This is a genomic window from Caballeronia jiangsuensis (assembly GCF_046030135.1).
GTDB lineage: Bacteria > Pseudomonadota > Gammaproteobacteria > Burkholderiales > Burkholderiaceae > Caballeronia > Caballeronia jiangsuensis.
On sequence record NZ_JAQQDB010000055.1, the window covers coordinates 1 to 46828 of the forward strand.

Consider the following 46828-nt stretch of genomic DNA (forward strand, 5'->3'; position numbering starts at 1 on the left):
GACACGAAAACGGGATCCAACGAAAACCAAAAAACCCTCAAATCGCCCGCGCAATCAACGACAACAAAACCGACAACACCAACGTCGACATAAACGGAAACGAATACTCACGCCCAAAGATCCGCAACGTGAAATCCCCCGGCAACCGCCCGATGCCGATCTTCTTCAGCCACGGCAGCGAGCCGGAAAGAATCGCAAGCGCGATAAACGTCGTGAGCAGCCAGCGGATCATGATCGCGCACTCATAGCGTGTGAGAACGATCGCCCGTCGCGAACGCGTCGAGCGTACCGGGAATGCCGCGAGAAAACGCGATCACCTTGAACAACTCGCCCATCTCCGCTTCCGACAGCAGCTTCTGCACCGCATTCGCCGCGGGTAGAAAGCGCTTCACGTCGGCGGGATCGAGGTCCGCAAGCACATCGGTGATACCGGCGTTCATCAGGAAACGCGCCTGCGACGTGAAGCCGAGCAGATCGGCGCCCGTCTCGATGCCGGCCTCCGCGATGCCCGTAAACTCCACGTGCGCCGTGATGTCCTGCAAACCGGGATACAGAAACGGGTCCGCGTGCGCCCGATGCCGGTAGTGGCACATCAGCGTGCCCGTCGCGCGCTGCGCGTGGTAGAACTCGCGCCGCGGAAATCCATAGTCGATGAAAAACGCCGCGCCGCGCGTGAGCATCCTGCAGACCGTCTTCGTGAACGCGAGCGCGGCCTCGTGCGTCTCGGTGACGTACTCGGCGAACGGCTCGTCGTTGGCTTCGTCGATGGCGGCATCGATCAGTTCGACCTGCGCATCCGGCGCGATCGGCCGGTCGTCGAAGGCCAGGCGATCGTTCAGCACGACAACGCCGCGCTCGTGCCACGCGCCGAGCTTGCGCACCACGAGGCGCACGGGCATCGCATCGAGCACTTCATTGCCGATCACGACGCCTTCGAACGCGTCGGGCAGCGCGTCGAGCCATGTCACCTTAGCGGCGAGCGCAGGTGCCTGCTTTTCGATGGTCTCGCGTTGGCGCGCGCGCAACTCGCCGGACAGATCGACGATCGCGTAACTGTCGAACGGCACGTCGAGATCGGCGAGCGCGGTCAGCAAACCCGCCGCGAGCTTGCCGGTGCCCGCGCCAAATTCCATCAGTTGCCGCGTGCCGCTCTGCTGCAACGCCTGCGCGACCGGCCGCGCGAGCGTCGTCGCAAAAAGGGGGGACAGTTCCGGCGCGGTGACGAAGTCGCTGCCGTCTTCCGCGCGGCGGCCGAATTTCATCGCGCCGCCGCTGTAATAGCCCAGACCGGGCGCGTACAGCGCGAGGTCCATATAGCGGTCGAACGGCAGCCAGCCGCCCGCCGCGGCGATGCGTCCGCGCAGCAGGTCGGTCAGCGCTTCGGATTGCGCGAGCGCGTCGGCGCCCGGAGCAGGTAAACTATCGGTTTGTCTGGCATTCGGATTCATCCCAGTATTGTAAATGAGCGCTTCCACGCCGTTTTCTTCCGCCAACTCACCGTCTTCCGGTTCCGTGCCGCGTTCCCGCGCCGTGCTCGTGACCGGCGCGGCAAAGCGCATCGGGCGCGGCGTCGCGCTGGAATTCGCGCGACAGGGCTGGGACGTGGCCGTGCACTACGGCGGATCGGAGCATGAAGCGCGGGAAACCGTCGCGGATATCGCGGCGCTCGGGCGGCGCGCGGTCGCGCTGAAGGCGGATCTGGGCATCGAGGCCGAAGTCGCGCGGCTCGTGCCCGCGTGCGTCGAGGCGTTCGGCGGGCTGAACTGCGTCGTGAACTGCGCGTCGCGTTTCGACGAAGACACGGCCATCGACTTCGGCTACGCAAAACTGCTGGAGATGACCGCCGTCAATGTCGCCGCGCCGTTGACGCTCGCGCGCATGCTGCACGAGATCACGCCCGATGCCGCAGCCGGTGACGACGCGCAACGCGGCGTTGTCATCAACGTGCTGGACCAGAAGCTGTACAACATGAACCCTGATTACCTGTCGTACACGCTGACGAAGGCGGCGCTCGAAAACGCCACCGTCGCGCTCGCGCAGGCGCTCGGGCCGAAGCTGCGCGTCGTCGGCCTCGCGCCGGGCCTCACGCTCATTTCCACCGGGCAGACGCCCGCGTCGTTCGAGGTGGCGCATCGCGTGACGCCGCTGAATCGCGCATCGACGGTTGAAGATGTGGCGCAGGCCGCGTGCTATCTCGCGAACGCGCACGGCGTGACCGGCACGACGCTCGTCGTCGATGGCGGCCAGCATCTCGTGCCGAGCCCGCGCGACGTGATGTACATGTTCGGCTCACGTACGCCTTGAAACGCGCTTATTGAATATTGGAACTCACATGCTTGCCGCACTTTCGCATCCCCGGCTGACCGATTGCCGGCGGCTTTTTCTGCGCAACTACGAAGTGCGCATCAACATCGGTGTGCATGACTTCGAGAAGCGCGGCGAGCAACGCGTCGTGATCAACGTCGAGCTGTATGTGCCGCTCGCGCTGTCGACGCCCGTCGCGGACAAATTGTCCGAAGTCGTCGATTACGACTTCATGCGCTCGACCATCGCCGCGCGCGTGAAGCAGGGCCACATCCATTTGCAGGAGACGCTCTGCGACGACGTCGCCGCCGCCTTGCTCGCGCATCCGGACGTGCGCGCGGTGGCCGTATCGACGGAAAAGCCCGACGTCTATCCCGACTGCGACGCGGTGGGCGTCGAAGTCTTCCGCATCAAAGAGGAACGAGCATGAACGCGCGTGACACGATCGAAGTCGCCGAGGCCCAGAAGCCCGCGCGCGAGGCGCTGACGAAGCGCCAGCAGAAGGAAGCGTACGAGAACAACAAGCTCTACAAGCGCATCGTGCGGCAGGTCGGCGAGGCAATCGGCGACTTCAACATGATCGAGGAAGGCGACAAGGTGATGGTGTGCCTGTCGGGCGGCAAGGACAGCTACGCGATGCTCGAAATCCTGATGCGCCTTCGCGAGCGCGCGCCCATCAACTTCGAGATCGTCGCCGTCAATCTCGATCAGAAGCAGCCGGGCTTTCCGGAGCACGTTCTGCCGGAATACCTGAGCAAGCTCGATATTCCGTTCCACATCGAGAATCAGGACACGTACAGCATCGTCAAGCGTCTCGTGCCGGAAGGCAAGACCACATGTTCGCTCTGCTCGCGCCTGCGCCGCGGCATTCTGTATCGCGTGGCGGGCGAGCTCGGCGCGACCAAGATCGCGCTCGGCCATCATCGCGACGACATCCTGCAGACGCTCCTGCTCAACATGTTCTACGGCGGCAAGCTCAAAGGCATGCCGCCCAAGCTGCAATCCGACGACGGCAAGAACGTCGTGATCCGTCCGCTCGCCTACGTGAAGGAAGTGGATCTGGAGAAGTACGCAGAACTGCGCGAATTCCCGATCATCCCGTGCAATCTGTGCGGCAGCCAGCCGAACCTGAAGCGCGCGGAAATGAAGGCGCTCGTGCGCGAATGGGACAAGCGTTTTCCGGGGCGCGTGGACAATATGTTCAACGCGCTGTCGAACGTGGTGCCGTCGCATCTGATGGACAGCAAACTTTTCCCGTTCGCGGGACTGCGCGCGACGGGCGAGGCGGATCCTCAGGGCGATATCGCGTTCGACGAGGAACCGTGTGCAAGCGAACCGTCAGGATCGGCCGGCGCGGTTTCAATTGTGCAGTTCGACGACCTGTAACCTTTATCCGATAAGGCGCAGCGTGGGTTTCGCCGCATTGCGCCAAAGAGCCGGGTGATATATTGGCGGCTCGTCATACCCAGTAAGGCTTCCTGCAATGAACATCGTGATTCTGGCTGCCGGCATGGGCAAGCGCATGCGCTCCGCCCTGCCGAAAGTGCTCCATTCATTGGCGGGCAAGCCCTTGCTCGCGCACGTCATCGACACGGCCCGGACGCTGTCGCCGACGCGTCTCGTCGTCGTCGTCGGGCACGGCGCCGATAAAGTTCGCGAAGCCGTCGGCGCGCCGGACGTGCAGTTCGCGCTGCAGGACCGGCAACTCGGCACGGGACATGCCGTGCAGCAGGCGCTGCCGCTGCTCGATCCGTCGGTGCCGACGCTCGTGCTGTACGGCGACGTGCCGCTCACGCGCGCAAGCACGCTCAAGCGCCTGATCGATGCCGCGGGCGCAGAGCGCTACGGCGTCCTGACGGTGAGCGTGAACGATCCGACCGGCTACGGGCGCATCGTGCGCGACGCGGCCGGGAAGGTGAAAAAGATCGTCGAGCAGAAGGATGCGAGCGAGGAAGAGCGGCGCATCGCGGAAATCAACACGGGCATCGTGATCACGCCGACGCGCACGCTCGAAACGTGGCTCGCGTCGCTGAAGAACAACAACGCGCAGGGCGAGTTCTATCTGACGGACGTGGTCGAGCGCGCGATCGACGCGGGCGTCGAAGTCGTCACTGCGCAACCGGACGCCGAATGGGAAACGCTCGGCGTGAACAGCAAGATTCAGCTCGCGGAACTGGAGCGCATCCATCAGCGCAACGTGGCGAATGCGCTGCTCGACGCGGGCGTGACGCTGATGGACCCGGCGCGCATCGACGTGCGCGGCACGCTCGAATGCGGCGCGGATGTGTCGATCGACGTGAACTGCGTGTTCGAAGGGCGCGTGACGCTTGCGGACAACGTGACGATCGGCCCGAACTGCGTGCTCCGCGATGCCGTGATCGGCGCGGGCACGCGTGTGGATGCGTACACGCATATCGAAGGCGGCACGACCGGCGCGAACGTCGTGCTCGGGCCGTATGCGCGGCTGCGTCCGGGCGCGAAGCTCGCTGACGAAGCGCACGTCGGCAATTTCGTCGAGGTGAAGAACGCGGTGCTCGGGCACGGCTCTAAGGCGAACCATCTCAGCTACATCGGCGATTCGGATATCGGTGCGCGCGTGAACATCGGCGCGGGCACCATCACGTGCAATTACGACGGCGCGAACAAGCATCGCACGGTAATCGACGACGACGTGTTCGTCGGCTCGGATACGCAACTGGTCGCGCCGGTGCGCGTGGGCCGCGGCGTGACGATCGCGGCGGGCACGACGGTGTGGAAGGATGTCGGTGAAGGCGAGCTGGTCTTGAACGAGAAGACGCAGGTGAGCAAGGCGGGCTACAAGCGCCCGGTGAAGAAGAAGTCGTAAGGCTGTCGAGAAGACTCAGCCCAACGCGCGCGGCGCCTTAAGCACCGCGCTTTCGAATGCAAGTTTCAAAGGATGAACGTCCATGTGCGGAATTGTCGGCGCGGTAGCGCAACGTAACATCGTCTCGGTGCTGGTTGAAGGTCTACGCCGCCTCGAGTATCGCGGCTACGACTCGTGCGGCGTGGCCGTTCTGAGCAACGGCGAGCCGCGCCGCGCGCGCAGCGTCGCGCGTGTGTCCGATCTCGACGCGCAAGTGCGCGATACGAATCTCGGCGGCATGACGGGCATCGCCCACACGCGCTGGGCGACGCACGGCGCACCCGTCACCGACAACGCGCACCCGATCTTCTCGCGCGATACCGTCGCGCTCGTGCACAACGGCATCATCGAGAACTACGAGTCGCTGCGCGAGATGCTCAGGGGCAAGGGCTACGAGTTCGTATCGCAGACGGATACGGAAGTCATCGCGCATCTGATTCACAGCATGTATCGCGGCGACCTGTTCCAGACCGTGCGCGAGGCCGTGAAGCAACTGCACGGCGCGTATGCGATCGCCGTGATGCACCGGAATCAGCCGCACACGGTCGTGGGCGCGCGCCAGGGTTCGCCGCTCGTCGTCGGTGTGGGCGAAGGCGAGAACTTCCTCGCGTCGGATGCGCTCGCGCTCGCCGGCAGCACGGATCGCTTCGCGTTCCTGGAAGAAGGCGATGTCGTGGAGATCGGGCTCGACGGCGTGAAGATCGTCGATCGTGAAGGCGTGCCCGCCGAGCGCGAAGTGCGCGTGGTGACGGCGTATGGCGGCGCGGTGGAACTCGGGCCGTATCGCCACTTTATGCAGAAGGAAATCTTCGAGCAGCCGCGCGCGATCACCGACACGATCCCGCAAGCCGATCAGTTCGATCCGAGCCTCTTCGGCGAAGGCGCGCGCGACGCGTTCGCGGGCGTCGACAGCCTGCTGATCCTCGCGTGCGGCACGAGCTACTACTCGGGTCTGACGGCGAAGTACTGGCTCGAATCGATCGCCAAGATTCCGACGCAGGTCGAGATCGCGAGCGAGTATCGCTATCGCGAGTCGGTGCCGAATCCGAAGGCGCTGGTCGTCACGATCTCGCAATCGGGCGAAACTGCCGACACGCTCGCCGCGCTCAAGCACGCGCAGTCGCTCGGCCACAAGCACACGCTCGCCGTGTGCAACGTCGCGACGAGTGCGATGGTGCGCCAGACCGAGTTCGCGTTCCTGACGCACGCGGGCACGGAGATCGGCGTGGCATCGACGAAGGCATTCACGACGCAGCTCGTCGGATTGTTCGTGCTCGCGGTGACGCTCGCGAAGATGCGCGGTCATGTGAACGCGAAGCAGGAAGCGGCGTATTTCACGCAACTGCGGCACTTGCCGGCGGCGCTGAACAGCGTGCTCGCGCTGGAGCCGCAGATCATCGCGTGGTCGGAGGAATTCGCGCGCAAGGAGAATGCGTTGTTCCTCGGTCGCGGGCTGCACTATCCGATCGCGCTCGAAGGCGCATTGAAGCTGAAGGAAATCTCGTACATCCACGCGGAAGCGTATCCGGCGGGTGAACTGAAGCACGGGCCGCTCGCGCTCGTCACTGAAGCGATGCCGGTTGTGACGGTCGCACCGAACGACACGCTGCTCGAAAAGCTGAAGTCGAACATGCAGGAAGTGCGTGCGCGCGGCGGTGAGCTTTACGTGTTCGCGGATGCGGATACGCGCATCGTCAGCGAGGACGGTATCCATGTGATCCGCATGCCGGAGCACTATGGGGCGCTGTCGCCGATTCTGCATGTGGTGCCGCTGCAGTTGCTGGCGTATCACACGGCTTGTGCGCGTGGGACGGATGTTGATAAGCCGCGGAATTTGGCGAAGTCGGTTACGGTCGAGTGAAGGGCTGCGGCTAGTCTGACGCTTGAGAAAAGCGCCTCTTCGGAGGCGCTTTTTATTTGATTCGACGGCGCACGAAAACATCGACACGAAAGCGCGCCTGTGGACAACCTTGTTGGCACCTCACCGCGTTAACTGTTGGCCATTTCTGAACAACTCGCCGCCTACCGCCGCGGCGCGAAAGTTGTCCAAAGTTCAATCCGAAACCGGATACGCAATACCGGACTTCTTGATTCGGTAAACATCTGATGTAAAACGCGCATCGGAAGTTATCCACCGATTCGCGATGCCCTTGTTAACTACTACCACGTATACATACGAACTCTTTTGTTTACTTAAGGAACGTGTCTGCATTGCTCAAAACCGCAGCGCTCAAGCCGCCGCCGAATGCACCTGTCTCAACCGCTCCCGGCTGTTGCTCAAATGCATGCGCATGGCGGCACGCGCATCTTCCGGATCCTGACGCAGGATCGCCTGATAGATCGCCTTGTGCTCGCCGAGCACGTTGCGCAAGCGCTCGATCTGATCCAGCTCCGCAATCTCCGCTTTACCGAGTCTCGTCCGCGGACTGACGCCGCGTCCCATCTGACTCAGTACATCATAAAAATAGCGATTGCCGCTCGCCCGCGCGATCTGCAAGTGAAACTCGACGTCGTGCTCCAGCACATCCGTGCTTCCGCTCGCCAGTTGTTCCTCGAAACGTTTGAGCGCCGAGGCAATCAGCTTCAGATGCGCATCCGTGCGACGTCGGGCGGCGAGCGCAGCGGCCGCGCCTTCCAGGTCGATGCGAAATTCGATGATCGCCATGATGTCGAGAAGGCTGGACAGATCCGCGTCCGGCAAACGCACCGCTTCGCGATCCTCGGGCGCCCGAATGAACGTGCCGACGCCATGACGCGTTTCGACCACATTCGCCGCCTGCAGGCGCGATACCGCTTCGCGCACGACCGAACGGCTGACCGATAACTGTTTCATCAGCGCGACTTCGGTCGGGATCTTGTCGCCGGGACGGAGGACACCGCGTTCGATATCCTCGAACAAACTTGCGACGACTTTTCCGGTGAGACTGGCCATGGGTATTCACTGCTGTCTGAGTGTGATTCTGTGAAGGTCGATGCTGCTTCGTTGTCGGACGTCTTCGCTTCGCCTAGGATAAAAGCTCGGGCTGGCAAGGCGCGACGGCGCTTACGGATGTCCGACAACACATCTTCCCGCCAGCGGACGTTCCCGTCAATTCGGCCATCTGCAAACGATGATTCATCCTAGAAATAAGACATCGTATAAGTAGAAGAATGGAAACCCTCGGCAAAGTGCCTGAAATACAAGGAAATAAGGGTTAACGCCGCTGTCGTGTAACCTGAAAATAGCGGTACTCTGTGTTAAGACGTCTGATGACATAACGCTCTCGGACGCGCCGCTTTCCAATCAGATCGCCGTCTTCACAGGGAGGCATCATGCCGTCTTCGTCACCGTATCAACCGCTGCCCAACTCATTCCGAACGTCGCTACGCGAACGCAAGAAGCTGATCGGCTGCTGGATGTCGCTTGCGAGCCCGATCGTCACCGAGCTCGTCGGCGTGGTCGGTTTCGACTGGATGCTGCTCGACGCCGAGCACGCGCCGAATGACGCGCTCACGCTCATCCCGCAGTTGATGGCGCTGAAGGACAGCCCGAGCGCGCCCGTCGTGCGCCCGCAGGCGAACGATCCGATCGCGATCAAGAAGCTGCTCGACGCGGGCTTCGTGAATTTCCTGATCCCGTTCGTCGACAACGCCGCGCAGGCCGAGCGCGCCGTCGCCGCGACGCGTTATCCTCCTCTGGGCATCCGCGGCGTGTCGGTTGGGCATCGCGGCAATCGCTACGGCACGGTTTCGAACTACTTCCAGGTGGCGAACGACAACATCAGCGTTGCGGTGCAGATCGAAAGCCGCGCGGCGGTCGAAGCAATCGACGAGATCATCGCGGTCGAAGGCGTCGATGCGCTGTTCGTCGGCCCGTCGGATCTCGCGGCGGCGTATGGTCACCTCGGTAACGCAAACCATCCGGACGTGCAGGCGGCCATCGCACACGTGTTCGAGCGCGCGCACGCGGCGGGCAAGCCGAGCGGCATCCTCGCGCCCGTGCAGGAGGACGCCGAGCGCTATCTCGCGATGGGCTGCACGCTCGTCGCCGTGTGCGCGGACCTCGGCATGCTCAGGAACGCGGCACAGGCCGTCAGGAAACACTTCATCCCGGCGTGAGCGCGGTAAGCGCTATCCTCGACCGGACCGACACCGAAAATCGACATCAAGGAGCGATACATGCAAAAGGCAGGCTTCATCGGACTGGGCATCATGGGCAATCCCATGGCGGCCAATCTTCTCAAGAACGGCGTCCAGCTCGCGGCATTCACGCGTAGCGGCGTGAGCGCCGATCTCACCGGCGCGGGCGCCACGGCATGCGATTCGCCCGCCGCCGTCGCCGAGAAGGCGGATGTGATCTTCGTGATGGTGCCGGACACGCCGGACGTCGAGCGCGTGCTGTTCGGCGAGAACGGCGTCGCGAGCAAGCTGAAGAGCGGTCAGATCGTCGTCGACATGAGCTCGATTTCGCCGATCGCCACGCGCGAGTTCGCCGCGAAAGTGCGCGAGAAGGGCGCCGATTATCTCGATGCGCCCGTGTCCGGCGGCGAAGTCGGCGCGAAGGCCGCGTCGCTCACGATCATGGTCGGCGGCGCGCAGGCTACCTTCGACAAGGTCAAGCCGCTCTTCGACATGATGGGCAAGAACATCTCCCTGATCGGCGAAGTCGGCGCGGGGCAGGTCTGCAAGGTCGCGAATCAGGTGATCGTCGCGGCGACCATCGAGGCGGTCGGCGAGGCATTGCTGCTCGCGTCGAAAGCGGGCGTCGATGCCGAAAAGGTTCGCACCGCGCTGATGGGCGGGTTCGCGTCGTCGCGCATTCTCGAAGTGCACGGCGAGCGCATGACGAAGCGCACCTTCAATCCGGGCTTTCGCATCGAGCTGCATCAGAAGGACTTGAATCTGGCGCTCGCGACCGCTCAGGCGCTCGGCGTCGCGCTGCCGAACACGTCGAACTGCATGCAGCTTTTCAACGCGTGCGCGGCGCACGGCGGCAAGGCGTGGGATCACTCGGGCATGGTGCGCGCGCTCGAAATCATGGCCAATCACGAGATCGGCCAGAAAGCGAAGTAAGCTCTTCCGCAACTTTGGTGCTGCCGGCCCTGCGCCGGCAGCATCGTATCAACGCTTCCCGATTGGCGCGAAATGCCCGATCGCGAAGCCGTCAAACTTTTCCCGTAACGCTCCTTACGCCCACGCGAGATCGATGTCCGCGTGCGCCTTTTTGCGTTCATAGCAGTCGGAACTCTGGCCCCACGGTTACGCACTACTAGTCATCAGACCTCTTAAGTCGAATCTCCGCACGACGGGCTTCATAACAAGTGTTCAACCGTAAAAGCCCGCCAATAAAGGCGAAATAGGAAACGGGTAAACGCGCAATTGGCAGGCGCGGCGGGTAGTCATAGAATGTCATCAGACGACGTACCACATCATTGGCCCGGGAGACGTTTTGAATCCACCTCTTGCCGCACCAACCGCCGACCTGCTCGAATCGGCCAGCTCCAAGGTCAAACGCCACGTGTTGCCCTTGTTCCTCATCATGTTCATCGCGAACTACATCGATCGCGTGAACGTCGGTTTCGTGAACTCGCACATGCAGGCCGATCTCGGCATCGGCGCGGCGGCGTACGGTCTCGGCAGCGGCTTGTTCTTCGTCGGTTATGCGCTTTTCGAAGTGCCGTCGAACGTGCTGATGCAGAAGTACGGCGCGCGTGCGTGGCTCACGCGGATCATGGGGACGTGGGGCATCGTCGCGGCGGCGATGGCCTTCGTCTGGAACGACACGTCGTTCTACGTGCTGCGCTTTCTGCTGGGCATCGCGGAAGCGGGCTTCTTTCCGGGCGTCGTCTACTACTTCACGCAATGGCTGCCGCAGAAGGAGCGCGGCAAGGCGGTCGCCATTTTCCTCGGCGGCTCGGCGTTCGCATCGGTGCTGTCGGGTCCGATTACCGGCAGTCTGCTGTCGATCAGCGGTTTCGGCCTGCACGGCTGGCAGTGGATGTTCCTGATCGAAGGCGGCTTCTCCGTCTTGCTGTGCGGCGCAAGCTGGATGCTGCTGAAATCGCGCATCAGCGATGCGCACTGGCTGACCTCCGGCGAACAACGCGGACTGCAACACGCGATCACGACGGAACAAGCCGAGCGCGAAGCCGCGAGCGGCAGCGCGCACGTCTCCGCGATCAGACTGCTGAAAGATCCGCAGATCGTGCTGTTCTGCTTCCTGTACTTCGCGATCCAGCTAACGATCTACGCGGCGACCTTCTGGCTGCCGACGATCATCCGCAAGATGGGCGGCCTCACCGACTTCCAGGTCGGCCTGTTCAACGCGGTGCCGTGGATGATCGCGATGGTCGCGATGTACTGCTTCGCGCTGCTCTCCGCGCGCTGGCGCTTCCAGCAGGCGTGGCTCGCCGTGGCGCTCGTGATCGCGGCGTGCGGCCTGTTCGCATCGACGACGGGCAACGCGGTGCTCTCGTTCGTCGCGATCTGCTTCTCGGCGATCGGCTTCAAGGCGGCGGCGTCGCTGTTCTGGCCGATTCCGCAGGGCTACCTCGATGCGCGCGTCGCGGCCGGCGTGATCGCTCTCATCAACTCGGTGGGCAATCTCGGCGGCTTCTTCGCTCCCGCGACTTTCGGCTATCTTCAACAACATACGGGTTCGGTGTCGGGCGGCTTGTACGCGCTCGGATTCGCGTCGCTGATCGCGGCTGCCGCAGCCTTCCTCACGCGCAATCGCCGCTCCGACCACTCGCAGGACGGGCACGCGATCCATCGCGGCGCGCACTGACATCACTCGCTCAACTCACAGGATCACGCTCATGTCCACGAAAGCCAATTCCACTCCGAAAGTCACTGAACTGCGCGTCGTGCCCGTTGCTGGCCGCGACAGCATGCTCATGAATCTCTCCGGCGCGCACGGCCCGTTCTTCACGCGCAACATCGTGATCCTGAAGGACAGCGCAGGTAACACGGGCGTCGGTGAAGTGCCGGGCGGCGAAAATATCCGCAAGACGATCGACGATGCGCGCGCCTACGTGGTCGGCCAGTCGATCGGCAACATGCAGGCCGTGCTCAACCAGGTGCGCAAGGCGTTCGCCGATCGCGACGCGGGCGGCCGCGGCCTGCAAACCTTCGATCTGCGCACGACCATTCACGCGGTCACGGCGCTCGAAGCCGCGCTGCTCGATTTGCTCGGCCAGCATCTGGGCGTGCCTGTCGCGGCGCTGCTCGGCGAAGGTCAGCAGCGCGATGAAGTTGAAATGCTCGGCTATCTGTTCTATATCGGCGATCGCAACAAGACGGATCTGCAATACGCGTCCGGCGCGGATGGCCGCGACGACTGGGAGCGCCTGCGCACCGAAGTCGCGCTGACGCCGGAAGCGGTCGTGCGTCTCGCGGAAGCGGCGAAGGCGCGCTACGGTTTCAACGACTTCAAGCTGAAAGGCGGCGTGCTCGCCGGCGACGCGGAAATGGAAGCGGCCACCGCGCTCGCCGAGCGTTTCCCCGAAGCGCGCGTGACGCTCGATCCGAACGGCGCATGGTCGCTCGCCGAAGCGATCCGCCTGTGCCGCGACAAACACGACGTGCTGGCCTACGCGGAAGATCCGTGCGGCGCGGAAAACGGCTATTCGGGCCGCGAAGTGATGGCCGAGTTCCGCCGCGCGACCGGCCTGCCGACGGCGACCAACATGATCGCGACCGACTGGCGTCAGATGGGCCACGCGATCCAGTTGCAATCGGTCGACATTCCGCTCGCCGATCCGCATTTCTGGACGATGCAAGGCTCGGTGCGCGTCGCGCAGATGTGCAACGACTGGGGCCTCACGTGGGGCTCGCACTCGAACAATCACTTCGACGTGTCGCTCGCGATGTTCACGCACGTCGCCGCTGCCGCGCCCGGCAAGATCACGGCGATCGATACGCACTGGATCTGGCAGGACGGCCAGCGTCTGACGCGCGATCCGCTGCAGATCGTCGGCGGCAAGGTGAAGGTGCCGGAAGTGCCGGGTCTGGGCGTCGAGCTGGATATGGACGAAGTGGAGAAGGCGCACGCGCTCTATCAGCAGCACGGCCTCGGCGCGCGCGATGACGGCGTCGCGATGCAGTATCTGATCCCGAACTGGAAGTTCGACAACAAGAAGCCTTGCCTCGTGCGCTGAGGCGCGCCTATTTCTTCAACCGGTCGATGAGCGCGATCGCCGCGGCGGGATTGCGCTCCTTGAAGCCGCTGATGACGTAGAGAAACACATCGCGGGACGCCGCTTTCGGCGCGGGCTTGCCGAAGGTCTGCAAGTCGTCCGGCGAGCCGCCTGCGGCCCACGTTTTCGCGCGCTCGGTCCATCCATCGAGCGCCGCTTTCGCATAGCCCTTCGCCTGCTTTTCCGTCGTGCCCATGATGCGCGCATAGACGAAAGGCGCGGTCACGTCCGCGATTTGCGGATACTTCGAATCCCCCGCGATCACCACCGCGACGCGATACTTTCGCGCGAGAGCGATAAACGCCGGATCGCAAAAACTCTCGTGCCGGACTTCGATCGCGTGACGAATCGCGCGCCCCTCGGCTTTCGCGGGCAGCAGTTCCAGAAAGCGCTCGAAATCGTCGGGATCGAACTTCTTGGTCGTCGCGAATTGCCAGTTGATCGGGCCGAGCTTGTCCTTCAGTTCGAGCACGCCGCTGCCGAAAAAACGCTCGATCGTGTCGCCGGCTTCGGCGAGCACACGGCGATTCGTCGCGTAGCGCGGCGCCTTGAGCGAGAACACGAAATCGTCGGGTGTTTCGTCGCGCCATTTGATGAACGTCGCGGGTTTTTGCGACCCGTAGAACGTGCCGTTCACCTCGATGCTCGTGAGCGCGCGGCTCGCGTGTTCGAGTTCGCGCTTTTGCGCGAGGCCTTCGGGATAAAACGTGCCGCGCCACGGCTCGAACGTCCATCCGCCGATGCCCACGCGGATACGCGCGGTCTTGCTCTTCGATGTAGCCATGAATGCGCTTATTTGCGGCCGACGAGATAGCTGACGCCCTCGGGACCGTACTGCTCCGAGTGCTCGATGTTCGTCGCGAGATGGAAGATGTCGCCCGGGCGATACGTGTTCGCGTCGGCGCCGATGCGGATGGTGAGATCGCCTTCGAGAATCAGCGCCTTGGCTTCGAACGGATGCGCATGAGCGTCCATCGAACCGTTCGGCTCGCGCGTCACGGTGACGACTTCGCGAAAGCCTTCGCTGGCAAGAAGTGCGAGAAATTCGTCGCGGTGCATGATGGCCGTTCCGTAGGAAAAGGGAATGCGCGCCCGCTCGTTTCGAACGGACGCGCCGGGTCACGCACTCATGCTAACGCAGTTGAACTGGCTTCGTTGCGCGCTCAGTTGCCGAAGAAGATGTTGCACTGCGGCCCGCGCGTGCAGGGTTTGGATGCTGCGCTGTCCATCGTGTTCATCGTCGTGGCGCCCGCCGCGCCGCGTGTCATCGGCGCGCCGCCGTACGACATGTCGGTCGATTGGTCCTGTTGCATCGCGCTTTGCTGAGGCGCGCCGGGATCGGTCCAGGTATCGGCGGTGGCCTGTCCTGGGACCTGTGCGGTGCGATAGTAGGTCTGCTGGGCCGAAGCGATGCCGGCAGTAGCGAGTAACGAGGCGGCGAGCACCGCCATGGCGATACGAGATTTCATGTCGACTCCTTGATCGGAAGGCGCGCTCGCGTGATTGACGCGTAACGCTTTTCGCTGATTCGGAACGTTGGACCGCACGGAACGTGCCACGTGTGCTGCATGTGCCATGCGTGGCGCGCGGGCCGGACGGTCATCGGCGCCGGTTCACGGCGAGGCTGCGTTTGCCGTGGCCGGTTCCCGAACTTTTTGATGTGCGATTCACGCACGGCATCTCGCCGATGCTATGCAGACGGAGCGCCGGTGCGCTTGCCGGCGAAAGGGGACCCGCAGGTCCGCAGAAGACGCATGCCGCGCTGCACACTTCGTTATAGGCCGTGGATGTCCGAATGAACAGCACAATTGATCTTGCATCCCCGACACGGTCGCGCGCGTGACATGAGGCTGTCGGTCGCGTCATCGCGGCTTCGGTTCTAGAATGCGAGCCGTGCATCACGCTTACTCACGAACGCAGGGACATCGCGACAATGACCGTCACCATCTACCACAATCCGAAGTGTGGAACCTCGCGCAACACGCTCGAACTGATCCGCAACGCGGGAATCGAGCCGACGGTGATCGAGTACCTGACGCATCCGCCGAGCCGCGAATCGCTCGTCGCGCTGATCGCCCGCGCGGGGCTTTCCGTGCGCGAAGCGTTGCGCGAGAAGGGCACGCCGTATGCCGAACTCGGCCTCGACGATCCGAGCCTCACCGACGATCAGCTCATCGACGCGATGCTCGCGCATCCGATCCTCATCAACCGGCCGTTCGTCGAAACGCCGAAGGGCGCGCGGCTGTGCCGTCCGTCGGAGCTCGTGCTCGACATCCTGCCCGAGGCGCAGAAAGGACCGTTCACGAAAGAGGACGGCGAAGTCGTCATCGATGCATCCGGCAAGCGCGTGCGGTAAAGCACATTCGCTCTGGCTGACCGTTACCTGACGTTACCTTTCTGGCAAACCCGTTGCACCTGTATCCGGCATCGCTTTTTAGACTGCACTGACTCACAGAGCACTCGGTGCAAGGAGAAAGCGACATGAAGAAGAAACTTCTTGGAACGGCTATCGGGCTGGCGGGGATCGTGGCACTGGCAATGTCGGCATCGGCGAATGCACATGTCGATGTCGCGGTGGGCGTCGGCGTGCCGGTGTACGCGCAGCCCGCGGTGCCGGTCGGCTATTACGGATATGGCGATGGTTACGGCTACCGTCGCGATGACTGGCGCGAGCGCGAATGGCGCCGTCACGAATGGCGCGAGCGCCGCTGGCATCACGAGATGCGCCGCGAGGAGCGCTGGCGCGACCGTCACGGGTGGTAAAACGCGTGAAATCGCGTAATCGAACGCGGCGGGCCGAAAGGCTGCGCCGCGTTTTTGCGTTCGATGCGCGACCGCATGCCGCACGCCGGACCGTTCAAGGTGCGCCCGATCGTGCCGTAAATACGTGAGCGATATCGGATACTCGTGCTTCTTTCGCCGCGATCCCTTTGCGCGAAACGCCGTCTTCCTTCAGCACGAGCGATATCCCGTCACTTTCAGCGATGTTCAGTCCCGTCAGCATCCTCGTCGTCACCGCGCTATCGAGCATCCTCTCGATACTGGTGCTGATTTCGCTGCTCTCGCATGCGATCGCGGGCGTGCGGCGCTGGCTTCTCGCGAATGTGCTCGCAATCGGTTCGCTCGTGCTCTTCGCCGCGCAGAACGTCGCGCCCGCGTGGCTCGGCATCGTCGTGGCGAACCAGTTGCTCGCCGCGACGATCCTGCTCATCTACGAAGGCTGCAACGATTTCTTCGAGGTGCGCATGCGTCACGCCCAGCGCTGGACCGGCTGGATCATGTGGCTCGGCGTGATGGCGGGCATCGCGTACTTCACCTATGTCGTGCCGGATGTGCACGTGCGCGTGGTGATCGTGTCGGCGTTTCATGCCGCCTGCTGTCTCGCGATCGCCGGCCGCGTGCTGCTGGCGCGCCCGAAAGACCGGCCGCGCTACAACTATTTGTTCGTCGTCGGCGCGGCCGCGCTCGGCGCGTTCGGCCACACGGTGCGCGGCGCGATCTACGCCGTGAATCCGCCCGCGCAGGCCGCGCTGCTGCAGCCCGGGCCGATGCAGATCACGTTTCTCGCGCTCGGCATTCTGGTGTTGCCGTCGCTGTGCATCGGCCTCGTGATGATGGCGCACGACCGGCTCGCGCAGCGGCTCGAACGGCTCGCGCGCTTCGACGATCTCACCGGCGCGCTGTCGAGAAAAGCATTTCTGGCCACGGCGGCCGAGCGTCTCGCGCGCGCCGGACAGAAGCGCGGCCGCGAGTATGTCGCCGTCGTCGATGTCGATCATTTCAAGAGCGTCAACGACCGCTACGGTCACGCGGCGGGCGACGAAGTGCTGCGCCATTTCGCGTCGATCGTGCGAGCGCGCATTCGCGATGACGATGCGTTCGGGCGCATCGGCGGCGAGGAGTTTTGCCTGTTCTGCACGGCGGAGCGTATCGAGGATGTCACCGCGCTCGTCGAGCGTCTGCGCAAGACGGTCGAGGCGACGCCCTGCGACGTACCCGGCGGCGTGCTGCATTACACCTTCAGCGCGGGCATCGCGGCGTGGGACGGGCGCGAGCCGCTCGCGTCGCTGATGGCGCGCGCCGACGGCCTGCTCTATGCCGCGAAGGTCGCGGGCCGCAATCGCGTGAAGGCGCCCGTCGCGGACGCGCTCGCTTAAACCTCTTCGACGTCGCCGTACTTCTGGCGCTCGTCTTCCGGCTTGCTCATCCAGCGTCGCAGAAGACGCTTCTCGACGACGCGCCCGATCGTCATCAGCGCGATCATCAGGATCATCGCGATGAACGCGACGCTCCACACGCCCAGCCCGCACACGATGCCGACGGCCGCCGTCACCCAGATCGACGCCGCCGTGGTCAGCCCGCGCACGCGGTTCTCGCGCGGATTCTGCAGGATCACGCCCGCGCCGAGAAAGCCGACGCCGGTCACGATGCCCTGCACGGCGCGGGAGACGCCCGTGTCGTCGGAGGGCGTCATCGAGAAACCTTGCGCGCACATCGTCGCGATGCACGCACCGAGCGACACGAGCCCGAGCGTCTTCATGCCGGTCGGCTTGCCGTGCAGATCGCGGTCGATGCCGATGATGCAGCCGATCAGCATCGCGCTCAGCATGCGCAACACGGCGTCGACGAGAAGAGGGTAGGGAAGCATCGGTGCGAGAAGGTAACCGTAAGCCGCATCATCTTCGCACGGGCGGAAACACGCGCGCAATTTTGGCGCGCTAACGTGGACGATGCGAAAGCAAAAAGCGAGGAGACGAAGTGAGCCAACTGCCCAAATTCACGATGGTCGATGCCGCGCCGACGCCCGTCGGCCCTTTCTCGCATGCGGCCGAAGCGGACGGCTGGGTGTTCCTCACCGGCCAGATGCCGACCGATCCGAACGACGATGCCGCGCCGCTGCCCGAAGGCGTCGCGGCGCAGACGCGTCGCGTGATGGACAACCTGAGTCTCGTGCTGAACGGCGTGGGGCTGACGCTCGACAACGTGGTCAGCGTGCGCATCTTCCTGACCGAATTCAAGCGCGATTACGACGCGATGAACGCCGTGTATCGCTCGTACTTTCTGCCGAAGCCGCTGCCGGCGCGCACGTGCATCGGCGTGACGGGGCTTGCGCGCGATGCGCTCGTCGAGATCGATTTCGTCGCCAAACGTCCGTAGGCGGCTTCACTTGCGCTTCGACGCATCGACCCAGCGGAAGGTGAGATTGATGCGTTCGCCGCGCGCGCCCGGCTCCTTCGGCACGCGATGCACCCATTCCTGCTGCGTGCGTCCGCGCATCACGAGCAGGCTGCCGTGCGTGAGCGCCAGCGTGTGCGTGGCATGCGTGCGCGCGTGACGGAATTCGAAAGTGCGCGTCGCGCCCAGACTCACCGATGCGATCACCGGTTCCGGGCCGAGTTCGCGTTCCTTGTCGGCGTGCCAGCCCATGCTGTCGAGGCCGCCGCGGTAGCGGTTCAGCAGCACGCTGTTGAAGCGCGCACCGCACGCGGTTTCGGCGCGCTCGCGCAGAAGCGCGACGGCGGGCGTCCACGGCTGCGGCACGTTGCGGATGCCCGAATAGACATAGACCGCGTCCGGCTCGCCTTGCCACGCCGTCAGGCGCGGCAGCGGCACGCGGCCGCCGGGCGTCGTCATCGTGTCCTGCTGCCAGCCGACTTCCGCGATCAGCGCGCCCATCAGATCGGAGCCTTCGTCGGCATCGATCCAGTCCGGATGCCACACGATGTCGGGCGTGGGAATGTCGTCGAAGAGATCGAACATGGCTGTGTTGCGGGACGGCAGCGGATGAAGCATTCACGATAGCAGAGCCGTCGCGCACCGTGATTGCTGGCTCATTTTCCGGCACGCAAACACGCTGTGCTACATTTCCCGAAACCATCTCAAAAAAGTCGGGCGAGGGCCGGAACACCGGTTTTCGCGCGGCGACGACTCACGGGGAATCACATGAACATCACCGCCGAAGCAAGCGGCGGCGCGGCGCCGGGCCGCCGCATTCTGCTCGTCGACGACAGCGACGACGCGGCGCTTGCCATGTCGATGCTGCTCGAAGCGCTCGGCCACGAAGTGCGCACCGAGCATGACGGCCCGCGCGCGCTCGCATCGATCGACGATTTCAAACCGGATGTGGTCGTGCTCGATATCGGCTTGCCGGGCATGAGCGGCTTCGATGTCGCGCGCGAAATGAGAAAGCGCGAGGCGACCAGAAGTGTGTTGCTGCTCGCGTTGACCGGCTGGGGCAGCGAAGCCGACCGTCAGAGCGCGCTCGACGCGGGCTTCGATCATCATCTGACGAAGCCTGTCGACGTCACCGATCTGGAAGCGCTGCTCGCCCGACCGCGAGCGTAAGCGCTTTTCTATTCCACGCGCAGCCGCGCCATATACGGCAGGTGATCCGAGAGCCACGCCGTGTCCTGCGTCGGGATGAGCCATTCGACCGGCTTCAGGCCGCGCACGAACATCTTGTCGAGCGCGAGCGCGGGCGAAAACGCCGGAAACGTGCGGCCCGATTCGCCGAGCATCGTCGCGACTTCGTGCATGCCAAGCTCGCCGAAGAGCGGCACGGAGTCGTTGCGCCAGTCGTTGAAATCGCCCGCGAGCACGAGCGGACCTTCCGGCGCTTCCTTCGCGATCCAGTGCGCGATCCAGTTCATTTGACGCAGCCGCGCCTGACGCGTCAGCGCGAGATGCGCGCACAGCAGCGTGATCGACTGCCCGGCGAACGTCGCGCGTGCGACCAGCAACCCGCGCTTTTCGAAGCGGTGCGCCGAGATGTCCCAGCGCCCGGAAAGATCGAGCGGATGCGGCGAAAGAATCGCGTTGCCGTGCCGCCACGATGGCTTGAACACGTTCGGGCCGAGCGCGATCTGCAATTCGAGCGCGGTAGCGATCTCGGTCGCCTGGCAATGCCAGACATCGTCGAGCGGCGCATTGAGCGGCTTGCCGAAGCCGCTTGCGAGCATGGGCTGCGGCATGCGCCGCGCCATCGCTTCCTGAAGAAAATAGACGTCCGCGTTGGTGGTCTGAACCCACCGCTGCATCGCGGTCCACGCGCGCAGGCCGAGGGGCGATCGTCCCTTGTGCAGATTCCAGCTCACCGCCGTGAAATCCGGCGTGGCCGAACGAGTGGACGGACCTGGCGGAAGATGTTCTGGGTTTCGCATGCGTTCTTTGTCTTGAGCGGCGGCCTTTGAAGGCTATGTCACCGCGGTTGTCATTGCGCCGCCGTCGATGAACCCAGGCTCGCGCGCACCCGATAGGCGAGCGACGGGTTGCTGTCGATGATCTGCCATTGCCCCCATTCGCCCGGCTTGAGCACGAGGCCCGGATGCGAACCGCTCACCTGACGCGGCACCGGCGGCAGCTTGCAACCGGAGGACGTCACACGCGTGCTGTCCTCCTGCAAGGTTTCCTGCGCGTCGATGGCGAGCGTGACGTCGTCGGCGCTGGCGTGCGTCGGCGAAACGGTGATCGTGCGTTGCAGGTCGATATCGCCCGCGGGCTGATCCGCGCAGCCGACGCGGTTCTGCACCTTGTTGTGATGCGTATCCGTGCGCGCCTGGCCGACGTTCGTCGTGCCGGAAAACGAGTCGATCTGTTGGCCGTCGCGCACGACCTGCAATTCCCACGTCACCGGCTGCGATGCCGTCGTTTGCGCATACGCGCCGAGCGTGGCGAAACACGCGAGCGTCACGAGCGCGGTATTCAAAAGAGCGGTGCGTATCGTTTTATGCATTGAAAGCGACTCCTGCGCGCGGACTGTTCGGATGGCGGCGCGCTTCGAATAGCGCCCGCCGGATCGGCGATCCTCGGCGACTTCCTTGTGACATGACGGTGCGGGCCGGGTTCAGCCGCCCGCTGAAATACACGTCTGAGGGCAGAGCAGATTTCGAACCCGCTCACTGTCTCGATCCCGACGATGATACTAGCGCGCGCCGATCGTGGCTTTATCGGGGAAAACGGGCGTCCGGATTAGCAGCACACGTGTGCGACTGCTCGCTTGCACGCGGTTTTGGCGTCGATACACTGGACTCGTCGACCATAAAAAATGACGGGGTGTGACATGACGACAGCCGTGGTCAAACAGGAACTGGCGGTGGCGTCGTTCAGCAAGGTCTACAGTCTCGACGATGTGGAATCCGCGCTCAACGATCTGTCCGAAGGCGCGAGCGACGCCTTGCGCGCTACCTACGAAAAGATGCTCAAGGTGGGCAATCTGCGCTTTTGCGTGAAGCCGAACCGCATGCCGTCCGTCGACGATCTCGCCGCCGATCTGCCGAATTTCGAAGAGCCGCTCGCCGATATCCGCAAGCAGATCGCGCTGTGCCTCGAAACCGAGGATCGCCTCGAACTCATGCCGATGCTGCTGCTCGGCGAGCCGGGCATCGGTAAGACGCATTTCGCGAAGCAGCTCGCGCGGTTGCTCGGCACGTCCAGTCATTACGTGGCGATGAGCTCGCTCACGGCGGGCTGGATTCTGTCGGGCGCGTCGTCGCAGTGGCGCAATGCCAAGCCCGGCAAGGTCTTCGACGCGCTCGTCAACGGCAGCTATGCGAATCCCGTGATCACCGTCGATGAAATCGACAAGGCCACCGGCGACGCGCAATACGATCCGCTCGGCGCGCTCTACGCGCTGCTCGAACACGACACGGCGCAGACTTTCATCGATGAATTCGCCGAAGTGCCGATCAACGCGGGCAATGTCGTGTGGATCGCCACGGCCAACGACGCGCGCGCGATTCCCGAGCCGCTCATGAACCGCATGAACGTCTACGAGATTCCGCCGCCGGATCGCGACGGCGCGCGACGCATTGCGCAGTCGATTTACGCCGAAATCCGCAATGCCCACGCTTGGGGCGCGCGCTTCCCGGAAACGCTCGGCGATGCGCCGCTCGATGCGCTCGCGCAGGCGTCGCCGCGCGGCATCCGGCGCGCGATTCTCAACGCGTTCGGCAACGCGCGTATCGACCAAAGGCATCACATCGAGGCGCGCGACATCCAGCTCGACCGCAATTCGCGCAAGAAAGCGATCGGTTTCTAAAAAACCTTCGATCGCGAATTTGCCAAAAAGGCCGCCAAAACCTGTCATTTTTGACATCTGGCGGCCAGATTCTTGCCTTTTTCTGAATTACACCGGAAAGCGGTAGGATCGATGTGCGTTTGTTGTGTATTCCGCAATAGTCCCGAACGTAAAATAGTTGGGGTGTATCTGCGGCGGAAAAAAGACATGGATCGGATCGAGTGCGTAGTAATCGGAGCGGGCGTCGTCGGACTGGCGATCGCTCGCGCCCTGGCAATGCGCGGACGCGAAGTCATCGTGCTGGAATCGGGCGAGGGCATCGGCATCGGTACGAGTTCGCGCAACAGCGAGGTGATTCACGCGGGCATCTACTATCCGCGCGGATCGCAGAAGGCCGAGTTGTGCCTGCGCGGGCGCGACATGCTCTACGAGTTCTGCCGTGAGCACGGCGTGCCGCACCGGCAATGCGGCAAGCTGCTCGTCGCCACCGCGCGCAATCAGGTGCCGCAACTGGCGGCGCTGCAGCAGAAGGGCATCGAGAATCGCGTCAAGGGGCTGGAACGCATCAGCGGGGCGCAGGCGGCGGAGATGGAGCCGCAACTGCAATGCGTCGAGGCGGTGTGGTCGCCGCTGACAGGTATCGTCGACAGTCATCAGTACATGCTCGCGCTACAGGGTCAGGCGGAGAATCACGGCGCGAACATCGTGTTCCATACGCCGGTCGCTTCCATCGATGCGCGCGAGGGCTGCTTCATCGTCGAGACGGGCGGCGAGTCGCCCGCGCGTTTCCGGGCGTCGTATCTGATCAACAGCGCGGGACTGCATGCGAACGCGATCGCGCGCAGTATTCGCGGCCTCGACGACCGCCACGTGCCGCCGCTCTACTTCGCCAAGGGCAATTACTTCAGCGTGAGCGGACGCGCGCCGTTCGAGCGGCTGATTTATCCGATGCCCAACGAAGCGGGCCTCGGCGTGCATCTCACGATCGATCTCGGCGGGCAGGCGAAGTTCGGCCCGGACGTCGAATGGGTGCAGGCGCTCAATTACGATGTCGATCCGCGCCGCGCCGATTCCTTCTACGCCGCGATTCGCGCGTACTGGCCCGGTCTGCCCGACGACGCATTGCAGCCCGCCTACGCGGGCATCCGGCCGAAGCTCTCAGGTCCGGGTCAGGCCGCGGCGGATTTCGTGATTCAGGGCAAGTCGGCGCACGGCGTGCCGGGGCTCGTGAACCTGTTCGGCATCGAATCGCCGGGATTGACCGCATCGCTCGCGATCGCCGAGCGCGTGGCGGACATGGCGCGCTAGCTTACATGCGACTTTCCGCCGTCCCTTATCTCTAACATTTGGCGTCGTCGCGTCGCTCGCAGGTTGTTATGCTCGGATTTCGCCGTCGCCCAAGAACGGCGCTATTCCCCCAATACAACATGGAGCGAGTCACCATGAAGACATCACGTCGCGCGTTTCTCATCACCAGCGCAGGCGTCGCCTCGACGTTCGCGCTCGGCTCCCGGGCAGCCTTCGCCGCCGACGCGCCGAAAGTCGCCGAGAGCGATCCCACCGCGCAGGCACTCGGCTACAAGGAAGACGCGAGCAAGGTCGACAAGGCCAAGTTCGCGAAGTACGCCGCCGGGCAGGACTGCGGCAACTGTCAGTTCTATCAGGGCAAGCCGACGGACGCCTTCGCGCCGTGCCCGATGTTCAGCAACAAGCAGGTCGCATCGAAGGGCTGGTGCAGCGCGTATGTGAAGAAGGCATAAGCGCAAAGGACATCGCACGAAAAGCGCGCCCGGCCGAAAGGCCCGGCGCGCTTTTCTTCGTTCGCAATTCGCTTGATCGCGATAAAAACCGTCTTTACACTCGCCAAGGCAAAAAGAGCCGCGCGTGCGCATCTTTAGATTGACGCGAACAGAGCGCGGACAGACCTAACGCCGATCGATGCACACACAGGGGATCGCATGCCAGGAAGACGACTGAACGCGCGCGCCGTGACGGCGGCGGTCATCGGCAACGCGCTGGAGTGGTACGACTTCACCGTATTCGGTTTCATGACGGTCGTCATCGCCCGCTTGTTCTTTCCGAGCGACAGCGAATACGCGTCGATTCTTCTGACCACCGCGACCTTCGGCGTCGCGTTCGTGATGCGGCCGGTCGGCGGCATCGTTCTCGGTCTCTATGCCGATCGCGCGGGGCGCAAGGCGGCGCTTACGCTCGTGATCGGGCTCATGACGCTGGGCATCCTGCTGCTCGCGATAGCGCCGCCGTATTCGGCGATCGGCATCGGCGCGCCGATCGTCATCGTGTTCGCGCGGCTGTTGCAGGGATTCTCCGCGGGCGGCGAGTTCGGCAGTTCGACCGCGCTGCTGATCGAAGCGGCGCCGTTCTCGAAGCGAGGCTTCTACGGCAGTTTCCAGATGGCGAGCCAGGCCGCTTCGCTGCTGTTGGGCGCAATCGTCGGTGCGGCGATCTCGCGCGGTCTTTCGCCCGAAGCGCTCGATGCCTGGGGTTGGCGCGTGCCCTTCATCTTCGGTCTCGTGATCGGGCCGATCGGTTTGTATATCCGCCGGAACATGGCCGATACCGAAGCGTTCCTGCACGCGAAGAAGACCGCGCGCCGCGCCACGCTCGGCGAAGTGTTCAGCACGCATGGCCGCGAAGTGCTGTGCGGGCTCGGCTCGGTGATCGCGCTGACGGTGACCGTGTATGTGCTGATCGCCTATCTGCCGACCTTCGCCGTCAAGCAACTGAAGCTGCCGTTCGGGCAGTCGTTCACGGCGTTGATCGTCGGCAATCTGCTCTTGACGGTGCTTTCGCCGGTCGCGGGCGCGTGGTCGGATCGCATCGGACGCAAAGGGCTTTCGCTGTGGTCGCTCGCGATCGCGCTCATCGTGATCTATCCGCTCTTCGCGTGGCTCGCGGCGGAGCCGAGCGTGATGCGGCTCGTCATCGTGCAGGCCGTGCTGTCGATCGCGCTCTCGGGCTACTATGGGCCGTTCGGCGCGCTCATCGCCGAGCTGTTTCCAGCGCACGTGCGCTCGACGGGGCTCTCACTCGCGTACAACATCGCGGTCATGATCTTCGGCGGCTTCGGACAGTTCATCGTGACGTGGCTCATTCGCGTCACGGGATCGCAACTCGCGCCCACCTTTTACGTGATGGGCGGGATCGTGCTCTCGTTGATCGCGGTGGCGTGCATTCCGGCGACGCGTCACGCGGACGTCGATGAAGCGCGCGATTTCACCCGCTAGGCGACATCAAATGAAAGTCATCGAAAGTGGCAAATTTACGGCCGACCGCGCTTGGGGCGCGCTCGATATCTGCGTGATGAACGGCACGTCATGCCGTCTGCACTGGACGGACAAGCCGTACAAATGGCACGTGAACGACGGTGAGGAAGTGTTCGCCGTGATGCAGGGCGAAGTGCGGATGCACGTGCGCGGCGGCGAAGGCGAGCGCGTTCTGACGCTGCGCGCGGGCGACATCTTTCACGCGCAAGCCGGCGATGAGCATTTCGCCGAACCGGTCGGCGAAGCGCGGATTCTGGTGATCGAGAAGGAAGGGAGCGTGTGAGGCCTTAGCGTTCCAGACCCGCCTTCACCAGCAACTCCGCCAGCACTTCCGTCATCCCGCCTTCATGCGCCTCGGCGCGCTCTTTCAGTTGCTTCGCGAGCTTTTCATCGAGCTTGCATGCGAACGGCACGAGGCCCTTCGCCTGATCGAGCTTGCGCTGTTCGCGGCGATCGGTTTTTTGCGCGTCTGCGCCCGCGCGTGCGCGGCCGCCTTGCTTCAGATCGTTGGCCAGTTTGAATGCCTTGGTCTGTTCCAGTTGAAATTTGTTCACGCGATGCTCCAGGGGCGAGGATTGAGGTCAGGGGCCGTATTGTACGGAACGCGACGACCGCGCTAGCGGCCCGTTTCCGCCAGCGCGTCGATTCGCGCTCGCATGCGCCGCCAGTGCGAGCCTTCCCAGAACACGCGACGACATACGTCGCAGGTGGCGAAGCGTGTATGCCGCTCGCGCACGCCGTCAGGCACGCGGCCATCGATTTCGCCGGGCATGGCCGGACGCAATGGCGCATTGCACATCAGGCAAAGCCGGAACGCGCGCACGTGCTGCACGAGATCGAGGCGCTCTGAGACTTCGCGGAACTGTTCGTCGGCCTGCAGCGCGCGCACATAGCAGCCGCGCAACACGGTTCGGCGCTTGAGCAGTTCACGATCGCGCGTGAGCACGATGCGCGATTCGTCGTGCGCGAGCTGCTCGATTTCATCGTCGGGGAAGTTGTTGTCGTAGCGGGTGTCGAAGCCCGCCAGCCGCAGCAGTTGCGCGAGCCCGCCCAGGTGCGCATCGGCGATGAAGCGCAGGTCTGCCGCACGCAGCGGTGGCCGAAGCAGCGGCGCGCCGTTCGCCATGTCCGCGGGTGCGCGATGGACGGGATAGACCTCGATGACGTCGTCCGTCTCGATCTGCGCGTCGAACCCGACCGGGCGGCCGTTACTTACGATCAGATCGACTTCCGTGTGCGGCACGCCGAGCGCTTCGATCATGTGCTTGGTCGACGAAGACTTCGCGCACGCGCAAGCGAACGCGTGCCCGCGCAAGGGTCGAGCAAGGAAATCGTTCAGTTCGCCATGGAAGTGAAAGCGCGCCTTGACCATGCAGCCAGTATCGCATTGCGCGCCTCTGCGCGCTTCGCCTCGATATGCTCTACTGGCGCTCGGGCCGCGCGCCTTCCCGTGCGCGGCGGGCGAACAAGGCAAAGGAGGACGCGAGCATGGATATCGGATTCATTGGACTGGGCGAAATGGGCGGCGCGATGGCGAGCAACGCGCTCAAGGCGGGGCACACGGTGCGCGTCTGGAACCGCTCGCGCGACAAGACACGCGCGCTCGCGGACCAGGGCGCGACGGTAGTCGATACGCCCGAGCAGGCGTTCGCCGGCGACGCCGCGTTCTCCATGCTCGCCGACGACCACGCGCTGCGCTCGGTGCTCGTCGATGGCGGTTTGCTCAAGCACGCACCGAAGGGCCTCGTGCACGTCAACATGGCGACGATTTCGGCGGCGCTGGCCGTCGAGCTGACCGAACTTCACGCGCAGCACGGCGTTGCGTATGTTGCCGCGCCGGTGCTCGGGCGGCCGGACGTCGCGGCGGCGGGCAAGCTCAACATTCTCGCGGCGGGCGCGAGCGATGCGATCGACCGCGTGCAGCCCGTGCTCGATGCGATCGGCCAGAAAACCTGGCGCGTCGGCAGCGAACCGCAGCACGCGAACGTGCTCAAGCTCGCGGCGAATTTCATGCTCGCATCGGCGATCGAAAGCTTCGGCGAGGCTGCGGCGCTCGTGACCGGCCACGGCATCGAAGCGCAGACGCTGCTCGACGTCATCACGAATTCGCTGTTTCCGGGTCCGGTGTATCAGGGCTACGGGAAGATGATCGCGGAGCGCCGTTACGAGCCCGCGCTCTTCAAGGCGCGGCTCGGGCTGAAGGACGTGCGTCTCGCGATCGCCGCCGGCGATGCCGTGAACGTGCCGCTGCCCGTGGCGAGCGTCGTACGCGACAACCTCGTCGATGCACTCGCGCACGGCGACGGCGAGAAGGACTTCGCCGTGCTCGGTCAGGTCGCGGCCCGTCGCGCCGGAGGCTGATTCCATTCACGCGGTGTGGCAAAGGCGGCGTTGTGCCCGAATCGGCGCGGGCAGACGGCATAATGCGAGTCCCGTTCTTTTCTCCGCCACGCCGCAATGAGCCTGCATTTCTGGTGGCTGTTCGTCGCCACTGTCTTTGTCGTTTCCGCGATTCCCGGTCCCAACATGCTGCTCGTCATGACGCACGGCGCGCGTCATGGCCTCAAACGTTCGACGGCCACCATGTCCGGCTGTCTCACGGCGCTCGTCATCATGTTGTCGGTATCGGCGGCGGGCTTGGGCGTGTTTCTCGAAGCGTGGCCGCGTCTTTTCGATACGCTGCGTCTGATCGGCGCGGCATATCTCGTCTGGCTGGGCGTGAAGAGCTGGCGCGCGAAAGCGAGCGCCGTCGATGTTCGCGACGACAGCGGCGCCGCGCATTCTTCCCGACGCTTCACGCTCTTTCGCAACGGCTTTCTCGTCGCGAGCAGCAATCCGAAGGCGATCCTCTTCGCGGCGGCGCTGCTGCCGCAGTTCATCGACGCGAGCCGGCCGGTCTTGCCGCAATTCGCCGTGCTCGTCTCGACTTTCGCCGTGATCGAAGTGAGCTGGTACGCCGTGTACGCGGGTCTCGGCGCGCGCATCGGCGACAAGCTGAAAAGCGCGAATGTCGCGCGGGCGTTCAACCGTTTGACGGGCGGCGTGTTCGTCGGCTTCGGCGCAATGATGGCGCTCGTGCGCCATTGACGCTTCAAACGTCTGTATGAACGGGTGCACGGCTTGCTTTCGCTTGCAGTGCTTCATTCGCTTTCGAACATACATGCGCGGCGGGCGCGCGCATAGTCGCGCTCGTCCCGGTTCGCGGCGAACCCAGAAAAACAGCTAAAAAGGAGGCGCCTCATGCATCTGTTTGTCCGACGCCCCGGTTGCGCCGCACTTCTCGCGCTCTGTTTCGGCGTACTGGCGACGACCTCCGCGCACGCCGACGACACGCCAAGTCCCTGCGATGCGCTCAAGCGCATCGTGGCTGCCGCGCCGAATTTTTCATCGCTCTCCGCGATCGATGGCCGCGCCGTCGCGCTGCCTTACGGCGACGACGCGAAGTGCGCCGCATCGCAGACGAACTATCGATGCACGTGGACGCCGCACGGCGGCGCCAGCGCTGACGCGCTGCAGGGCGTCGCGGCGGACATCGCATCGTGTCTGCCCGACGCGACGCACGACCAGAATTCGCCCGCGCGCCAGCATTTCTATGTGGGCGCGCGCGGCGCGCGCACCGAGATCACGGCGGCGCAGGCGGGCTCGAACAAGTTGAAACTCGAAATCTACGGTTCCCGGTGAGGCCATCGTGAGCAAGCGCATCCTCATAGCCGATGACGACGACGATGCGCTTTCCGGCCTCGCGAACTTGCTGACCGGCATGGGCCACGAAGTGGCGCTCGCGGCGAACGGCGCGCAAGCCGTCGAAGTCGCCGCGCAGTTCGATCCGGAAGTCGTGATTCTCGATCTCGGCATGCCGCTCGTCGATGGTCTCGCGGCGGCGCGCGCGTTGCGTGCATTGCCGAACGGCCACGCGAGAATGCTGGTCGCGCTGACGGGCTGGGGACAGCCGCAGCATCGGGAAATGACGCTCGACGCCGGTTTCGATGTCCACCTCGTCAAGCCGATATCCGCGGACCAACTGCAATTCATCCTGTCGATGATGCAGCCCTGATTGCACCGATCACGCTTGTGTCGGTCTGCTGCAACACGCGATGTTGCGACGCACCAATATTATTGGTATATTTACTCCTGTCTCCTCCATGTCTCCACTGATATGGATTCAGCCCGCCAGCTTTGGCGGGCTTTTTTTCGTCTGTACGGTTTAATGTTGCGCTGCACCGACGAACGCAAAAAAGGCCGATCCGCTGTGGAGCGAATCGGCCTTTCTGGTTTCCCGCGAAACGTGTCAGCGGGCGAGACCCGTCTCTTCGTCCGCGCCAATCGCCAGATTCATGCACTGGATCGCCGCGCCCGACGCGCCCTTGCCGAGATTGTCCAGACGCGCGACGGTCACGAAGCGCTCGTCGTTGCCGAACACGAAGATATCTACGCGATTCGTGTCATTGCAGGCTTGCACGTCGAAGAAACCGTCGTCGAGATTGCTCTCGGCGTCGAACGGCATCACGCGCACGAACGGCTCGTTGTTGTAATACTCGGCGAGCATGTCGCGCACGTCCTGCGGCTTCGCCCGCCGCGAGAGCTGGTCCGGCGAGAAATACGTCGTCACCGCGAGACCTTTCAGGAACGGGCCGACGATCGGCGTAAAGACCGGCGCGCGCGCGAGGCCCGTGCGCACCGACATTTCCGGCAGATGCTTGTGCGTCAGACCCAGCGCGTACGGGCGCGGGCTCATGAGTCGTTCATTGCCGCCCGCTTCGAACTCCGCGATCATTTTCTTGCCGCCGCCGCTGTAGCCGGTGATCGAATAAGCGTGGGCGTCAAAGTTGGCGGGAACGAGGCCGCCCGCGACGAGCGGCTGCACCGACAGCACGAACGCCGACGCGTGGCAGCCCGGCACGGCGATGCGCTTCGACGTGCGCAGACGCTCGCGCTGCGCGCGCGTGAGCTCGGGCAGGCCGTACGCCCAGTCGTCCTGCGTGCGAAAAGCCGTGCTCGCGTCGATCATCACGGTGCGCGTGTTGTCGCGATCGACGAGCGAAACCGACTCGCGCGACGCGACATCCGGCAGGCACAGGAACGTCACGTCCGACGCGTTGATGAGCCGGCGGCGCTCCTCGATGTCCTTGCGCTTCGCTTCTTCGATACGCAACACCTCGATGTCACGGCGCTGCGACAGATATTCGAAAATCTTCAGGCCGGTGGTGCCTTCCTGTCCGTCGACAAATACTTTCGTGGTCATCTCGATCTCGCTGGTTCGTGCGGGCGCTCGCCGCAAAACCGACATTTTAGTGCGATTCCGAGACGGGCTGATGTCCGCCGTCTTCGACGCCGCCGCGATTGCCGATCCAGCGCGCCGTCACCGCGGCGATGCGCGCGCCGAAGACCTTCGCCGTTTCGAGATCGCCGGGCGGCGGCGCTTCGTCCGGCGAGGCGTCCGCGGGCGATTGCGTCAGCAGGCCCGTAAAGCCGCCGACGAAGTTGAGATCGTTGCGCGTGGCGGCCTTCGTGTTCGACGGCATCATGCCCGTGCCGATCCAGACCATGCCGTGCTGCATCGCCAGCGTGACGAAGTACGAGATGGTCAGGAATTTGTCGCCGTTCATATGGGCCGAATTGGTGAATCCGGCCGCGATCTTGTCCTTCCATTTCTGCGCGAACCAGGGCTTCGAACTCGCGTCGGCGAACTTCTTGAAGTCGGCGGACGGCCCGCCCATGTAGGTCGGCGCGCCGAACACGATGGCGTCGGCGGCGTCCAGTTCTGCCCAGGCGGCGTCGTCGAGTTCGGCGACGGCGATCAGTTTCACGTTCGCGCCGGCGTCGGTCGCGCCGCCGAGCACCGCTTCGGCGACCTTCTTCGTGTGGCCGTAGCCGCTGTGATAAACGATGATGATGTTCGGCATGGTCTCCCCGAGTCGTTCCTGCGCCGCGCCGCGCCGCGCCGCGCACGCGTGCCTTTCGGACGGTCCGGGCCAGTCTAGCAAAGACAATTTTTCGCCGAGCGGCGCGAGCGCACGGTTCTCGACTTCAGATTAGCGGCCGTATGTGAACGTGAGCTGTGCGCTGGCGATCGTCATCGTGCGGATTTCGTGCTCGAACATGAGCGCGGGCGTGCCCTGACGCAGGCGCAGATCGGCGCTGTCGAGCGCGTAAACAGTCACTATGTAGCGATGCGGTTTGCCGGGCGGCGGGCACGGGCCGCCGTAGCCGTCCGTATCCCAGTCGTTGCGCGCTTCGATGGCGCCCATCTTGCGCAGCGCCCCCGACGCGCTCGCGTTGTTCGGCAGGCGATCCGTGCCGATCGGGATGCCCGCGACCGCCCAGTGCCACCAGCCGCGTCCGGGCGCGTCGGGATCGAAGATCGTTACAGCGAAGCTGCGGGCGTTTGCGGGTGCGCCATGCCAGGAAATCTGCGGCGAGCGGTTTCCGCCCTTGCACTCCGACTGATCGAAAAGCAGATCGCGCCCGATGGTCTTGCCAGGCGCGAGGTCCGTGCTGGACACGGTGAAAGCGGGGTCGGCGGTGACCTCGTGCGAATACGCGAAAAACGCCGCCGCCAGGGCGATGAAGAGTACTGATGCGGCAAGGCCAGTCGAACTCACGCGTCGCCCGGAGAGGCGCATGGGCTGAACTCCTGTCAGTATCGTCGCGCGTTATAGCAGCGTTTCGCCGGCTGCAACGATGTTTTTTGTCTCATGATGCGCTTCGTACCAGCTTGCAGTTTAACATTGCAACAAAGCATTAAAGCTTTACATCCTTGAGACTTTACCGATGGCGCGTTGCGCGCCCAGCGGCTTGGACGTAGCACGCAGCGCCTTGACGGCGATGACTTCTGACTCTATTAAACGTAGAAATGAGTAATTCGACGCAGATTCGCGCGGCAACTAATCGACCGAAATACAGGAGAAGTTAAATGAGCCAGCGAATAAAAGTCATCATCGCCGACGATCATCCCGTCATTCTGTTTGGCGCGGCACAGGCGCTCAACAAGTTTCCGGAGGTGGACGTTATCGGCCAGGCGCGCCAGTCGACCGAACTCATCCAGTTGCTTCAGAAGGAGCCATGCGACGTCCTCGTCACCGATCTCGCCATGCCCGGCGGTTCGTACGGCGACGGCATGCCCCTGCTCGGCTATATCGGCCGGCAATTCCCGCGGGTGAAGCTTGTCGTGCTCACCATGCTCGAGAATCCGGCCTTGCTCAAACGTTTGCGCGAAGTGGGCGTGATGTCGATCATCAACAAGGCCGACGACATGAACCACATCGGCTGGGCCATCCAGCATGTCATGCGCGGGCAGGAATATCTCGGCCCGTCCGTGAAGGCGGCGCTCGACAGCATGGGACTCAGTTCGAGCGGGCAGCAACGCAGCGTGATCCTGTCCAAGCGCGAACTCGAAGTGGTGCGCCTGTTTGTTTCGGGCATGACGATCACGGAAATCGCGGGACAATTGCGGCGCAGTATCAAAACCATCAGCACGCAAAAGAACACCGCAATGCGAAAACTCGGCATCGAGCGCGATTCCGAATTGTTTCAGTACGCGCAAAGTAACGGGTTAATGAATCTTTCGGCGTATTCCGGCGACGGTTCGCTCGACGACTCGCTTCCCAATCCGAATTCGCTATAGGCGATTTTGCTTGCCAAATAAAAAAGCCGCTGATTTCGATCAGCGGCTTTTTTTATCAATTGCTTCGCGGACGTTAATACTTATTGCGGAGCAGCGGTCGCACCGCCGTGCGCAGCCGACCATTCCGCCGGCGCGTGCAAGAATTTCTCGACTTCATCGAGCGTCTTCGACTCGAAGTAGCCTTGCTCCTTCGCGACGCGCAGCACGTCCCACCAGGTGGCGAGCGCGTGCAGATCGACGTCGATGTCCTTCAACACCGACACGCTCTCCTTGAAGATGTTGTAGTGGAAGAGCACGAAGCAGTGATTCACCGTCGCGCCCGCCGTGCGCAGCGCGTTGATGAAGTTGATCTTGCTGCGGCTGTCCGTGGTTAGATCTTCGACCAGCAGCACGCGCTGGCCTTCGGTCAGCAAACCTTCGATCTGCGCATTGCGGCCGAAACCCTTCGGCTTCTTGCGGACGTACTGCATCGGCACCATCAGGCGGTCGGCGATCCAGGCGGCGAACGGGATGCCCGCGGTCTCGCCGCCAGCGACGGCGTCGATCTGCTCGTAGCCGACATCGCGCAGAATCGTCGCTTCGGCCATCTCCATCAGGCCGCGGCGCACGCGCGGATACGAGATCAGCTTGCGGCAGTCGATATACACCGGGCTCGCCCAGCCGGACGTGAAGATGTACGGTTTTTCCGCGTTGAAGTGCACCGCCTGCACTTCGAGCAGCATCTTGGCGGTGGTGTCGGAGATCGTCTGGCGATCGAAGCCTGTCATGGGCGAATCCTTGGACTTGTGTGGCGCTTGAAGAAGCGGGAGGCGGCCGCGAAGGCCTTTGGCGCATGTTTCGATGCAGAACACGCCGTTTTGGACGACGTTTTCGCACTCACTGCGCGCGTAGCCCGCCATTTTACCCGAGCGGACGAATGCGGGCGAGTGGGCTTTTTTCGATCGATTGAACGATTCGCGTGCTCGCGCTTACACTCCCGGCACTTTCCGCAGAACGCTCCGATGACGCCCGCTTCCTCTTCCACTGCCTCCGAGCCGCTTTCCCGCCACGCATTGCAGGCGCTCGTCGCGTCGATGCTCGGCTACGCAATGGACGGTTTCGACCTGCTGATCCTCGGCTTCATGCTGCCCGCGATCGCCGCCGATCTGCATCTCACGCCCGCGCAATCCGGCGCGCTCGTCACGTGGACGCTCGCCGGCGCGGTCGCGGGCGGCGTCGTGTTCGGCATGCTGTCCGATTATTTCGGCCGCGTGCGCATGCTGACCTGGACGATTCTCATGTTCGCCGTCTTCACCGGCCTGTGTGCGCTCGCGCAGGGCTACGGCGATTTGCTGATCTATCGCACCATCGCTGGAATCGGGCTGGGCGGCGAGTTCGGGATCGGCATGGCGCTCGTCGCCGAGGCGTGGCCCGCGCGGCTGCGAGCGCGCGTGTCGTCGTATGTCGGGATCGGCTGGCAAATGGGCGTGCTCGCCGCCGCGCTCATCACGCCGATGCTCCTGCCCGTGATCGGCTGGCGCGGCATGTTCGCGGTCGGGCTGTTGCCGGCGGTCGTTTCGTTCTTCGTGCGGCGTCATGTGGACGAGCCCGCGCTGTTCACCGAACGCCGCGCGGCTGCCAAAGCCGATACCGCCCGAAAGCTGCCGCTCAGGCGTCTTTTCGACGACGCCCGCACCGCGCGCGCGAGTCTCGGCGTGATCATCCTGTGCTCGGTGCAGAACTTCGGCTACTACGGGTTGATGATCTGGCTGCCGAGTTACCTGTCGAAGACCTTCGGCTACTCGCTGACGAAATCCGGCCTCTGGACCGCGGCGACCGTGCTCGGCATGGCGTTAGGCATCTGGCTGTTCGGCCTGGCGGCGGATCGCTTCGGACGCAAACCGGCGTTTCTCGTCTATCAGTTCGGCGCGGTCGCGATGGTGTTCGTCTATTCCGGTCTGACGAGCCCGGCGGCGCTCCTGATCGGCGGCGCGGTGATGGGCGTGTTCGTGAACGGCATGCTCGGCGGCTACGGCGCGCTGATCTCCGAGATCTATCCGACCGAAGCGCGCGCAACCGCGCAAAACGTGCTGTTCAATATAGGGCGCGCGGTGGGTGGACTCGGTCCGGTCGCGGTCGGCGCGCTGGCGGCGCGTTATTCGTTCTCGGTGGCGCTCGCGTTTCTCGCATCGATCTATCTGCTCGATGTCGTCGCGACGCTCTTTCTGATCCCGGAAAAACGCGGCGCCGAACTCGATTGAGCGCGGAGTCGTCGGACGAAATTGCGCTGAAACGTTGCATCGCGTCATTTCAGGCGCGCGGTGTACACTGAACGTCCCAAAAAAAACCAAAGGCTCCGTCCGCTCGTTCGATTCCGACGAGCGGCACGCCGCGTCTATCCGACGCGCCGAGCCCATGAAAATTGGTCCATCGATTCACATTCCCGCATTCATTGCAGCACGGTCGACGGCGGTGTGAACCCTGTTCAAATAATTCTCAAACGTCTCAGGTCAAATCATGGACGAACAACTGAAGCAAAGTGCCCTCGCGTATCACCAGAATCCCCGTCCCGGCAAGATTTCGGTTACTCCGACCAAGCCGCTTTCCAACCAGCTCGACCTCTCGCTCGCCTATTCGCCGGGCGTCGCGGCCGCGTGCATGGCGATCTACGATGAGCCGCTCGACGCGCAGAAGTACACGTCGCGTGCGAACCTCGTCGGCGTCGTGACGAATGGCACCGCCGTATTGGGCCTCGGCAACATCGGCCCGCTCGCGGCCAAGCCGGTGATGGAAGGCAAGGGATGCCTCTTCAAGAAGTTCGCGGGCATCGACGTGTTCGATATCGAGCTGGCGGAAACCGATCCGGACAAGCTCGTCGATGCGATCGCAATGCTCGAGCCCACGCTGGGCGGCATCAACCTCGAGGACATCAAGGCGCCGGAATGCTTCTATATCGAGAAGAAGCTGCGCGAGCGCATGAAGATTCCCGTTTTCCATGACGATCAGCACGGCACGGCGATCATCGCGTCGGCGGCGATCCTGAACGGCCTGAAAGTGGTCGGCAAGAAGCTGGACGAAGTGAAGCTCGTCTGCTCCGGCGCCGGTGCGGCGGCGATCGCTTGTCTGGACCTGCTCGTTCACCTCGGCCTGAAGAAGTCGAACACGCTCGTGATCGATTCGAAGGGCGTGATCTACGAAGGCCGCGGCAATCTGGACGCATCGAAGGAGCGCTATCAGGCGAGCACCGACGCGCGCACGCTCGCCGATGCGATGCACGGCTGCGACGTCTTCCTCGGCTGTTCGAGCGCGGGCGTGCTGAAAGCGGAAATGGTCGAGACGATGGCCGACAAGCCGCTGATTCTCGCGCTGGCGAATCCCGAGCCGGAAATTCGTCCGGAAGAAGCGAAGCGCGTGCGTCCGGACTGCATCGTCGCGACGGGCCGTTCGGATTATCCGAATCAGGTCAACAACGTGCTCTGCTTCCCGTTCATTTTCCGCGGCGCGCTCGACGTGGGCGCGACGACGATCACCGAGGAAATGAAGCTCGCGTGCGTGCGCGCGATCGCCGAACTCGCGGAAGAAACCGATCAGGGCGATGAAGTTGCAAAGGCTTACGAAGGCCATTCGCTGGAATTCGGCCCGGAATATCTGATTCCGAAGCCTTTCGATCCGCGCCTCATCATCAAGATCGCGCCGGCCGTGGCGCAAGCCGCAATGGATTCGGGCGTCGCGACGCGTCCGATCAAGGACATGGATGCGTATCGCGAGACGCTCGGCGCCACGGTGTATCGAACGGGCATGGTGATGCGTCCGGTGTTCACGGCGGCGAAGGCGGCTCCGGCGCGTATCGCGTTCGCGGAAGGCGAGGACGAGCGCGTGCTGCGCGCCGCGCAGTTCGTGCTGCTGGAGAAGATCGCGAAGCCGATCATCATCGGCCGTCCGGCTGTCGTCGAAATGCGTCTGCAGAAGATGGGCTCGAAGCTGAAGCCGGGCGTCGATTTCGAGATCGTGAATCCGGAAGACGATCCGCGTTATCAGAAGAGCTGGCAGGCGTATCACGAGATCGCCGCGCGTCAGGGCGTGACGCCCGAAAGCGCGAAGGCCGCGCTGCGCAAGTTCAACACGCTGATCGGCGCGATCCTGGTTCACACGGGCGACGCGGACGGGATGATCTGCGGTCTCATCGACACGTATCAGGATCACCTGAAGTTCATCGATCAGGTGCTCGGCAAGGCGGAAGGCGCGAACAACTTCGCGGCGATGAATCTGCTGATGCTGCAGGGGCGCAATCTGTTCATCAGCGACACGTACGTCAACGAGACGCCGACGCCCGAGCAACTCGCCGACATGACGATTCTGGCGGCGCGCGAGATCGAGCGTTTCGGGATTCAGCCGAAGGTCGCGCTGGTGTCGAATTCGAACTTCGGCAGCGTGCAGAGCGCGTCGAGCAAGCGGATGGCCGAAGCGCGCAAGCTGATTGCGGAGCGCGCGCCTGATCTCGAAATCGACGGTGAAATGCACGGCGATGCGGCGCTTTCCGAAGCCGTGCGCAAGGCTTCGTTCCCGGGGACCACGTTGCACGGTGAGGCGAATCTGCTGATCATGCCGAACGTCGAAGCGGCGAACATCACGTACAACCTGCTCAAGATGGTGAGCGGCGAGGGCGTGACCGTCGGGCCGATCCTGCTCGGTGCTGCGAAGCCCGTGCATATCCTGACGCCGGCCGCGACGGTGCGGCGGATCATCAATATGACGGCGGTGGCGAGCGCGAATGCGCGTGTAGCGAAGTAACGCGACGTCGCGTTAGAAAGACGAACGGCGATCCGGGAGACCGGATCGCCGTTTTTTTTGGCCGATAAAAAAGGCGGTCCGTTTTCACGAACCGCCTTCGAGCGTGAAGCAACGAGAATTACGCCACCTGCCGCTTTTCCCCGCCTTCGTTACTCCGCCAGCGCGCGAGCAAGGCATTCCACTTGATCTTCGCGGCCTTGACGTTGTTTTCCTTGACGTGGCCGTAGCCGCGCATCGAGTCGGGAAGATTCGCGAGTTCGACAGCGAGTGACAGTTTCTGCTCCGTGAGTCCGCCGATCAACTCACGCACCAGCGCCTCGTACTCGCCGATCAACGCGCGCTCCATCTTCCGCTCTTCCGTGCGGCCGAACGGATCCAACGCCGTTCCGCGCAGGAACTTCAGCTTCGCGAGCACGCGCATCGCCGACATCATCCACGGACCGTATTGCTTCTTCACCAGATGCCCGTGCGCATCCTTCTTCGAAAGACTCGGCGGCGCGAGATGCATCTTGATCTTCCAGTCGCCTTCGAAACTCGCGCGAATCTTGTCGAGGAACACCGGATCGGCATACAGACGCGCGACTTCGTATTCGTCCTTGTACGCCATCAGCTTGTGCAGATTCTTCGCGACGGCTTCGGTCAGCGGATACTGCCCGTCCCCGGCGCCCAGCCCGGCTTCCTTCGCGCGCACTTCCGCGACCAGCCGTCCGTATCGCGCTGCGTAGGCCGTGTTCTGGTACTTCGCGAGATAGTCGAGCCGCTTGTCGATGAGCGTGTCGAGCGCCTTCGGCGTATGCAGCGAGATGACCTTGCCCGGCGCTGCCTGCGCGCCATGCTGCGCATCCGCGAGACGGCGCACGGCTTCGGGATCGTGCGCCGCGCGACGGCCCCATTCGAACGCCGCGAGATTCTTCTCGACCTGCACCGCGTTCAGCTCAATGGCGCGTACCAGCGACTCATGCAGCAGCGGCACCCAACCCTTCTGCCACGCGAAGCCGAGCACGAACGGATTCGTGTAGATCGCATCGCCCATCAGCGCGACGGCGAAGCGGTTCGCATCGACGAGCGCGACATGCTCGCCCGCGGCCGCGCGAATATCCGCCTCCGCGCTCGCGCCCGGGAAACTCCAGTTCGGGTTCTTGATGAACTCGGCGGTCGGCGTCTGCGCGCTGTTCACGACGACGCGCGTGTGGTCAGGCTGCATCCGCGAGCCGCATTCGTTGCTCGCGGTGACGATCGCATCGCAACCGATGACGAGATCCGCTTCGCCCATCGCGATGCGCGTCGCGTGGATATCGGTCGGACGGTTCGCGATCTGCACGTGGCTCATCACGGCGCCGCCTTTCTGCGCGAGCCCGGTGACGTCGAGCACGGTGACGCCTTTCTGCTCCAGATGCGCGGCCATGCCGAGCAGCGCGCCGATCGTCACGACGCCCGTTCCGCCGACGCCCGTGACCAGCACGCCATACGGCCGTCCGATCTCCGGCAACTCGGGCGTGGGCACGGAAGGCATCGCATCGCTCTCGACGCTCGTCGCCTTCGGCTTCTTCAACTGGCCGCCTTCCACCGTCACGAAACTCGGGCAGAAGCCGTTCAGGCACGAGTAGTCCTTGTTGCACGTCGACTGGTTGATCTGCCGCTTCGTGCCGTACTCGGTATCGAGCGGCTCGACCGACAGGCAGTTCGACTTCACCGAGCAATCGCCGCAGCCTTCACACACGGCTTCGTTGATGACGACGCGCTTCGCCGGATCGGGGAACGCGCCGCGCTTGCGACGACGGCGCTTCTCGGTCGCGCAGGTCTGGTCGTAGATCAGGATCGACGTGCCCGCAACCTCGCGCAGTTGACGCTGGATTTCGTCCAGCTTGTCGCGATGATGCACGTCGATGCCCGGTGCAAGTCCGACGCTCGCCGTGTACTTCTCCGGCTCATCGGTGACGATGACGATCTTCGCCGCGCCTTCCGCCGCGAGCTGATGCGTGATCTGCGGCACGGTCAGCACGCCGTCGACGGGCTGACCGCCGGTCATCGCGACGGCATCGTTATAAAGAATCTTGTAGGTGATGTTCACCTTCGCCGCGATCGCCGCGCGGATCGCGAGCAGGCCCGAATGGAAATACGTGCCGTCGCCGAGGTTCGCGAAAACGTGCTTGTCGTTCGAAAACGGCGACTGGCCGACCCACGCCACGCCTTCGCCGCCCATCTGGCTGAACGTGCTCGTGTTGCGGTCCATCCAGACCGTCATGTAGTGGCAGCCGATGCCCGCCATCGCGCGCGAGCCTTCCGGCACGTTCGTCGACGTGTTGTGCGGACATCCCGAGCAGAACCACGGCTTGCGCTCCGCCTCGACACGCGGCCGCGCGAGCGACCTTTCCTTCGCCTCGATCACGGCGATGCGCGTCGCGATGCGCGCGCGCACATCGGCGGGCAAATCGAATTTGTCGAGGCGCGTGGCGATGGCCTTCGCGATAATCGCGGGCGACAGCTCGTAGTGCGCGGGCAGAAGCCAGTTGCCCATCGGCACGGACCATTCGCCGCCGGCGCCGTCTTTTTCGTCGAACTTGCCGTACACGCGCGGACGTTGCGCATCCGGCCAGTTGTATAGCTCTTCTTTGATCGCGTATTCGAGAATCTGCCGCTTTTCCTCGACGACCAGAATCTCCTCCAGCCCGCGCGCAAATTCATGCGCGCCCTGCGCTTCGAGCGGCCACACGCAACCGACCTTGTAGAGACGGATACCGATCTGCGAGCACGTCGCGTCGTCGAGACCGAGATCGGTCAGCGCCTGACGGACGTCGAGATAGGCTTTGCCGCCGGTCATGATGCCGAAGCGCGCATGCGGCGAATCGATTTCCACGCGGTCCAGCTTGTTCGCGCGCACGTAGGCGAGCGCGGCGTACCACTTGTAGTCGAGCAGACGCGCTTCCTGCACGAGCGGCGGATCCGGCCAGCGGATGTTCAGGCCGCCATCGGGCATCGCGAAATCGGTCGGGAGCACGATCTTCGTGCGATGCGGATCGATATCCACCGAAGCCGACGACTCGACGACATCCGTCACGCATTTCATCGCGACCCACAGGCCGGAGTAGCGCGACATCGCCCAGCCGTGCAGGCCGAAATCGAGATATTCCTGCACGTTCGACGGAAACAGCACCGGCAGACCGCACGCCTTGAACACGTGCTCGGACTGATGCGCGAGCGTCGACGATTTCGCGGCGTGATCGTCGCCGGCGAGCACCAGAACGCCGCCGTGTTGCGCCGATCCGGCGGAATTGCCGTGCTTGAAGACATCGCCCGAACGATCGACGCCCGGGCCTTTGCCGTACCACATCGAGAACACGCCGTCGTATTTGGCGCTCGGGTACAGATTCACTTGCTGCGAGCCCCACACGGCGGTAGCGGCGAGATCTTCGTTCACGCCCGGCTGAAACACGACCTGATGGCCGGCGAGATGCTTCTTCGCCTTCCAGAGTGACTGGTCGAGACCGCCGAGGGGAGAACCGCGATAGCCGGAGATGAATCCGGCGGTGTTGAGGCCAGCGGCCTTGTCGCGCTCTTGCTGCAGCATCGGCAGGCGCACCAGGGCCTGGATGCCGCTCATATAGGCGCGGCCACGTTCGAGCGTGTATTTGTCGTCTAGCGTGACGGATTTCAACGCGGCTTCTAGCGAAGCTCTTTGTTCTGCGTCTAGCGGGGCGTTCATTATGTGTATTCCTCCACCCGAGGTTTGGGATCACCAAAGCATGTTTCGGGCCGTCGCATCTTGTGAACGCGTAGGCCGGGACTACCAGTTTGCCGGTGCAATGATCTTTCAGGCACTGGTACAAACCCGTTAAAAATTCCTCACTTAGCCGCGCTTTGCGTCAATTCCTTGACGATTTGACCGTCATCAAGAGGGTTTTGTTACAGCATGTAAATTCGACCGATCCACGGAACCCTGCCGTTCATCCCTGTCTAAAATGACGCTTCCGGAACTTCCGTGCCAATTTTCTGTGCACGCTTTGGGTTTCGGAAGCGAGTTGTACTTTGCAGTTAGAAGGAGATAACGATGAAACAACGCCACATCCAGAATTTCTTGGTCGTTTCGGCGGCTTTTTTCGCCATCAGCGCGCCGGTGGGCGGCGCACGGGCGAATAATGGCTCGCCGTTCGGGGCGTCGTCGGTTGCACAGGTCGCGCAAGTGCGCGTTCAGTCGGTTAAGGCGGGTGCTGAAAAGCGCCGCGAATCGGAAAGCAGCGACGACGAGACGGCGGGCTGACCCGCTCATCGCGGTCCGTATCGACCAAACGGGCCGCCAGAATGAACAAAGGGACATGGACCTTCGCGATCCACGTCCCTTTTTTGATGCCCGGGTTTTCTGCGCGATCAGCCCGCGGTGGTGTCCTTCAGCACGCCACGGCGCATCTGATCCAGTTCGATCGACTCGAACAGCGCCTTGAAGTTGCCTTCGCCGAAGCCCTGATTGCCCTTGCGCTGGATGATCTCGAAGAAGATCGGCCCGATCTGGTTCTCCGTGAAGATCTGTAGCAGGATTTCGTCCTTGGTGCCGTCGATCAGAATCTTGCGCTTCTTCAACTCCGCGACCGTTTCGCAATGGCCGGGCACGCGGCGATCGACCAGCTCGTAATACGTGTCGATGGTGTCGAGCAGAGCGATCTTCGCGCCGCGCAGGCCGTCGACGGTGCTGTAGATATCGCCCGTGCCGAGCGCGATGTGCTGAATGCCTTCACCGTGATACGCGTCCAGATACTCCTGAATCTGTCCCGCGGTTTCCGAGCCTTCTTCGTTGATCGGAATGCGGATTTTGCCGCACGGTGACGTCATCGCCTTCGACTTCACCGCCGTGACCTTGCCTTCGATATCGAAATAGCGGACTTCGCGGAAGTTGAAGAGCCGCTCGTAGAACTCCGCCCATTCGACCATGCGACCGCGGTGCACGTTATGCGTCAGGTGATCGATGTAGGTGAGTCCGTGGCCCACCGGGTTTTGCTCCGCGCCCGGAATCGGTTCGAAATCGACGTCATAAATGCTGATATCGCCGATGCTGCCCGGCTGCGCGCCGTTCTTGCCGCGCCAACGGTCGACGAAGTAGATCAGCGAATCGCCGATTCCCTTGATCGCCGGGATGTTCAGCTCCATCGGGCCGTTCTTGTTGTCGAAGCCCCATGCGCCGAGTTCGAGCGCGCGCTTGTACGCCTTGGCGGCATCGGCGACGCGGAAGGCGATCGCGCAGATCGACGGACCGTGCAGGCGCGCGAAGCGCTGCGCGAACGAATCCGGCTCGGCGTTGACGATGAAGTTGATTTCGCCCTGGCGGTAAAGCGTCACGTCCTTGTGACGATGCTTCGCGATCGCGGTGAAGCCCATCTGCTCGAACAGTTTGCCGAGCGCAACCGGATCCGGCGCGGTGTATTCGATGAACTCGAAGCCATCGGTGCCGACGGGATTCTCCCAAGTCGTTGCGGTCATGCGTGTCTCCTGATTTAGATGCGGCGCGATGTGCGCGACGTGGAGACAGTTTAGTCAGGTGACAGTGGCAAAAACTTGCGAAACTAATCAGTGATTCATAAGATTGAGCACGATGCTGCCAATTGAAAGCGGCAGGGAGCTACAAAATGGCTGAACTCGAACTGGACACGATCGACCGCCGAATTCTGGCGATTCTTCAGGAAAATGGACGGCTATCGAATCAGGAGATCGCGGATCGCGTGAATCTGTCGCCCAGCCCGTGCCTACGGCGCATCCGGAGGCTGGAGGAGATCGGCGTGATTCGCGGTTATGTGGCCCTGCTCGACGCGAAGAAGCTCGGGCTTGGCTTACTCGCCTACATCAACGTGCGTCTGGAAAAGCGCGGCGGCATGCAGGCTGCGGCAGGCACGCCGAAAGCGCCGACGCACGGCGATCTCTTTCGTGAAGCGGTGCGTTCATGGCCGGAAGTCGTCGCCTGCGACGCGATGACCGGCGAGATGGATTTTCTGCTGCGCGTTCAGGTGCGCGACATGGATGATTTCTCGCGCTTCGTGCAGGATGAATTGCTGCACCATCCGTCCGTGATCGATGTGCGCTCGAGCTTCTCACTGGAACGTATCAAGGAGACGACAGTTCTGCCGCTGCGTTAAAACGACGAAGGGCGGTCAGAGCCGCCCTTGTCTCGCGCTGTTCCTGAGAAAAGTTACGCGACGCCCGCTGCCGGCATGAACGCCTGGAAGACCTGCGACGCGCGTTGCGCCTGGCGCTTGATCGCGTAGTCGAATACGGCGGCCTGCTCCTGAAGCATTTCGGCGACGATGCTGGTCTGGTCAGCCGGCGCTAGCGAGAGATAGGCATCCGCTTCGCCGTAAGCGTATTCGATCTTCATGCCCGACTTTTTCGCGATATGCATCATGGTCGAGTTGCGCGACAGGCAGTGCATATAGAGCACCGATACCTGCGTGTTGCGGCTGCGCATGGCGGCGCGCTCGAACAGCTTCGAGCCGATGCCACGGCCGCGCGCGCTTTCGAGCACCGAGACGCCGAATTCGGCAGTTCGCTTGTCGCCCTCGGCGGGCAAATACGCCAGATGGCCGACGCCGATCAATTCCAGGGCGCCGCCGAACACGCCGAACACCTTGTCGTTCGAGAAGTTGATGTTGCGCACATAGTTCTCGATGACGTGATCCGGCACGACCTGCCCGAAGCGCAGGAGACGGTCGTCTTCGTCGAGAGCCAGAAAGTGCGTGAGGAGACGCTCGCGATCTGCCGAGGACAGTTCGCGGACGAGAACCGGCATACGCGCGTCTTTGAGCGGCTGATCGTGCGCGACGATCGGCTCGGCAGTGCGGTTGATGGTCAGTTCCATATTCGTTTCTCCTTCGTTCGTCATGCAGCATGCTGCAAAGCAAAACGAATTTTAGCCGATTACGGAGAAACGGATACGGGAAAACCCTTAAAACGACCTAGACGGCGCGTTCTAAACAGCTACTGAAAACGATTAGATCGTAGTAAAATCAATAACTTAACGAAGTGACGCAAACGCGACAATTTACCGGACAGTCGGTTTGTTGTGCTGCAACATCGATCTATTCGACATTGAGGCCGTTTTCGATCATGTCGACGACCTGTTCCGCGAACTCGCTGTAGCCCAGCTTGCCGCCCGGCTTGAGCCACGTGAACGTCCAGTTGATCATGCCGAAGACCATCATGGTTAGGGCAGTCTGGTTGTCCTTGGTTGCGCGTTTCGGATAAGCCCGCGCGAGCTGACGCGCGAACGCCGCCACGATGTCGCGCTGACGATCGAGGACGATCTCGCGCTGCGCCTCTTCCAGATACTTCACATCATTCAGAAGCGCGACGTGCCGGCTATGCGACGTCTCGTATTCGGCGAGAAACGCGCGCACGAGATCGGCGAAAGCCTCGCGTTCGCTCAGTCCGCGCCGCTGGCTGGCGCCTTCCACTTCCGCGATGATCAGCATCAGCCGCTTGGTGTAGCGGTCGAGCAAATCGAAGAGGATCGCTTCCTTGCTCACGTAATAGTGATAGAGGCGAGCCTTCGACGTGCCGCTCGCGGCGGCGAGATCGGCCATCGAGGTGCTGGGATAGCTCGTCTGGGCGAATTTCGCGGCGGCGAGTTCGAGGATCTGTTCGCGTTGTGTCTCGTGATCGGGCGCTTTGGTACGGGCCATGTGTTCGGAAAGTGCGTTCTTATAGGTATGGATTCAGCGGCGCAGTTCGGCCTGACTGATTTCGGACGGCGTGCCGCGGATTTTAAGCCGTCCCGCCGTGACGAGTTCGCGGCAGCGCCAGAATGCTATGGAATCGGAAAGCATGAAATCGAAGCGCTGCCCCATTGCAGCGCCGGCGATCTGGCGCGCCGGTTTCCATTCGGGACCGGCGAGATCGAGCAAGGCTTCGTCGATATCGATCCATGTTCCTGTTACGAGCATGTTGTCGCGCAGGCGGCGCGTGTCGGCGTTGGCGTATTTCGCTTCCTGCCACTCGAGCGCGAGCCGGCTGATGCGCAGCACGGAAATCGGCGCGGCGGTGGGCAGCTTCGCGAGCAGTTGCTTCGGTGAAAACATGCCGACGGCCGTCGCACGGTCTTCGCGGCCAACGTGCTCGGGATCGCTGTCGCCGGTCGCAATCGTCAGATCGTCGTGAGTGAGCTTCGCTTCGTTCAAGCGCTGCGGCACGTTGCGCATGTGATAGGCGACCCGTCGCAGCGTGAGCTGGTCGGCCGCGCTCTGGCCGTGCCACACGACGATCTGATCGTCGCCGCGCGCGAGGCGGCCGAACAGCGCCTGCTGTTCTTCGAGTTCGCCCTCGAAGTCGACGGCGCTGTTCAGAACCTGACGCCAGAACGTGGCGCGCGCGAGCGGCGATTCGTCGATGTCGCTGATCGGACCGACGGCGAGATCGTCGCGCAACGCGATGACGCGCTCGTCGCGTTCGGCGCGCCGCAATGCTTCCGTGAGGGATTGGGCCGCGCAATCGCCATTCGTGACGTGAATCATGTTCATCGGTGTCGGGAGGCCAGAAGGACGAAAGGACCGCTCGGGTGAGCAGTCCTAGTTTACGCGAATCGAATGACGCCGGGCTGCGATCTAGCGCTCGTCGAAACTCACCACCACGCGCTCGCTCACCGGATGACACTGACAAGTCAGCACGAAGCCATCATCGATTTCGTGTTGTTCGAGCGTGTAGTTCTTCTCCATCTTCACTTCGCCTTCGAGCACTCTTGCGCGGCACGTGCAGCACACACCGCCCTTGCACGCGTACGGCAGCGCGAGT

The 46828-nt window shown here is 63.2% G+C and carries 50 protein-coding genes; 28 read left to right on the forward strand and 22 right to left on the reverse strand.

The features are described from left to right. Window positions 1-37 precede the first annotated feature (37 nt). Both PQR08_RS34840 and PQR08_RS34845 read right to left on the reverse strand, forming a co-directional pair. The gene (locus PQR08_RS34840; protein ID WP_238217980.1) at window positions 38-232 is read right to left on the reverse strand and encodes a DUF2905 domain-containing protein; all 195 of its coding nucleotides are present in this window, start codon (window positions 230-232) and stop codon (window positions 38-40) included. A 10-nt stretch (window positions 233-242) separates the two neighbouring features. Continuing rightward, window positions 243-1448, reverse strand: coding sequence for a class I SAM-dependent methyltransferase (locus tag PQR08_RS34845; RefSeq protein ID WP_408163897.1), 1206 nt, complete (start codon window positions 1446-1448; stop codon window positions 243-245). Between the two features lie 13 nt (window positions 1449-1461). Here PQR08_RS34845 and PQR08_RS34850 point away from each other — a divergent pair, with 13 nt between their 5' ends. The 5 genes from PQR08_RS34850 to glmS all read left to right on the forward strand — a co-directional run bounded on the left by PQR08_RS34850 (window position 1462) and on the right by glmS (window position 7049). Further along, window positions 1462-2304: an SDR family oxidoreductase gene (locus tag PQR08_RS34850; RefSeq protein ID WP_408163898.1), complete on the forward strand. Its 843-nt coding sequence runs from the start codon at window positions 1462-1464 to the stop codon at window positions 2302-2304. Between the two features lie 28 nt (window positions 2305-2332). After that, window positions 2333-2734 (forward strand): dihydroneopterin aldolase, encoded by a 402-nt coding sequence (locus PQR08_RS34855; protein WP_250482727.1) that lies wholly within the window; start codon window positions 2333-2335, stop codon window positions 2732-2734. Continuing rightward, window positions 2731-3690 carry a tRNA 2-thiocytidine(32) synthetase TtcA gene (ttcA, locus tag PQR08_RS34860; protein WP_250482726.1) on the forward strand — a complete coding sequence of 320 codons (960 nt, stop codon included), beginning with the start codon at window positions 2731-2733 and terminating at the stop codon, window positions 3688-3690. Before PQR08_RS34855 ends, ttcA begins: the two co-directional genes overlap by 4 nt. A gap of 97 nt (window positions 3691-3787) precedes the next feature. Beyond that, a complete protein-coding gene (glmU, locus tag PQR08_RS34865) occupies window positions 3788-5149 on the forward strand; it encodes a bifunctional UDP-N-acetylglucosamine diphosphorylase/glucosamine-1-phosphate N-acetyltransferase GlmU (protein WP_408163901.1) in 1362 nt (453 codons plus the stop codon). Window positions 5150-5231: 82 nt separating this feature from the next. Then, window positions 5232-7049: a glutamine--fructose-6-phosphate transaminase (isomerizing) gene (glmS, locus tag PQR08_RS34870; protein WP_408163902.1), complete on the forward strand. Its 1818-nt coding sequence runs from the start codon at window positions 5232-5234 to the stop codon at window positions 7047-7049. A gap of 369 nt (window positions 7050-7418) precedes the next feature. On the opposite strand, the gene PQR08_RS34875 is transcribed toward glmS, so the two are convergent. Further along, window positions 7419-8120, reverse strand: a complete 702-nt coding sequence (locus PQR08_RS34875) for a FadR/GntR family transcriptional regulator (protein ID WP_408163904.1) — start codon at window positions 8118-8120, stop codon at window positions 7419-7421. Window positions 8121-8500: 380 nt separating this feature from the next. Here PQR08_RS34875 and garL point away from each other — a divergent pair, with 380 nt between their 5' ends. The 4 genes from garL to gudD all read left to right on the forward strand — a co-directional run bounded on the left by garL (window position 8501) and on the right by gudD (window position 13326). After that, the gene (garL, locus tag PQR08_RS34880; protein WP_238217987.1) at window positions 8501-9286 is read left to right on the forward strand and encodes a 2-dehydro-3-deoxyglucarate aldolase; all 786 of its coding nucleotides are present in this window, start codon (window positions 8501-8503) and stop codon (window positions 9284-9286) included. Between the two features lie 45 nt (window positions 9287-9331). Beyond that, window positions 9332-10240 carry a 2-hydroxy-3-oxopropionate reductase gene (locus PQR08_RS34885; protein ID WP_273591801.1) on the forward strand — a complete coding sequence of 303 codons (909 nt, stop codon included), beginning with the start codon at window positions 9332-9334 and terminating at the stop codon, window positions 10238-10240. 466 nt (window positions 10241-10706) lie between these two features. Beyond that, window positions 10707-11954: an MFS transporter gene (locus PQR08_RS34890; protein ID WP_408163937.1), complete on the forward strand. Its 1248-nt coding sequence runs from the start codon at window positions 10707-10709 to the stop codon at window positions 11952-11954. Window positions 11955-11985: 31 nt separating this feature from the next. After that, window positions 11986-13326, forward strand: coding sequence for a glucarate dehydratase (gene gudD / locus PQR08_RS34895; RefSeq protein WP_035509459.1), 1341 nt, complete (start codon window positions 11986-11988; stop codon window positions 13324-13326). 7 nt (window positions 13327-13333) lie between these two features. Here gudD and PQR08_RS34900 read toward each other — a convergent pair whose 3' ends face one another. The 3 genes from PQR08_RS34900 to PQR08_RS34910 form a co-directional block, all read right to left on the reverse strand. Further along, entirely contained in the window at window positions 13334-14149 is an 816-nt protein-coding gene (locus PQR08_RS34900; protein ID WP_408163907.1) for a DUF72 domain-containing protein, read from the reverse strand. Between the two features lie 8 nt (window positions 14150-14157). Continuing rightward, window positions 14158-14424, reverse strand: coding sequence for a cupin domain-containing protein (locus PQR08_RS34905; protein WP_408163909.1), 267 nt, complete (start codon window positions 14422-14424; stop codon window positions 14158-14160). A 104-nt stretch (window positions 14425-14528) separates the two neighbouring features. Then, entirely contained in the window at window positions 14529-14834 is a 306-nt protein-coding gene (locus PQR08_RS34910; protein ID WP_238217991.1) for a hypothetical protein, read from the reverse strand. A gap of 464 nt (window positions 14835-15298) precedes the next feature. On the opposite strand from PQR08_RS34910, the gene arsC reads away from it, so the two are divergent. The 3 genes from arsC to PQR08_RS34925 all read left to right on the forward strand — a co-directional run bounded on the left by arsC (window position 15299) and on the right by PQR08_RS34925 (window position 17522). Beyond that, on the forward strand, window positions 15299-15721 hold the full coding sequence (arsC, locus tag PQR08_RS34915) for an arsenate reductase (glutaredoxin) (RefSeq protein WP_238217992.1): 423 nt from the start codon (window positions 15299-15301) through the stop codon (window positions 15719-15721). A gap of 125 nt (window positions 15722-15846) precedes the next feature. Continuing rightward, window positions 15847-16128: a hypothetical protein gene (locus PQR08_RS34920; RefSeq protein ID WP_187606583.1), complete on the forward strand. Its 282-nt coding sequence runs from the start codon at window positions 15847-15849 to the stop codon at window positions 16126-16128. Between the two features lie 221 nt (window positions 16129-16349). Beyond that, window positions 16350-17522, forward strand: coding sequence for a GGDEF domain-containing protein (locus PQR08_RS34925; protein ID WP_408163911.1), 1173 nt, complete (start codon window positions 16350-16352; stop codon window positions 17520-17522). On the opposite strand, the gene PQR08_RS34930 is transcribed toward PQR08_RS34925, so the two are convergent. Beyond that, the gene (locus PQR08_RS34930) at window positions 17519-18013 is read right to left on the reverse strand and encodes an MgtC/SapB family protein (RefSeq protein WP_238217994.1); all 495 of its coding nucleotides are present in this window, start codon (window positions 18011-18013) and stop codon (window positions 17519-17521) included. The genes PQR08_RS34925 and PQR08_RS34930 overlap by 4 nt on opposite strands. A 110-nt stretch (window positions 18014-18123) precedes the next feature. Between PQR08_RS34930 and PQR08_RS34935 the strand changes: the two genes are divergently transcribed. Beyond that, on the forward strand, window positions 18124-18522 hold the full coding sequence (locus PQR08_RS34935; protein WP_187606586.1) for a RidA family protein: 399 nt from the start codon (window positions 18124-18126) through the stop codon (window positions 18520-18522). A gap of 6 nt (window positions 18523-18528) precedes the next feature. Here PQR08_RS34935 and PQR08_RS34940 read toward each other — a convergent pair whose 3' ends face one another. Further along, a complete protein-coding gene (locus PQR08_RS34940; protein ID WP_408163914.1) occupies window positions 18529-19125 on the reverse strand; it encodes an alpha-ketoglutarate-dependent dioxygenase AlkB family protein in 597 nt (198 codons plus the stop codon). Window positions 19126-19308: 183 nt separating this feature from the next. Between PQR08_RS34940 and PQR08_RS34945 the strand changes: the two genes are divergently transcribed. Continuing rightward, window positions 19309-19710: a response regulator gene (locus PQR08_RS34945; RefSeq protein ID WP_309881634.1), complete on the forward strand. Its 402-nt coding sequence runs from the start codon at window positions 19309-19311 to the stop codon at window positions 19708-19710. Window positions 19711-19718: 8 nt separating this feature from the next. Here PQR08_RS34945 and PQR08_RS34950 read toward each other — a convergent pair whose 3' ends face one another. Both PQR08_RS34950 and PQR08_RS34955 read right to left on the reverse strand, forming a co-directional pair. Beyond that, entirely contained in the window at window positions 19719-20525 is an 807-nt protein-coding gene (locus tag PQR08_RS34950) for an endonuclease/exonuclease/phosphatase family protein (RefSeq protein ID WP_238217997.1), read from the reverse strand. 50 nt (window positions 20526-20575) lie between these two features. Then, window positions 20576-21097 carry a hypothetical protein gene (locus tag PQR08_RS34955; RefSeq protein ID WP_238295122.1) on the reverse strand — a complete coding sequence of 174 codons (522 nt, stop codon included), beginning with the start codon at window positions 21095-21097 and terminating at the stop codon, window positions 20576-20578. 327 nt (window positions 21098-21424) lie between these two features. Here PQR08_RS34955 and PQR08_RS34960 point away from each other — a divergent pair, with 327 nt between their 5' ends. The 5 genes from PQR08_RS34960 (at window position 21425) to PQR08_RS34980 (ending at window position 25951) form a co-directional block, all read left to right on the forward strand. Next, window positions 21425-22402, forward strand: coding sequence for an AAA family ATPase (locus tag PQR08_RS34960; RefSeq protein ID WP_035509429.1), 978 nt, complete (start codon window positions 21425-21427; stop codon window positions 22400-22402). Window positions 22403-22588: 186 nt separating this feature from the next. Then, window positions 22589-23689: an NAD(P)/FAD-dependent oxidoreductase gene (locus PQR08_RS34965; protein ID WP_187606590.1), complete on the forward strand. Its 1101-nt coding sequence runs from the start codon at window positions 22589-22591 to the stop codon at window positions 23687-23689. A 134-nt stretch (window positions 23690-23823) separates the two neighbouring features. Next, window positions 23824-24141 carry a high-potential iron-sulfur protein gene (locus PQR08_RS34970; RefSeq protein WP_035509424.1) on the forward strand — a complete coding sequence of 106 codons (318 nt, stop codon included), beginning with the start codon at window positions 23824-23826 and terminating at the stop codon, window positions 24139-24141. 198 nt (window positions 24142-24339) lie between these two features. Continuing rightward, a complete protein-coding gene (locus PQR08_RS34975; RefSeq protein ID WP_408163915.1) occupies window positions 24340-25629 on the forward strand; it encodes an MFS transporter in 1290 nt (429 codons plus the stop codon). Between the two features lie 10 nt (window positions 25630-25639). Continuing rightward, window positions 25640-25951, forward strand: a complete 312-nt coding sequence (locus PQR08_RS34980) for a cupin domain-containing protein (RefSeq protein WP_035509420.1) — start codon at window positions 25640-25642, stop codon at window positions 25949-25951. A gap of 4 nt (window positions 25952-25955) precedes the next feature. Here the strand turns inward: PQR08_RS34980 and PQR08_RS34985 are convergent, their stop codons facing one another. Next, the gene (locus PQR08_RS34985) at window positions 25956-26222 is read right to left on the reverse strand and encodes a hypothetical protein (RefSeq protein ID WP_187606592.1); all 267 of its coding nucleotides are present in this window, start codon (window positions 26220-26222) and stop codon (window positions 25956-25958) included. A gap of 62 nt (window positions 26223-26284) precedes the next feature. Continuing rightward, window positions 26285-27040: a Mut7-C RNAse domain-containing protein gene (locus PQR08_RS34990; RefSeq protein WP_408163918.1), complete on the reverse strand. Its 756-nt coding sequence runs from the start codon at window positions 27038-27040 to the stop codon at window positions 26285-26287. Between the two features lie 44 nt (window positions 27041-27084). Here PQR08_RS34990 and PQR08_RS34995 point away from each other — a divergent pair, with 44 nt between their 5' ends. From PQR08_RS34995 to PQR08_RS35010, 4 genes are all read left to right on the forward strand, one after another. After that, on the forward strand, window positions 27085-28029 hold the full coding sequence (locus PQR08_RS34995) for an NAD(P)-dependent oxidoreductase (protein WP_408163920.1): 945 nt from the start codon (window positions 27085-27087) through the stop codon (window positions 28027-28029). 96 nt (window positions 28030-28125) lie between these two features. Further along, window positions 28126-28755 carry a LysE family translocator gene (locus PQR08_RS35000; protein WP_408163921.1) on the forward strand — a complete coding sequence of 210 codons (630 nt, stop codon included), beginning with the start codon at window positions 28126-28128 and terminating at the stop codon, window positions 28753-28755. Between the two features lie 153 nt (window positions 28756-28908). After that, a complete protein-coding gene (locus PQR08_RS35005; RefSeq protein ID WP_408163923.1) occupies window positions 28909-29349 on the forward strand; it encodes a hypothetical protein in 441 nt (146 codons plus the stop codon). Between the two features lie 7 nt (window positions 29350-29356). After that, window positions 29357-29722 (forward strand): response regulator, encoded by a 366-nt coding sequence (locus PQR08_RS35010; protein WP_035509408.1) that lies wholly within the window; start codon window positions 29357-29359, stop codon window positions 29720-29722. A gap of 234 nt (window positions 29723-29956) precedes the next feature. On the opposite strand, the gene argC is transcribed toward PQR08_RS35010, so the two are convergent. From argC to PQR08_RS35025, 3 genes are all read right to left on the reverse strand, one after another. Then, window positions 29957-30910, reverse strand: coding sequence for an N-acetyl-gamma-glutamyl-phosphate reductase (gene argC / locus PQR08_RS35015; protein ID WP_408163925.1), 954 nt, complete (start codon window positions 30908-30910; stop codon window positions 29957-29959). A gap of 46 nt (window positions 30911-30956) precedes the next feature. Next, window positions 30957-31571, reverse strand: a complete 615-nt coding sequence (locus tag PQR08_RS35020) for a flavodoxin family protein (protein WP_035509487.1) — start codon at window positions 31569-31571, stop codon at window positions 30957-30959. A gap of 129 nt (window positions 31572-31700) precedes the next feature. Beyond that, the gene (locus PQR08_RS35025; RefSeq protein WP_238218006.1) at window positions 31701-32291 is read right to left on the reverse strand and encodes a YbhB/YbcL family Raf kinase inhibitor-like protein; all 591 of its coding nucleotides are present in this window, start codon (window positions 32289-32291) and stop codon (window positions 31701-31703) included. 290 nt (window positions 32292-32581) lie between these two features. Between PQR08_RS35025 and PQR08_RS35030 the strand changes: the two genes are divergently transcribed. After that, entirely contained in the window at window positions 32582-33292 is a 711-nt protein-coding gene (locus PQR08_RS35030; protein ID WP_187606601.1) for a response regulator, read from the forward strand. An 80-nt stretch (window positions 33293-33372) separates the two neighbouring features. Here the strand turns inward: PQR08_RS35030 and PQR08_RS35035 are convergent, their stop codons facing one another. Continuing rightward, window positions 33373-34059: an orotate phosphoribosyltransferase gene (locus PQR08_RS35035; RefSeq protein WP_061120316.1), complete on the reverse strand. Its 687-nt coding sequence runs from the start codon at window positions 34057-34059 to the stop codon at window positions 33373-33375. A 234-nt stretch (window positions 34060-34293) separates the two neighbouring features. Between PQR08_RS35035 and PQR08_RS35040 the strand changes: the two genes are divergently transcribed. Further along, complete coding sequence (locus PQR08_RS35040) at window positions 34294-35532, forward strand: MFS transporter (protein WP_408163928.1); 1239 nt, start codon at window positions 34294-34296, stop codon at window positions 35530-35532. Window positions 35533-35788: 256 nt separating this feature from the next. After that, on the forward strand, window positions 35789-38062 hold the full coding sequence (locus PQR08_RS35045) for an NADP-dependent malic enzyme (protein WP_035509395.1): 2274 nt from the start codon (window positions 35789-35791) through the stop codon (window positions 38060-38062). Window positions 38063-38180: 118 nt separating this feature from the next. Here PQR08_RS35045 and PQR08_RS35050 read toward each other — a convergent pair whose 3' ends face one another. Then, window positions 38181-41765, reverse strand: coding sequence for an indolepyruvate ferredoxin oxidoreductase family protein (locus PQR08_RS35050; protein WP_408163930.1), 3585 nt, complete (start codon window positions 41763-41765; stop codon window positions 38181-38183). A gap of 345 nt (window positions 41766-42110) precedes the next feature. On the opposite strand from PQR08_RS35050, the gene PQR08_RS35055 reads away from it, so the two are divergent. Next, the gene (locus PQR08_RS35055; protein WP_035509390.1) at window positions 42111-42320 is read left to right on the forward strand and encodes a hypothetical protein; all 210 of its coding nucleotides are present in this window, start codon (window positions 42111-42113) and stop codon (window positions 42318-42320) included. Between the two features lie 107 nt (window positions 42321-42427). On the opposite strand, the gene hppD is transcribed toward PQR08_RS35055, so the two are convergent. Then, window positions 42428-43531, reverse strand: a complete 1104-nt coding sequence (gene hppD, locus PQR08_RS35060) for a 4-hydroxyphenylpyruvate dioxygenase (RefSeq protein ID WP_408163932.1) — start codon at window positions 43529-43531, stop codon at window positions 42428-42430. A 146-nt stretch (window positions 43532-43677) separates the two neighbouring features. Between hppD and PQR08_RS35065 the strand changes: the two genes are divergently transcribed. Beyond that, a complete protein-coding gene (locus PQR08_RS35065) occupies window positions 43678-44181 on the forward strand; it encodes an Lrp/AsnC family transcriptional regulator (RefSeq protein WP_035509386.1) in 504 nt (167 codons plus the stop codon). A gap of 53 nt (window positions 44182-44234) precedes the next feature. Here PQR08_RS35065 and PQR08_RS35070 read toward each other — a convergent pair whose 3' ends face one another. The 4 genes from PQR08_RS35070 to PQR08_RS35085 all read right to left on the reverse strand — a co-directional run. Next, window positions 44235-44900, reverse strand: coding sequence for a GNAT family N-acetyltransferase (locus tag PQR08_RS35070; protein ID WP_408163933.1), 666 nt, complete (start codon window positions 44898-44900; stop codon window positions 44235-44237). Between the two features lie 220 nt (window positions 44901-45120). Further along, entirely contained in the window at window positions 45121-45723 is a 603-nt protein-coding gene (locus PQR08_RS35075) for a TetR/AcrR family transcriptional regulator (protein WP_187606609.1), read from the reverse strand. A gap of 33 nt (window positions 45724-45756) precedes the next feature. Continuing rightward, window positions 45757-46557: a DUF1835 domain-containing protein gene (locus tag PQR08_RS35080; RefSeq protein WP_408163935.1), complete on the reverse strand. Its 801-nt coding sequence runs from the start codon at window positions 46555-46557 to the stop codon at window positions 45757-45759. Window positions 46558-46641: 84 nt separating this feature from the next. Continuing rightward, on the reverse strand, window positions 46642-46828 hold a 187-nt coding region (locus PQR08_RS35085; protein WP_408163823.1), incomplete at its 5' end, for a 2Fe-2S iron-sulfur cluster-binding protein.

Bases quoted from the DNA above. Each gene is read 5' to 3' on its own strand.
- PQR08_RS34840 (WP_238217980.1), bottom strand. From the start codon at position 232: ATGATCCGCTGGCTGCTCACGACGTTTATCGCGCTTGCGATTCTTTCC.
- PQR08_RS34845 (WP_408163897.1), bottom strand. From the start codon at position 1,448: ATGAATCCGAATGCCAGACAAACCGATAGTTTACCTGCTCCGGGCGCC.
- PQR08_RS34850 (WP_408163898.1), top strand. From the start codon at position 1,462: ATGAGCGCTTCCACGCCGTTTTCTTCCGCCAACTCACCGTCTTCCGGT.
- PQR08_RS34855 (WP_250482727.1), top strand. From the start codon at position 2,333: ATGCTTGCCGCACTTTCGCATCCCCGGCTGACCGATTGCCGGCGGCTT.
- ttcA (WP_250482726.1), top strand. From the start codon at position 2,731: ATGAACGCGCGTGACACGATCGAAGTCGCCGAGGCCCAGAAGCCCGCG.
- glmU (WP_408163901.1), top strand. From the start codon at position 3,788: ATGAACATCGTGATTCTGGCTGCCGGCATGGGCAAGCGCATGCGCTCC.
- glmS (WP_408163902.1), top strand. From the start codon at position 5,232: ATGTGCGGAATTGTCGGCGCGGTAGCGCAACGTAACATCGTCTCGGTG.
- PQR08_RS34875 (WP_408163904.1), bottom strand. From the start codon at position 8,120: ATGGCCAGTCTCACCGGAAAAGTCGTCGCAAGTTTGTTCGAGGATATC.
- garL (WP_238217987.1), top strand. From the start codon at position 8,501: ATGCCGTCTTCGTCACCGTATCAACCGCTGCCCAACTCATTCCGAACG.
- PQR08_RS34890 (WP_408163937.1), top strand. From the start codon at position 10,707: ATGTTCATCGCGAACTACATCGATCGCGTGAACGTCGGTTTCGTGAAC.
- gudD (WP_035509459.1), top strand. From the start codon at position 11,986: ATGTCCACGAAAGCCAATTCCACTCCGAAAGTCACTGAACTGCGCGTC.
- PQR08_RS34900 (WP_408163907.1), bottom strand. From the start codon at position 14,149: ATGGCTACATCGAAGAGCAAGACCGCGCGTATCCGCGTGGGCATCGGC.
- PQR08_RS34905 (WP_408163909.1), bottom strand. From the start codon at position 14,424: ATGCACCGCGACGAATTTCTCGCACTTCTTGCCAGCGAAGGCTTTCGC.
- PQR08_RS34910 (WP_238217991.1), bottom strand. From the start codon at position 14,834: ATGAAATCTCGTATCGCCATGGCGGTGCTCGCCGCCTCGTTACTCGCT.
- arsC (WP_238217992.1), top strand. From the start codon at position 15,299: ATGACCGTCACCATCTACCACAATCCGAAGTGTGGAACCTCGCGCAAC.
- PQR08_RS34920 (WP_187606583.1), top strand. From the start codon at position 15,847: ATGAAGAAGAAACTTCTTGGAACGGCTATCGGGCTGGCGGGGATCGTG.
- PQR08_RS34925 (WP_408163911.1), top strand. From the start codon at position 16,350: ATGTTCAGTCCCGTCAGCATCCTCGTCGTCACCGCGCTATCGAGCATC.
- PQR08_RS34930 (WP_238217994.1), bottom strand. From the start codon at position 18,013: ATGCTTCCCTACCCTCTTCTCGTCGACGCCGTGTTGCGCATGCTGAGC.
- PQR08_RS34940 (WP_408163914.1), bottom strand. From the start codon at position 19,125: ATGTTCGATCTCTTCGACGACATTCCCACGCCCGACATCGTGTGGCAT.
- PQR08_RS34945 (WP_309881634.1), top strand. From the start codon at position 19,309: ATGAACATCACCGCCGAAGCAAGCGGCGGCGCGGCGCCGGGCCGCCGC.
- PQR08_RS34950 (WP_238217997.1), bottom strand. From the start codon at position 20,525: ATGCGAAACCCAGAACATCTTCCGCCAGGTCCGTCCACTCGTTCGGCC.
- PQR08_RS34955 (WP_238295122.1), bottom strand. From the start codon at position 21,097: ATGCATAAAACGATACGCACCGCTCTTTTGAATACCGCGCTCGTGACG.
- PQR08_RS34960 (WP_035509429.1), top strand. From the start codon at position 21,425: ATGACGACAGCCGTGGTCAAACAGGAACTGGCGGTGGCGTCGTTCAGC.
- PQR08_RS34965 (WP_187606590.1), top strand. From the start codon at position 22,589: ATGGATCGGATCGAGTGCGTAGTAATCGGAGCGGGCGTCGTCGGACTG.
- PQR08_RS34970 (WP_035509424.1), top strand. From the start codon at position 23,824: ATGAAGACATCACGTCGCGCGTTTCTCATCACCAGCGCAGGCGTCGCC.
- PQR08_RS34975 (WP_408163915.1), top strand. From the start codon at position 24,340: ATGCCAGGAAGACGACTGAACGCGCGCGCCGTGACGGCGGCGGTCATC.
- PQR08_RS34980 (WP_035509420.1), top strand. From the start codon at position 25,640: ATGAAAGTCATCGAAAGTGGCAAATTTACGGCCGACCGCGCTTGGGGC.
- PQR08_RS34990 (WP_408163918.1), bottom strand. From the start codon at position 27,040: ATGGTCAAGGCGCGCTTTCACTTCCATGGCGAACTGAACGATTTCCTT.
- PQR08_RS34995 (WP_408163920.1), top strand. From the start codon at position 27,085: ATGCTCTACTGGCGCTCGGGCCGCGCGCCTTCCCGTGCGCGGCGGGCG.
- PQR08_RS35000 (WP_408163921.1), top strand. From the start codon at position 28,126: ATGAGCCTGCATTTCTGGTGGCTGTTCGTCGCCACTGTCTTTGTCGTT.
- PQR08_RS35005 (WP_408163923.1), top strand. From the start codon at position 28,909: ATGCATCTGTTTGTCCGACGCCCCGGTTGCGCCGCACTTCTCGCGCTC.
- argC (WP_408163925.1), bottom strand. From the start codon at position 30,910: ATGACCACGAAAGTATTTGTCGACGGACAGGAAGGCACCACCGGCCTG.
- PQR08_RS35020 (WP_035509487.1), bottom strand. From the start codon at position 31,571: ATGCCGAACATCATCATCGTTTATCACAGCGGCTACGGCCACACGAAG.
- PQR08_RS35025 (WP_238218006.1), bottom strand. From the start codon at position 32,291: ATGCGCCTCTCCGGGCGACGCGTGAGTTCGACTGGCCTTGCCGCATCA.
- PQR08_RS35030 (WP_187606601.1), top strand. From the start codon at position 32,582: ATGAGCCAGCGAATAAAAGTCATCATCGCCGACGATCATCCCGTCATT.
- PQR08_RS35035 (WP_061120316.1), bottom strand. From the start codon at position 34,059: ATGACAGGCTTCGATCGCCAGACGATCTCCGACACCACCGCCAAGATG.
- PQR08_RS35040 (WP_408163928.1), top strand. From the start codon at position 34,294: ATGACGCCCGCTTCCTCTTCCACTGCCTCCGAGCCGCTTTCCCGCCAC.
- PQR08_RS35045 (WP_035509395.1), top strand. From the start codon at position 35,789: ATGGACGAACAACTGAAGCAAAGTGCCCTCGCGTATCACCAGAATCCC.
- PQR08_RS35050 (WP_408163930.1), bottom strand. From the start codon at position 41,765: ATGAACGCCCCGCTAGACGCAGAACAAAGAGCTTCGCTAGAAGCCGCG.
- PQR08_RS35055 (WP_035509390.1), top strand. From the start codon at position 42,111: ATGAAACAACGCCACATCCAGAATTTCTTGGTCGTTTCGGCGGCTTTT.
- hppD (WP_408163932.1), bottom strand. From the start codon at position 43,531: ATGACCGCAACGACTTGGGAGAATCCCGTCGGCACCGATGGCTTCGAG.
- PQR08_RS35065 (WP_035509386.1), top strand. From the start codon at position 43,678: ATGGCTGAACTCGAACTGGACACGATCGACCGCCGAATTCTGGCGATT.
- PQR08_RS35070 (WP_408163933.1), bottom strand. From the start codon at position 44,900: ATGGAACTGACCATCAACCGCACTGCCGAGCCGATCGTCGCGCACGAT.
- PQR08_RS35075 (WP_187606609.1), bottom strand. From the start codon at position 45,723: ATGGCCCGTACCAAAGCGCCCGATCACGAGACACAACGCGAACAGATC.
- PQR08_RS35080 (WP_408163935.1), bottom strand. From the start codon at position 46,557: ATGAACATGATTCACGTCACGAATGGCGATTGCGCGGCCCAATCCCTC.